The following is a 57,671-nucleotide window of genomic DNA, read 5'->3' as shown; positions in this document are numbered from 1 at the left end:
ATCAATGAAAATACAAATAATGTATTGGGAGGTGAACGAAACAGAGGACAAGGGCATGGCAAACTAGTAGCTAAAATGGCTATTAAAAGAATTAATGGAGAAGAAATTTCTCCACAGTTTTTATACCCTAAGGGGGAGTTAGTTTATAATTACCATCAACTTAGGAATTTTGATGTTGAATTATCCCTCTTACCTAGAGATGCCATCATCGTTAATAAACCGGAATCCATCTTTTATAAGTTTAAACGTTTAATACTAGTTAATGCGTTTTTTATCATTGCCTGTATTGCTATTATTCTAATACTCATCATTAACAATCGAAACCAGAAAAGGTATCGTAATAAGTTGGAAGCCGCCAGAGACCAGGCCTTGCAATCCGAATCTGTTAAAACTTCGTTTATCGCCAACGTTTCTCACGAAATAAGGACGCCACTAAATGCCATTATTGGCTTTTCTGATATCATCAAACAAGAAAATACTAACAAAGAATTTGATGAGTATGTAAACCATATTTTTGAAAGTTCGCAGATTTTAGAACGCTTAGTAAACGACGTACTTGATCTATCTTTAATTGATGCCAATGAGGTAAAACTCAATTACGACAATATTCACTTACCTGATTTTATGGATGAATTAGTAAAAAGAAATATCGTTCAGATTGCACATTATCAAAAACCTAAACTCAAGCTTAAACATAAATTACCTAAATCAGGACCAGAAAACTTATACGTAGATAAATTTAGGTTAAACCAGATCATACAGAATCTTATTAATAACGCCATTAAGTATTCCTTTACTGGCACCATAACTCTTAGTTATGCTTTTCATTCGAGAGAGGAAATTAAGAAACTAACAGAATTACAAACCTACGATCTTAAGCATCAACAGTATTGCCTCATCTCGGTACGTGACTATGGAATAGGTATACCACAGGAGCTAAAAAGCTTTGTGTTTGAAAGATTCAGAAGATTAGATCAGGTGTATATGGGCCATCATAAAGGTGTTGGTTTGGGATTAAATATTTCCAAATCATTACTAAATATTATGGGTGGTGAAATATGGTTTACAAGTGTTCAGAGCAAAGGCTCAACATTTTCCTTTATCATTCCTCATATACCTAAACCGTAGAGTAATAATGCGCAAATTCTCCATACCAAAATTTAAACTTCACAGATATTTGGAAGCCGCTGTTTGGATTGTTGGATTAACACTAATGGCTCTATCCGACCCTTGGGCCAACGACCATTACTCTTTGTGTCTGATAAAAAATAGCGGATTAGGCTTTTGCCCAGGTTGTGGATTAGGACATTCCATTGGCTTCTTAGCACGTGGAGAATGGATACAATCATTTAAGAGTCACCCTTTAGGAATTATTGCAATAATAATATTATCTTACCGAGTGTATACAATTTTTAAAAACACTCCAATAAAAACCAATCGAAATGAACAGAATAATTAACTTTTTCCCAGACCTTGACATGGAGGAAGCTGCCTTTATTGATAGCTTGCTTAAAGACTTTAGTGAAGATGAAGTAAAAAACTTTGCCATTTTATACAGGTCGAGACGTAAAGATCCGCAAATGATTTTGATTCTTACTTTAGTAGGACTATTTGGCTTGGCAGGTCTGCATCGCTTTATCTTAAACCAAATTGGAATGGGTATATTATACTTCTTTACAGGAGGACTTTGCGTGATAGGTACCATTGTAGACTTAGTTAACTACAAGTCGTTAACCTACGAATGCAACCAAAAAATTGCCTTAGAAGTTAAAGCATACATGGCTATGTCACAGAGATAATTTTAAAAAACACATACTAAAAAAGGCGACAAGTATATTTCAACTTGCCGCCTTTTTCATCTCTAATAAACCTATATCTTAAATGTGAATTACTTCATCATAAGCTGCTGCTGCGGCTTCCATAATAGCTTCAGACATGGTTGGATGTGGATGAATAGACTTCACCAACTCCAAGCCTGTTGTCTCTAGTTTTTTAGCTACCACAAGCTCTGCTACCATTTCAGTTACGTTAGCTCCAATTAAATGTGCTCCCAGTAACTCACCATATTTAGCATCAAAAATTAATTTTACAAATCCATCTTTATGACCTGCTGCACTGGCTTTTCCTGAAGCCGAGAATGGGAACTTACCTATTTTTAGCTCATAACCCGCTTCTTTAGCCGCTTTTTCTGTCATACCAACAGAAGCAACCTCAGGTGATGTATAAGTACATCCAGGAATATTACCGTAGTTAATAGGCTCTGGGTGATGACCTGCAATTTTCTCAACGCAAGTAATAGCTTCAGCTGATGCCACATGCGCTAACGCTTGTCCAGGAACAATATCCCCGATAGCATAAACACCTGCTACAGAAGTACGATAGAACTCATCTACCTTTATTTTGCCTTTTTCAACTTCAACACCTACTTCTTCCAGACCAATACCTTCAATATTTGGAGAAATACCAACAGCCGATAAAATTACATCAGCTTCATGTGTTTCTTCTCCTTTTTTAGTTTTAATTACCGCTTTTACTTTATCGCCACTTGTATCTACACTTAATACTTCTGAAGAAACCATCACATCAATTTTGGCCTTTTTAAACGAACGACCTAATTGTTTAGAAACTTCTTCATCCTCTAAAGGCACAATATTTGGCAGGTATTCTACCAAAGTAACTTTTGTACCTATTGAATTATAAAAATAAGCAAACTCACTACCAATAGCACCCGAACCAACCACAATCATAGATTCTGGTTGCTTATCCAAGGTAAGTGCTTTTCTGTAACCAATCACTTTTTTACCATCCTGCGGTAAATTTGGTAACTCACGACTTCTTGCACCGGTAGCTAATAAAATGTGCTCTGCAGAAATATCTTCCGTAGAACCATCTTCTTTTTTCACTTCAACTACTTTATTACCTTTCAGTTTACCAAAACCGTTGATTACATCAATCTTATTCTTTTTAAGCAAAAACTGAACACCTTTGCTCATTCCGTCGGCTACGCCCCTACTGCGTTTAACCATGGCTTCAAAATCAGCCTTTGATTCGCCTTCTATATTTATTCCATACTCTTCGGCATGCTGAATATACTCGAATACAGATGCACTCTTCAACAACGATTTTGTTGGAATACATCCCCAGTTTAAACAAATCCCACCTAGTTCGGCTTTTTCAACAATAGCCACTTTTAAACCTAATTGCGAAGCTCTAATGGCTCCAACATAGCCTCCTGGGCCACTACCTATTACTACTAAATCGTATTGCATATTATTTAAGTATGATTGCTTTAACACTCTATCTGTCAAACATTATTGTATTTTTTATAGCAAGTATATATGATTATTGGCTATAATACAACAACGATAAATTAACAATGCTTAAACAAAAAGGTTTTGTTATAAAGCAAATTGTTTAATTAAATTCTAAAGTAATGGTTTTAATTTCTACACTCAAAAAAACCTTATATGATTTTAAACAGTCCTTTAAATGGAAGGAAACATTTTGCTTTACCTACCGTTTAAGGCTGATATTAAAGCATTCATAAATCAACTACATTGTACAAGACGCGTTAATGTGATGTTAATGTATATTAAGTAGTGGTGACGATAATTTTGTTTTATTAGATTTGCATTAGAAAATACTCAAATTAACCTTATAAATTAAAACTTAAGAAGAGTTGATATTATCATCAACTCATAAGTTTATTGAACAAGACAATTAAATATTAATTACCATGAAAAAGATTGTATTCATCTTTACCGCCTTAATTTGTTTTTCGGCTGTTTGGGCACAACATTCTAAACCTGCATTTTCTTTTGAAGAAACTTTACATGATTTTGGTAAAGTAGAAGAAGCAAAGGGCAAAGTAGTTTATTCGTTTAACTTTAAAAATACGGGCAGCTTACCTTTAGTTATTCACAATGTAAGAGCCAGCTGTGGCTGTACTTCTCCTGAGTGGAGTAGACAACCTATTGCTCCAGGTGCAGAAGGTTTTATTAAAGCTACTTTCGATCCTAAAAATCGTCCTGGTGTTTTTAATAAAACAATTACTGTAACGGCTAATACGCAAACACCTAATACGGTTTTAAGAATTACGGGTGAAGTATCTCCCAAACCAAGAACGATTGAAGACGACTACCCTAGAGTAGTAGGTCCATTACGATTCAAAACTACCCATATTAGCTTTACGCGAATTCAGCCTAAAGAGAAAAAGAAGGAAGAAGTAGAATTAATCAACACTTCGGATTCTACTATCAATATTACTTTTGATAGAGTTCCTAAGCATATTACAATGGAGATGACTCCACAGAGCATTAAGCCAGGAGGAAAAGCAATTATCACTGCGAGCTACGATGCGAGTGTTAAAAATGACTGGGGTTTTGTTTACGACCAGATATTTTTAAAAATGAACGGTAAAACAAATTACAAAAACCGCATCAGTGTAAATGCGAATATTCAGGAAGACTTTGCAAGCTGGAGTTCTGATAAAAAAGCACAGGCAGCAAAAATTTCGGTAGACAATAAAATATTCGATTTTGGCGAATTAAAGCAAGGCAACAAAGCTTCGCATACATACAACATTACCAACACTGGTAAGTCTGATTTAATTATACGTAAGGTAAAAGCCTCTTGTGGGTGCACAGCTATTAAGCCTGCCAAAACAGTTATAGCTCCAGGAGAAGAAACTAGCATCACTGCAGAATTTAATTCAGCAGGTAAAAAAGGTCGTCAGAATAAATCGATCACGGTAATTACCAATGATCCTTTAGCAAGCAATATTCTATTAAGAATTCAAGGAACGGTTAATTAACACTATCGCTAAGCCCAATCGTTAAGCATTGGCTAGCACGCAGTAAAAAACATAAAGGATTTTAGAAAGTAGGTTTTACTTTCTAAAATCCTTTTTTCATTTCAACTTTTCTGCATCTCATTAGTTGTACATATCTCAATTTTAAAATGTAAATTCGCAGTTATTAATATTTAGTACAACATGGCTCACGACGATCATCATCATATAGAAAACGACGACAATTTTAAAAATCTTAATGTAAACAAAGGAGTTGAAAACGTGCAAACAGTAAACTCGGCCGCAGCTCAACGATTTTTAAAGAAAAAAAGAAAACTTCCTACCGTAGACGAATTTTTCGAAGGTATTTTAAAAGGAGATATAACACTACTTAGTCAAGCCGTTACTTTGGTTGAAAGTGCACGACCAGACCACCAGCTTGTAGCTCAACAAATCATAGAAAAATGCCTACCTCATTCGGGAAAATCAATTCGTTTAGGAATAACGGGCGTTCCAGGTGCAGGAAAAAGTACCACTATTGAAGCCTTAGGAATGCATATTATCCGACAAGGAGGAAAGCTAGCTGTATTAGCTATTGACCCAAGTAGCGAAAGATCTAAAGGAAGTATATTAGGTGATAAAACACGCATGGAAGAGCTTGCGGCAGAAGCGAATGCTTATATACGTCCTTCTCCTTCTGCGGGTTCTCTAGGAGGTGTTGCTCGTAAAACCCGCGAAACCATTATTTTATGCGAGGCTGCTGGTTTTGATACAATATTTATTGAAACAGTAGGTGTTGGTCAATCTGAAACAGCCGTACATTCTATGGTTGATTTCTTTTTATTGATTATGCTGGCAGGTGCAGGTGACGAGCTGCAAGGCATTAAGCGTGGTATTATGGAAATGGCTGATGCTATTGCGATTAATAAAGCCGATGGAAATAACATTCAACGTGCCAACTTAGCAAAAGCTGAATATACCAATGCGCTGCATCTATTTCCGCCAACACCATCAGGTTGGATACCTAAAGTTGAAACTTATTCTGCCATAGAAAACAGAGGGGTTGCTGAAGTTTGGGATATGGTGAAAGAATATGTAGATAAAACAAATCAAAATAACTATTTTGGGCACCGAAGAAATGAGCAGTCGCAATACTGGATGTTTGAAAGTATCAATGAAAAATTAAAATCGAACTTTTATAATAACCCACAAATTGCCAGCTTAACAGAGGAGTATAAAAACAAGGTGTTGAGTAACGAAATAAGTTCGTTTTCGGCAGCTCAGGAACTACTCGATCAATATTTTGGAAAGATAAATCAATAATAAATTAAACTTTGGCAGCACAATAGGTTTTGCCATATTAAAAACAAACACATAATGAAGAATTTATTTTTAGTGGCCCTAATGGCCATTATTTTTGCTGCTTGCCAACCTACTTCATATACCATTACTGGTACAATTGAAGGGGTAACAGAAGGAAAAGCTATTTTGCAAAATATAGTTGATGGTAGACCAGCTCCTATTGATACTGCGGAAATTGTTGAAGGAAAATTTACTTTTACAGGAACTGCTGCTGAACCGGAGCTATATCTAATTTTTGTTGCAGAAAACCGTACTCCAATTGTATTTTTTGGAGAGAATGCTAACATTAACATTACTGCAGATCCTGCAAACATGCAAGAAGCTGAAATTACTGGATCGGAAATTACAGACACTTACTTGGCTTTTGTAAAAGGTGTTCCTGGTAATGATCGCATGAAGCAAATGGACTTAGATTACCAAGCTGCCATGTCAAGAGGAGATCAGGCAGCGATGGAAGACATGAAAAACGAAGTTAATGAACTAATGGAAGAGCAAAAAGCTTACTTTCTTGACTTCATTAAAAATAATACGAATAGCGTAGTTGGTGCACACATGGCTCTACAAGCTATCAGCGAATTCAGTTACGATGAATTTAAAGATTTAGTAGGTCAGTTTGAAACTAGCCTTGGAGAAAGTAAATATGTGGCTGACCTTAAAAAAGCTTTAGAGCCAATGGCAAAAGCAGAAGAGGCTGCCAAAGCTACTGAGATTGGTGCAATTGCTCCTGATTTTACTTTAGAAACTGTAGATGGTGAAAAAGTTGCTTTATCATCTTTAAAAGGAAACTACTTATTAGTAGATTTCTGGGCGTCGTGGTGCAAGCCTTGTCGTGCTGAAAACCCTAACGTAGTAAAAGCTTATGGCGAATATGCTTCAAAAGGTTTTGATATATTAAGTGTTTCTTTAGATAGAGATGCTGCGGCTTGGAAAAAAGCAATTGGCGATGATGGATTAACTTGGACTCAGGTTCTTGATGCTGATGGTTCTGTTGCTAACTCATACGGTGTAACCGGAATTCCTTTTACTTTACTATTAGATAAAGAAGGAAAGATTGTTGCTAAAAACCTTAGAGGTCCTGCTTTAGAAGAAAAATTAGCTGAGTTATTAAACTAATAAAACTCACTACCCGATAATATTAAAGCGCTCCATTGGGGCGCTTTTTTTATGCCCAATTCTAAACACTTTTTGTTTTGAGTAATGACTTTTTATTGAATATATAACCAATAACAACCAAAACTATTCCCAACAAAATAGTCTCAATAGGTGGTTTGCCTGGTGAATTTAGTCGAACCAAAAATGTTCCGTAGATTGAAATAACTCCAACAATTAAGCCGAATATTAATATTAATGCTGGTATCCAAGAAAGTTGTGAAGATGAAAATTTTCTTTGTAAGGTAATAATCACAATTGCTCCAGCAATATATCCTGCAGAAACAACCCGCATTAAAGCTAAAATTAATATCTGGGTAGGATGATCAACTTCACTCCAATCTAACGATAAAGCTTGGCTATGGTAAGGCATAAAACTTGGCTTAAAGAGGTAGATAATGCCAAAAATAAATAGAAATAGCCCTGCTAAATAATTTGAAATATTTCCAATTCTGTGATTCATGTTTAAGGTCTAAGTTAGAAACACAATATATAACAAAATAAATTATTATAAAAACAGAAATAACTAGTTCTATCTGTACAAAGCAGAGCTGGCATAAACGGTATATATTTTATGCCGTAGCAGTTTACTACAATTATTTTCGATAAAAAACCGTAGTACACGAAACTAATTACTATTTTTAGAGAGTAACATAATAACCTGTTTTTAATTATCACTTATGGAAAATAAAAAGACCAATTGGTTTGTTAGAATCCTGATTTTAATGCTTAGCCTATTAATAACTGTACTCATCAGTTATAACTTTTTTATAGCCAAACCGCAAGGGGAAATTTCGAATGGATTAGTCACCCTTATTATGTTACTAATTATTGTTGTTCTTAGCGAAGCCTTTGACAATATTTCCTTTGGCAAAATATTGAGCTTAAACAGAGAAGTAAAAGAGAAAAGCAAAGAAGTAAAAGAGCTGAAGGTAGAAAAGGAAGGCTTGCTAAATATGCTCGTTAATAATATTTCTGTACAAACGCAATCGGTGGGTATTTCGGGTAATGAGCTAAAAGAAATACTAACCGTTATAAAAGCAGACCCAGAAAGAATTGAAGAAGAAACCAAAGAAAAAGAAGATCTTCATGGAGAGGAAGATACAACTCCGAACAAAAAAAGATTGGATATTAGGAAATTTGAAAAAACAGTATTAAACCAATTTATCGAAGCCAACAACTACACCAATTATCTTTTTAACGAGCAGGTTACTTTCTCTAAAAGCTTTAATAATGTCGATCCCATCTCTCGGATAAGTCCCATTTTTGATGGTTATATAGAAACTTCTGACTCAGAAATTTTTGTTGAGGTCAAACCTAGAATATCTAAATATAACCGCGACTATTTATACCTAAGATTGAGCGCGCTATATCATTATAGAAAAGCGAAAAATATTAAAGCCTATTTGCTTTTAATACTAGTTGAACTTCCTGAGGATTTAGAAAATAGTAGTCCTAGTAATACCAACGAAAAGGCTTTGCAACATTTTGAACCAGCCATTGAACTTGGTCTTTTAAAAGTGAAGACCATGAAGCTAACGAAAGAACAAACTCAAGATATCTATAGGTAAAGCTTGCCAAAAAGCCTAATATCCACCTAACAAATGACCAATAATGAGCGCGCATTACAAAATTAAACCTCCCAAAAAACTAATAAGCTATATCTTTTTACAGAACCCCATGACCATAATTGGTTTGGTCATTCTTTTAATTGGTCAGCTTGTATCCCTTGCCATGTACTCTCAAATAGATTTCGCTTCTTCACGATTCCTATTTTCTAGCAAAGCAGAAACACCAGGTCAAATTCTTGCAGTAGTTCCTACAGGATACTATTTATTTAATGCCGACTATACGGCTTACGACTACAGGATAGATATCCCTGGTTTAGGAAGCTCTTATGGAACATCCTTTGGTACAGATGGCAACTTAATGATCAAAAAGGGTGATTACATAGATATTGAGTATCTTAAAAACCACCCAAATACTCACCGTATTAAAGGTATGAGAAATTCATTTATAACGGAAGGTTCTCTTATTATGTGGGGAATATGCCTAGTTGGTGTTTACTTTTTAATTAGAGGATTTAAAAATACGAACAGATTTATTTATCACGTAAAAAACGGTTATATAACTACAGCAACACTAGCAAAAGCTCCTAAAACCACTGTCATTGGAGATACAAGATATTTTGTTCTAGAGTTTTCCTTTATAGCGCAAGACAATAAACCTATTACCATAAAAAAAGAGGTATTGAATGCTGATAATTTATTAGATGATGATGAAGAACATATCCTTTATGATAAAAATAATCCTTCTCAAAACTATTTTGTCGATAGATTACCCAAGAAACTAAAGGAGTATATCTATCAAGAATTAAAAAACAGATGAAATAGAGACACAAAAGTCAAACGATGTTTTACAATCAAAAGCGCAAGCAATTCCTTAATTTTGAGATGATATATTAAAAGTAGCTGCTTTCCCGCATTAAGCGAACATTTTCCCTCTTTCAGTAGACATTCTCCAAAGCTAAGTTGATGCATTACAACATAAAGTGAAGACCTTACAATGTTCAGAAGGAGTTTTACATTGATCAGAAGACATTTTACCACTGCAAGTAAAGACTTTACAAAATGGGAAATCTTTCACTATTCACAAAATAAGGCGACTGAATAATGGAAAAATGCTTTTATATCGTATACTTTAATAACTACAACCTACAATATCCCACTTATAGCTGAATAATAGCATCAGTCCGAATAAATTAGCTACTCTCTTTCACTCACCATATATGGATGGATTACTCTAACTTTTACTTACATTTGCATTCATCTCAACACACTAAACTCTATAATGATACAAGATATTTTTCCACATACTTTTAGTAACGAATTCTCTACAAGAACATTAATCGAAGATGATGATTATGTATTTCTATTTAAAGAGAAATCCTTGTTATTAAAAGCTACTGATTCCGCTTTTACCATTCCTCGTAAAAAGGATTTGAAGCATTGCCATTCAGAAGGCATTTTCTTATTCTCATTTAACGAAACACCTTGTTTTTTAGTTGAAAACGATGGTGTTACTGAGGATGAAACATTCTCCTATCACGAAACCAATTCTTTAAATACAAAATCTCAGATAGAACTAGATTATTGCAGTGCTGTAGGGTTTCAGTTAAAAACTTGGTATGCCCAAAATAAGTTTTGTGGTACTTGCGGAACCGCAACTGAATTAAAGCAGGACGAAAGAGCTATTATTTGTCCTTCATGCCAACGAATTTCTCACCCCAATATTTCTCCGGCCATAATAGTGGCTGTTATTTGTGGTGATAATATATTATTGGCTCGTGGAGCACACTTTCCTCCTGGTTTATTTTCGTTAATTGCAGGTTATGTAGATGTTGGCGAAACGGTTGAAGACGCAGTTAAGCGTGAGCTGCAAGAAGAAGTAGGTATTGATATAGATAATTTTCAATACCATAGCAGTCAGCCATGGCCTTTTTCAAGCTCTATGATGTTAGGTTTTGTGGCCAAAGTAGATCAAATGCAAGCCATAACTATAGATGACAAAGAAATAGCCGAAGCTGCCTGGTATTCGAAAGATGCCTTACCCACCTATCCGCCTGACCGAAGCATTGCAGGAGAAATCATTAATCAATTTAAGGAAGGAAAACTATAAACATTAAGATGACAAAGAAAATAGAGTCCATATCATTACCTCAAGCACAAAAATTAGTTTTGCTATCGCAAAGAGTTTTAAGCGAACAAAAATCAAGCTCTGCCAAAGATGCAACACTGGCCGCTATTGAGCACTTGGGGTATATTCAAATCGACACTATTTCTGCCATTCAACGGGCACACCATCATACTTTATGGAACAGAAATCATCCTTACCAAGCTTCACATTTAGATGATTTAGTAGCAGATAAAAAGGTATTTGAACATTGGTCGCACGCTGCGGCATATTTACCCATGCGCGATTATCGTTTTAGTTTGGTTCGTAAAAAAGCCATAGCCTCAGGGCTTGAGAACCACTGGTACGAGCGAGACACCACCCTGATGAATGAAGTTTTAAAGCGTATTACAGCAGAAGGTCCGTTAATGGCCAAAGACTTTGAGCATAAAGCCACAACAATAGCGGACTGGGGGAGCAAACCTGCCAAAAGAGCCTTGGAATATTTATTTATGCAAGGTGAATTAATGATTACGAAACGTGTTAATTTCCATAAGGTTTACGACCTTACAGAAAGGGTATTACCTGAAAATACCAATACTACGTTTCCTACAAATGAAGAGTATGCTCGGTTTTTAATTACACGTTATCTGCAAGCCAACGGACTAGGCATAGCCAGCGAAATGGCCTACCTTATAAAAAACACAAAAACGCTTGTAAGCCGTATGCTACAACAAATGCTTTCAGATAAAGAAGTCATTGAAATAAAGGTCAATGATTCGGTTTATTTTGCCCTACCCAAATCATTAGAATTACTCAACAATCCGCTATCAAAAAGCAAACTGCGTATATTATCGCCTTTCGATAATGTATTGATTCAGCGAAAGCGAATGCAAGCTTTATTTAATTTTGATTACCAGATAGAATGTTACGTTACTGCAGCAAAACGTCAGTATGGATATTTCTCGTTACCTGTATTATGGGATGGAAAATTTGTAGCCCGAATGGATTGCAAGGCTGATAGAAAGAGCAAGCTTTTTCATATTAATCACCTTGCCATGGAAGACAAAACCATAAAAACAGATGCCTTTATTCATGCACTGACCAAGGAACTAAAAGATTTTTTAGTTTTTAACGAGTGCACTACAATACAACTACACAAAACCACTCCCAATACATTAAAACCCATTTTGGAAGATGCTTTAAAAAAGATGCATTAACCCTGTTCGCTTCCTATCTTAATAACTTCCTTCATTTTGCTCATTACATGCTCGTACCCTTTTCCTTTTAAATGGGTGATAGTACATGCGCTGCAGTCTTTTACATTATTTTTATACTTAAAATTTCCACCACATTTATCCTTTAGCATATACAATGGACAATAGCAGAATAAACAATTAAAATCCTCTTCTTTAATGCCCTTGTGACAAGGAAAGTATTCGCATTTTTTATTTTGGGTGAACTTATAATTCTGTGACATATTATTTAAAAAAGTAATTCAATTTTAGTTACACAAATAAAGCCATACACGACAAATAATCCAAGCCATAAGGGAGCTTAATGCTCATTTGCCAGCACCGATTTATCTTCACATACATGAAACTCTGGCTGTAAAGTAACATGATGAATATGGAACTTATGATCTAACATTTCCCTCACCGTAGTTAATGTTTTATCTACCTCCGACAATTTCATATCCTGCTTAAAATCGAGATGCGCCTCAAAATGAATATCATGATCTGTTAATTGCCAAATATGCACATGATGTACATTCTTTATCTCTGTAATATTACTCAACTCCGATACAACCTCATCCAAATGAATTCCTGTTGGCGTAAATTGCATCAATACTTTTGTAGACCCTAACACCAACTTCCAACTAGAAATAATAAGGTACAGCGCAATAATCACAGACAATAAACTATCCATCCAATACCATCCCCATTTGGCCATTAAAACCCCTCCAATAAGTACAGCTATGGAAGTAAGCATATCCGAAAACAGGTGCAAATAAGCTGCTTTCATGTTCATACTATTCTTAGCATCCTTTTGAATCAACAGAACGCTTAATCCATTGGCTACAATACTTAAACCGGCCAACCACATCACCAGCTCACCACTTACTTCAACATTTTTAGTGGTCACCAAGCGTTCAACCGCCTCCACAATTAAATAAATAGAAATTCCTAAAAGGGTAGCCGCATTGATAAACGCAGCCAGTATTTCTGCTCGCTTATAACCGAAAGATTGTTTCTGGGTGGGTTTTCTTTTAGCCAGTTTGTTAGCCACATAGCTAATCACCAATGCCATCACATCCGATAGATTGTGCAAAGCATCCGTCATTAAAGATAAACTATGGCTAAATATAGCACCTATAACCTGCGCAACAGTAATCAGGATATTTAAAAAGATGGCCACCATTAAATTTTTACCCTTTAATTCGGGATGGTGGTGCCCATGATGATGGTCGTTATGATGATGATGCCCCATTTTTTTTAGGGTAAATTTAAACCTTTTACCTTAATTAGGTAATGTAATATGGAAATAAATAAGAGGAATCTAAATTAAGAGGAGACAATAAAATCAGATGTAGTATATTTGCAGCTCTAATTTTTAAGATATAACCATGGATTTAAAGCAGACTGTTAAAGACCTGACCCAAAAATACAATTCCGAAATACTTAGCATTCGTCGTCATATTCACGAAAACCCAGAGTTATCTTTTGAGGAGCACAACACTTCAAAGTACATTTGCTCTAAGTTAGATGAATATGGGATCCCATATAAGCATGGCTATGTTAAAACAGGCATCATTGGAAGCATTAAAGGTAAAAACCCAGATAAAAAGGTAATTGCTTTACGAGCAGACATGGATGCTTTACCTATTATTGAAAACGAAAACAATCCGATTGTTTCGTGCAATAAAGGCGTTATGCATGCCTGTGGGCACGATGCGCATTCGGCTTCCTTATTGGGAACTGCTAAAATACTAAACGAATTAAAGGACCAGTGGGAAGGAACTATTCTTCTTATCTTTCAACCAGGAGAAGAAAAGTTTCCTGGGGGAGCTAAATTAATGATGGAAGAAGGCGCTTTGGATAATCCAAAACCAGAAATCATTATTGGTCAGCATGTTTTACCAGATATGGAAGCAGGCGATGTTGGTTTTAAGGAAGGTATGTATATGGCTTCAGGTGATGAAATTTATCTTACTGTAAAGGGGAAAGGTGGCCACGCAGCAATGCCACATACGTTAAACGATAATGTATTAATTGCAGCTAACCTCATCGTTTCTTTACAACAGATTGTAGCCAGAATGGTACCTGCTAACATTCCTACGGTACTATCCTTTGGTAAAGTGATAGCCGATGGAGCAACCAATATTATCCCTGAAAAGGTAGAAATTGCAGGTACTTTACGTACGATGAATGAAGAATGGAGAGCAAAAATAAAGGCTCAGATTCGAAAAATAAGCACAGAAATGGCAGCTAGTATGGGCGCCACTTGCGAAGTAAAAATTAACGATGGATACCCTGTGGTTACCAATGAAATGGGTGTTACAGAGCGAGCTTTTGCCGCAGCTCAAAAGTATTTAGGGCAAGAACACGTGCATAAAATGGACATTAGAATGACTGCTGAGGATTTTGGATACTACACGCAAGAGTACCCGTGTACGTTTTATCGCTTTGGAGTTAAGCAAGTGAACAATATTCCAACAGGTGGGTTGCACACCCCTGGATTCAACCTAAACGAATCATCTTTAGAAACTTCCGTTGGAACCATGGCTTATATTGCACTGGATATTTTAAAGGATTAAAACAGATTACAATAGAAATGCAAAGGCTATTTTTGACGAAATTATCTTATTTAAAAACGTTTCAAATTATAGCAAAAGCGGACATATTGTTTTAATATAAAAAAAAAGAAAATACTTTTGCTTCTATAATATTAATAAAAACATTACGAAAATGGCTTACGTTATAAATGAAGATTGTATTGCATGTGGAACATGCTTAGACGAATGCCCAGTAGACGCTATTACTGAGGGTGATATCTATAAAATTGATGCAGAAGCTTGTACTGACTGTGGTACTTGTGCAGATGTATGTCCTACAGAGGCTATCAATCCAGCATAATTACTGTCTGTAAAAAAAATTTAACCCTGCTTTTTTAAGCGGGGTTTTTTATTGCCCTGAAGTCAGCACCAAAGACATATTTACATCATGACTCTCCGAAGGGATATCATCCACAATTTGGCAATTATAGGCCACTCCCACTCTGATAGCTTTAGGCACTTGGGGTAAAAACCGGTCGTAGTATCCACCTCCCCTGCCCATTCGTTCTCCTGCTTTCGTAAAAGCAATGCCTGGTACAATAATTAAATCCAGCACATCTAAATCCTTCAAAAAATGAGTATTTGGTTCTAAAATGTCATACTTCCCTTTTTGCATCGAACCCATTCCCTCATACCGATGAATCGTAAGATTCTTATTCACGACCTTGGGCAGATAAATACTTTTATCCTTATACCAATGTTTGATAAAACTTTGCGTTGCTAATTCATCAGGCAAAGACCAATAACAAAGAATATTTTTGGACGTTTTAAACACCTCAAGCTGTTCTAGCTTAGTAAATACTTGCTGGCTCTCATCCTTTTGTTGCTCATGACTAAGCTCTTTTTTTAATTGCTGAATCCGTTTTCTAAGCGTTAACTTATCCTCCATAACAATATCTAAGGGCGATAGTTTGAAGCTGCTAAAATCTTTCTTCCATCCGTTTCTTGCATCAACTGCTTCAAGGTGACTTCTTCATTCTTCTTCATGTAAGATTCTACAATCTTATAGCCAATAAACTCACCAGCTCTAGGCGCCGAATTATTACCGAAATTAGAAGTGAACGGAGCATCCCCTGTATATTTCTGAATCATCATTCTATCTTCCTTAAATAAATGTTTCCATTCAACCAACGAAGCCCACATATCTGGTTCATGGTTATTACACCACAACATTTGCTCAGCTGTATAATCAAAAAGCAGGGTATCTTTTATATCAGGAAACATACGATGTACAAAATATCTCATCTTACCTTGATACACCATATTATTGATTAAATCTTCTACTTTCGGATGATTAGGATAGTTGGTTAATGCAATAGCTCGTAATACATCTGGAGCCATTTTTTCTTTAACCATACCAATTCGGAGATACTGATATATATCTAACCACTCGTAAAATTCACAATCTTGCCCCAAATATTTTTCAACACTCACTCCTAGCCATAATGAATCTACTGCTATGGATTGGCTAAAACCTGATATCATCAGATATATTTCAGGAATAGTAGCCTCTGGAAAATAGTATTTATAATGTTTAAATCCTTCTTCTAGCTCTTGCTCAAAGTCATTAAAATCAGGAAATACTTCTTTAGACTTTGTAAAAATATCTTTATTGGCAGGATAAGTAACAAAGTCGTACAGGCGCTTTGAAAAATCAGGTAACGCAGGATCTCCTAGCTTAACAATCTTATGCGCATAAGCCTGCATAAACGCTGGATGCTTTTCCAAAATAGGCTTTATTTCCTCCTCTACCTTCATCGTATCCATCCCATGTATCTCTTGATAAATAGGCACAACAGAAAGCTCTACATTAATATGACTCACCTCTGGATGCATGGTTTTATCCTTACAGGAGATAGCTCCCAGTACCAAAACCAATATTATAACTACATATTTTAGCTTCATTATATTTTGCATTTTCTTTTATTTCTTATTCAACCTCAAACTTAAAAATTTTAGCATAAAATACCTATGTCAGCCTGCAATCAATAAGAAAACCTGCAATAGTTAATTAGTATTGCTAATTTTGCGCAAAATAATTAAAGATGCTCAAAAAAATTGATGGTTTTATTGTAGGTCTGCTAGCGATGATTGCTTTGGCTTATTGGGTGCCAGGCATTGGAGATAAAGACAGCCTAATTCCGCTCGAAACAATTAGCGGCATTGGCATATCGCTTATCTTCTTTTTTTACGGACTTAAGCTTAGTCCCAAGGAAATGAAAAAAGGTTTATCTAATTACCGTCTTCACCTTCTGGTTCAAGCAACTACCTTTCTTATTTTTCCTTTAATAGTTATTTGCTTTAAACCTTTGGTAAAAACAGCAGAAACAGAAATACTTTGGCTAGCCTTATTCTTTATGGCAGCACTTCCATCAACCGTTTCTTCCTCTGTTGTTATGGTTTCTATTGCTAAAGGAAACATTCCTGGAGCTATCTTTAACGCGAGTATATCAGGACTTTTAGGAATTATTATTACGCCGCTTTGGATGGGACTTTTTATGAGCACTTCAACAGGTGACTTTAACTTAATGGATAGTGTAGTTAGTCTAATCGTTAAAATCCTAGTTCCTGTAATTCTTGGATTATCACTTAACAAATACATAGGAAATACGGCACGCAAGTACGGTAAGTATCTAACCTTATTTGATAAGAGTATTATTTTAATCATTGTGTACAACAGCTTTAGCAAATCATTCTTAGCCAACATATTCGATGGCATAAAAATATACTATCTGCTTATTGCCATCATTTTAATCGTAGCTATATTTATTTTGGTTTATGCTATTGTTTTAATCATCTGCTTTAAGCTAAAGTTTAGTAAAGAAGACCAGATAACAGCATTATTTTGTGGTTCTAAAAAATCTTTAGTTCATGGTTCTGTTATGGCCGATGTGTTATTTAAAGGAATGGCTTCTCAAGGTATATTTATATTACCTATCATGATTTATCATTCCTTACAATTGATTACTATCAGCTTTATTGCACAACGTTACGGCCGCAGAGCCAAAAATGTATAAAAAATGAATCTTGCGATTATAGGCACTATAGCTTATAATTTTTCGTTTTTTATTAAGTTTGCAAATCTTAACTAAAAGAATAATCATTTTACCATGAAGAAAATAGCATTAATATTAATGATAGCCTTTATTTCTGTGAATACAGTAACGGCTCAATCGTCAGAAAGAGAATCTGACCTTCGTTTTGCTTTTGTATTAAGTCCACAGTTAAGTTGGCTTAAATCCGACCATAGTAAAACCGACGGTAATGGTAACTTAATGGGGTATAATTTTGGTATTGAAATGGATAAGTTTTTCGCTCCAAATTATGCCTTTTCGACTGGACTAACTATTAACACTACAGGTGGTCATTTAAGATATATTGACGAAACCGATATAATTATTGGTGGTGAGGTAGAAACTTTAGACCCTAACGAAAGTTTGGAATATCGTTTAAAATACATTGAAGTACCTTTGTGTTTAAAACTTCAAACTAGTGATTTTCAGCGCTCAAGCTACTACGGTATTTTTGGATTATCTGGACAAATAAATATTAAAACCAATAATGGTTCGGGCAAAAGCCTTAGCGAAGAAGTACGTTTAATGAACTTTGGCTATAAGTTTGGTGGAGGTATGCAGTACTCGGTAGGTGGAAGCACTTATCTAAAATTAGGAGTAACCTACAACCAAGGCTTAACTGATATAACAAAAAATAGTACGGTAAACGATAAAGTTGTATTGAATCGCTTAGTATTTAACTTTGGCGTTATCTTTTAAGAAAAAGGCTTAACAAAGTATCATATAACAAGAATTAAAAGCGATATTCATTCAGAAGTCGCTTTTGTAGTAATTAAGTGAATTGTAAGAAATGAAAATAGCATTAGCTCAATTAAACTATCACGTTGGAAATTTTAAGTCCAATACCGAAAAAATTATCAAGGCCATTGAAAATGCCCAAAACGATAATTGCGATTTAATTGTGTTCTCTGAACTAGCCGTTTGCGGTTATCCGCCACTTGATTTGTTAGAAAGAGAAGAGTTTGTTGAGCAATGCTTGCAACAAGTTGATATTATTGCTAAAAAATGCAAATCAGTTACAGCCATTGTTGGATGCCCAAGTATTAACCCAGAACCTAAAGGTAAAAAGCTATTTAACTCTGCCTTTGTGTTAGGTAATGGAAAAATACAATCGGTGCACAATAAAACCTTACTTCCTAATTACGATGTATTTGATGAGTACAGGTATTTTCAGCCCAATAGCGAGTTTAGCTTAGTTGAAATAAATGGCAAAAAACTAGCCATTACTATTTGTGAAGATCTATGGGACGAACAGCCTGTTGCTAATTCTTTTGCTAAAAGTAAGCTATATACCAAATCTCCGATGAAGGAGTTAAAGCAATTAAATCCTGATTTAGTGATTAACATTGCTGCTTCGCCATTTTCATATAACCAAGGAGAAATTAGGCAGCAGATTATCAAAAACAAAGCCGCTAAAAATCAACTTCCATACGTTTATGTCAACCAAATTGGAGCCAATACAGAGCTTGTTTTTGACGGCAGGTCGATGGTAGTGAATAGCCAAGGAAAAGTGGTAAATCAGCTTAATTCATTTACGGAGGATGTACAATACTGCAAACTTGAAGATATTGAACATTGCAATGTTATTGAACCAGAATCGCAAGAAAAAATAGCCTTAATCCATGATGCTTTAGTATTGGGCGTAAAGGATTATTTCAATAAAATGGGCTTTACCAAAGCTACCTTAGGCTTATCTGGAGGTATTGACTCAGCTGTTACAGTGGTAATTGCTGCGCGTGCTTTGGGAGCAGAGAATGTGCGCGTTTTACTACTACCTTCTAAATATTCTTCTGACCATTCCATAAAAGATGCTGAAGACTTGGCGAACAACTTGGGAGTTCAATACGACATTGTGCCCATTAAAGATATTGTGGGTAGCATGGATAATACCATGGCCTCTATCTTTGAAGGCCTTGAACCTGACGTTACCGAAGAAAATATTCAAGCCAGAGTGAGAGGAACCTTGCTGATGGCTCTTTCCAATAAATTTGGACATATTCTTTTAAATACCTCTAACAAAAGTGAGGCAGCTGTTGGTTACGGAACGCTTTATGGCGATATGAATGGAGGCCTTTCTGTATTAGGTGATGTGTACAAAACAGACGTATTTGACTTGGCTAAGTTCATGAACAAGGATGGCGAGGTAATTCCTGTGAATACAATTGTTAAACCGCCATCTGCAGAATTACGTCCCGACCAAAAAGACAGCGACTCGTTACCTGATTATGGTATTCTTGACCAAGTTCTGTTTAATTATATCGAAAAAAATGAATCTCCACAGAAAATAATTGCTGCAGGGTTTGAAGAAGCAGTAGTTAATAAAGCCGTACGAATGGTCAACATAAATGAGTACAAACGCTTCCAAACTGCCCCTGTCATCAGAGTATCATCAAAGGCATTTGGCTTAGGACGAAGAATACCATTAGTGTCAAAATTTTAAAGAACTAAGGTTAATATCATACAAAACAGATAAAACTCTCTGTAATACTTCTATTTTACTTGGTAGTATGTATGCTTTTTTCTATTTTTGGCGATATTCACATGTTGTACAACATATTTTAAGATGCCAAGAAGAGCCGACAAGACTGAAATCAAAGAACCTAGTATTAAAGACATATCGCAGTTATACGATGTTCTGACCGATGAAGAGAAGGAGAAAGTACTCAACAACCACAAGGCAGTTCATTACAAAAAAAATGAAGTGATTTATGAAGAGGGTGAGGTTCCTGATGGATTACTATGCTTAGGCTCTGGTAAGGTGAAGGTTTACAAACTTGGTTTTGGAGGAAGAGACCAAATTGTACGCATGGCCAATCCTACTAGTTTCATCGGATACAGAGCTTTCTTTGCAGAAGGGCCACATGTTGCTTCGGCCGTTGTTATTGAACCCTGCACTATCTTTTTTATTCCTAAGGCACTTGTTTTTGAATTACTTGAAAACAACCACAAGTTCAGTTTAAATATCATTCGCTCTTTGGCTCAGGAACTAGGTTTTTCGAGGTACAGAACCGTTACATTAACGCAAAAACATATTAGAGGAAGATTAGCCGAAAGCCTACTTGTATTAAAGGAAATATACGGTTTAGAAGAGGACGAACAGACTTTAAACGTTTATTTATCACGTGAGGATTTAGCCAACTTCTCCAACATGACTACTTCTAATGCAATCCGAACGTTATCTACCTTTGTAAATGAAGAAGTAATTACTGTTGACGGTAGAATCATTAGGATATTAGATACCGAAAAACTGGAGAAAATATCCAAATTAGGATAAACCCACCATGAACAGTTAACAATGAACAAATATCAATAATCAAGGACTTACTAACTGTTCATTGATTATTGCTAATTGTATCTACTCGTAGTAATATACTCGTTTTACACGCCTGCTAATACTAGTAAACACCTCGTAAGAGATAGTATCTATACTTTGCGCTAAATCGTCTACGGAGTTATCTGGCCCAAATATTTCTACTTCATCTCCCTCATTAGCTTTCAGTCCTGTAACGTCAATCATACACATATCCATGCAAATATTTCCTACTGTTACTGCCAACTGACCACCCACTATCATCTTACCAACCCCATTTCCTAATCTGCGGTTTAAGCCATCTGCATAGCCCACAGGAACAATAGCAATTTCGGCATCATAACTTAATTCTCCTTGTCTGCTATAACCTATGGTTTCATGTGCCTTAACGTATTTTATCTGGGATATAAATGATTTAAAACGAGTAACACTCTTCAACTTTTGCTGTTCTACAGCCCCAATGCCATACATACCAATTCCTAATCGAACCATATCAAACTGCGCTTCAGGAAATCTTAAAATACCTGCTGAGTTTAGAATATGTTTAATAAAGGAGTAATTCAGGTGTCGTTCCAACTCAGCAGTAAACACTTTAAAAGCATCGACCTGTTGATGCGTAAAGGCATCAAATTGTTTTTCATCGCTTCCTACTAAATGAGAAAAACAAGATTTCACCCGAAGCTCTTGCTGCTCCTTTAAAACTTCAAATAATTTTTGCTGGTCGTCAGAAACAAAACCCAAACGATTCATACCAGAATCATATTTTATGTGAACTGGATAATCAGAAATCCCTTCCTTTTTAAAGAGCTCAATAAACTGACCTAGCACTTTAAAGCTATATATTTCAGGCTCTAGATGATGCTCTATCATTAAAGGAAAACTTTTTTCCTCTGGGTTCATCACTATAATGGGAAGCGAAATACCCGCCTTGCGCAGTTCTACACCCTCATCCGCAAAAGCAACACCCAAATAATCTACTTTTTGATGTTGTAGGATGCTCGCAATTTCATACGAACCACTTCCGTAACTAAAGGCTTTTACCATAGCTAGCACCTTAGTCGTGCTCTTTAATTTAGAGCGGTAAAAGTTGAGATTATCCACTAAAGCATTCATATTAATTTCCAAGCAAGTTTGATGATGCTTCATTTCTAACACTTCGGAAACTAACTCAAATTCAAAATTTCTGGAGCCCTTAATTAATATGGCCTCATTTTTAAACATATGAGTGGTCAAAGACTGCAGTAGCTCGTTTGTTGAATCATAAAAAACAGCATCCATATCAAACTGATTACAATGTGTTCTTAAACCTTCTCCCACTCCAATTAAACGGCTTATATTTTTATCTTTTAAAAGCGTATTAATTTGCTGACAGAGTTCTAAATCAGGAATTCCACTCTGATATATATCCGACAGAATTAATGTTCTGCTTTGCGTTTTATTTTTGCTTTGTTGTACCAAAAAGTCCAATGACAAAGACAGTGATGAAAGGTCGGAATTATAACTATCATTAATCACCAAACAATTATTCACGCCCTCTTTTAATTCCATGCGCATAGCAACTGGAACTAGTTTTTTTATCGCAGTACTGATATAACCGAAATCATATCCTAAATACAATAATACAGTAATTGAATTCATCGCATTTTCAAAGGAAGCTTCATCTGAAAATGGCAATTCGAGCACAAAAACTTCATCCTTATACTTTATCTCAACATGGATAATACTGCCAGATGTTTCTTTCGCTAAGATATTTAAAGTACAATCTGAAGAAGTTCCCCATGAGAACATTTTTTTATTTGGATAACAGCGCTCAACACCTTCTTTAATCAATTTAGAATCGGCACAATAAACAATCGCGTCGCTATCTTTAAAAAGCTTCAACTTCTCTTGAAGTTTTTCTTGTTGAGATGAAAAATTCTCTTGATGAGCAGCCCCAATATTAGTAATTACCCCAATAGTTGGAGAAATAATGCTAGCGATCTTTTCCATTTCACCTTTTTGCGAAATACCCGCCTCAAATACAGCCAGCTCTGTAGTAGCATTTAAGTGCCAAACAGATAAAGGAACACCTATTTGGCTATTATAACTTTTAGGGGAGCGAACCATTATTTTGGACTTCCCTACCAGTTGCGAAATCCACTCTTTTACAATGGTTTTGCCATTACTCCCTGTTACCCCAACAACAGGGCAAGCAAACAAGCTCCGTTTGTAAGCCACCAATTGCTGAAAAGCCAATAAGGTATTTTCTACAACAAAAAAATTTGCATCATTTAGGTGATCTGAAATTGTAAAATCTGGCTCCACAAAAAAGCAACGTACTCCCTGCTGATATAATGAGGTAATATATTGGTGGCCATTATGGTTTTTACCAGAAATTGCAATAAATAAAGAATCTTTAGGATTGCTTACCGAACGGCTATCTGTAATAATATTGGTAAAAGTAGTATCCCTACCTACAATCAGCTTACCGTTTAGCCATTGGCCTATATCACTAAATTTATATGCTTGCATTATTTATTGTTTACCACTGTGTAACACGACCTACATAAGGGTTCGTAATCTACTCTTTCTCCTAATAAAACTAATTTTTCCTCACTGGATAAACGATGAGAAAAATGGGCTAAATCGCCGCATTTCATGCAAATAGCATGAACCTTAGTTACATATTCTGCTACTGCCATCAATGCTGGCATAGGTCCGAAAGGATTACCCTGAAAGTCCATATCTAAACCTGCAATAATTACCCGTATTCCTTGGTTAGAAAGCTGCTGACACACTTTAGCTAAGCCATTATCAAAAAACTGAGCTTCATCAATTCCAACAACATCCACATTCCCGCACAGCAATAAAATATTACCCGATGTTTCAACAGGTGTCGACATAATGGAATTCTCATCATGCGACACCACTTCATTGTCGCTATAACGTACATCCACATGGGGTTTAAAAATCTCCACTTTCTGCTTGGCAATTTTTGCTCTCTTTAAACGACGCAACAACTCTTCTGTTTTCCCCGAAAACATAGAACCAGCTATCACTTCAATCCAGCCATGCTTTCCCGCCTTATTTATTTTATTTTCTAAAAACATTTACGCAATTCAACTAACAACAATGGAATTAACTCCTTACTTAATATTATATTATCACTAACTTTGCAAAATAAGAAAAAAAGAGTTTGATTTGATACTATTATGGATAAAGAAACTTTACTCAACAATATTTTAAAGGACCTTGGAGAAGTTGAAACCATGGTTAAAACGTTTCAAGGACAAGCAACTATACCTACTCCTTTTTTAAATTTAACGGAGGATAAATTAAACGCATTGGTAAAGGATTTTAGTCTTTTAAAAGACCTCAACAGTGGTAATGTTTCTCAATCAATTCATGTTCAAACACCAAAGCATCAAGAAGAACCTATTACTCCCGTTCAAGCTCCTCCTGCTATTAACGAAGAAGTTTCTACTCCTGTTGAAAATACAAAAGAAGAGCCTACTGTTACTGAAGAACCCCCAGTAGAGGACCCTGTTGCTGAAGAAATCATTCCTGAAATAAAAAAAGAAATTATTGAAGAAGTAGTTACGGAAACTGAGATTCAAATTGAAACTCGAAAAACAATTATTTCGGAACCTACTGTAGAGATTAATAAAGAAGATAATTCAAAAACATTAGGAGAATCCTTTGCTGGCGAAAAAAAATCTGTCAATGACATCATTGCCACTAACCAAGTGAGCGATGCTAAAAAGGTATTGAAAGGCAAACCTGTGACTGACCTTACCAAAGGATTAGGCATTAACGATCGTTTTATGTTTCAACGCGAATTATTTAATGGCAAATCGGAGGTCATGAGCCAAACATTGCAACAACTTAACGACCTACCAGATTTCACCTCTGCTCAATCATTTATTAAATCCAATTTTAATTGGGATGACGAACAGGAAGTGACTCAAGCATTTTTCAACTACATAGAACGAAGATTTTAAAACCAAGTATGCAGTATGCAGTCAAAGTAGCAATCCTTTCACTAAAGGACATGTTCTGATTACTGCCCACTGGATATTGATTACTGAAAAACAATGGGTAAATTATATATAGTACCAACGCCAATTGGCAACCTAGAAGACATTACATACCGTGCATTAACCGTGTTAAAAGAGGCCGATTTTATTTTAGCAGAAGACACGCGAAAAACAGGCTTCTTACTCAAACATTTTCAAATTGAAGGTAAGATGTTTTCTCATCATAAATTTAATGAGCACAAAACATCTGAAATGATTGTGCAGCGAATTATGGCTGGCGAAACGGGCGCTCTGGTTTCTGATGCAGGAACACCTGCGATATCCGACCCTGGTTATTTATTGGTAAAACATGCTGTTGAACAGGATATACATGTAGAATGCCTACCTGGTGCAACTGCTTTTGTGCCTGCCTTGGTAAATTCTGGTCTTCCTAATGACCGCTTTTGTTTTGAAGGTTTTTTACCGCAGAAGAAAGGACGCCAAAAAAGATTATTGGCTCTGGCCGAAGAGTCGCGTACCATGATTTTTTACGAATCACCATACAGGTTGGTAAAAATGCTAGAACAGTTACTTGAAGTTTTTGGCCCCGAACGAAAAGCGTCGGTAAGCAGGGAGCTAAGTAAACTTCACGAAGAGAATAAACGAGGTACTCTACCTGAATTAATTCAGCATTTTTCGAGTAAAACAGTTAAGGGTGAGATTGTAATAGTAGTTGAAGGTAAAGAAGAAAAACCAGCTGGCAAAAAAGAAAATAAGTATGCCAAAGCCAAAAACAATGAATAATATTGCTTATTATTGATAAGAATTTTACCAATTAAACGATAACTAAAACTCAACACACCATGTTTAAAAAAGTAATTTTACCACTTCTTGTTATAGCTATTAGCGCTTGTACGGGTAGCAAACAGGAGAAACTAGAACAACAGAATGATTCGCTGGTGTCTGTAGCCATCGAACAACAACAAATCACCAACGACCTTGTCAACACTTTGGTACAAATTGACGATAACCTTCAAGAAATTAAAGCCAAAGAAAACCTGATTGAAGTGAATATGAGTAGCTCTGAAGATGCGACTCCTGATATTCAGAAAAGAATTAACCAAGACATTCAGGATATTTACAACTTGATGTTAGCCAATAAAGAGAAAATTTCTGAACTAGAGCAAAAGCTAAACACCACCAACAAGGATAACAAAAACTTAAATAGTCTGGTTTCTCGATTGAACCGTCAATTAAAGGAAAAGAGTGTTGAGATTATTGAACTTAAAGAGCAATTATCTACAAAAAACTTCGAAATAGCATCGCTTAACTTTACTGTTGAAGGAATGAGCGACGTTATCGATTCTATCAGAACTTATAACAAAAACACTCAAGCAACTCTTGATTCTACAACTGTAGAGCTATATGCTGCTTATTATGCATTTGGCACCAAAAAGGAATTAAAAGAGCACAATATTATTTCTAGTGATGGATTACCATTGGTAGGTAAAGTAAAAGTTTTAAGTAAAGATTTTAACGAGGACTATTTTACTAAAATTGATACACGCGAAGTAGAAAACATTCCGCTATTCAGAAGCAAAGTAAAATTATTAACTAACCACCCAGAAGGTTCTTTTGAATTCGTTGCAGGCGAAGAAGATACAAAATCCATTAACATTCTGGACAAAGAAGCTTTCTGGAGTATCTCTAAATTTATGGTGATTCAGGTAAACTAGTTATAAGTTTATAAAGCAATCAAGTTGAAAGCTTAAAGTCAATTTTAAAGGCTTAAAAGTAATAGCTACAAACACATCATATTAAACTCCGCTTATGCGGAGTTTTTTGTAACTGCACTTTTTCATCGATTATATATCCCTATCTTTGCATCTAAACACATAGTATCATGCAAAAGTACAAGCACCTTTTTTTTGATTTAGACCACACTTTGTGGGACTTCGAAACCAACTCTATCCACACCTTGGAAGAGCTATATCAGAAATATCATTTAAGTAATGCTTTTCAAAGTTTTAATGCTTTTTACGATCAATACGAAAAACACAACGAACAGCTTTGGATACAATATCGAGAAGGTAAAATAAAAAAGGAAGCTTTAAATTTCGACCGGTTTTATACCCCTTTTTCCAGAGTGGGGCTTACAGATGAAACAATAGCAAAAAGCTTTGCGCAGGACTACATCACTGTTAGTCCAACAAAAACGGCTTTAATGCCTCATGCCATCGAAGTATTGGAAACGCTTAAACAAAGACACACTCTGCACGTTATTACCAATGGATTTAAAGAAGTGCAGTTTATTAAATTAAAGAACAGTAATCTTCAGCAATATTTTAATAAAATATTTATATCCGAAACCATCGGAGCATCCAAGCCTAAAACCGCTTTTTTTGAGTACGCCGTTAAAAGTGCCAATGCTCGAAAAAAAGACTGTTTAATTATTGGAGATAACCTACAAACCGATATTGATGGAGCTATTAATTTTGGTTTAGATTACGCTTTTTACAACCCTAATGGAGTAAAGCATAACCGTGAATTAATGAACGAAATAACAGATTTAAAAGAAATAATTACTTTGGTTAAAAGCTAAAGTGCAATAAATAAAAAACTAAACATCATGCTTAAAATACATCCACTTACTTACAATCCTTGGCAAGAAAACACCTATATCATCTCTGCCGAAAATGGAGATTGTATCATCATTGACCCAGGCTGCCTTGAGCCTAAGGAACAAGAGCATTTAGTATCGTATATAACTGAGCAAAATTTAAAACCAGTTCGTTTAATCAATACACATTTGCATCTGGATCATGTATTTGGAAACCGTTTTGTTTGTGAGCATTACAACCTCGGTGCCGAAGCGCATAAAGACGATGAGTTTTGGATTGAACAAACCGTTCCTTACGCTGCTCAAATGGGATTTCAGCTAGAACAAAATCCTCCTGCTTTAAAAGGATATTTAGAGCATAAACAAGTCATTGAATTTGGTGGCTCAACTATTGAAATATTCCATATACCGGGGCATTCGCCAGGAGGCTGCGCTTTATATATGGAGAAAGAAAACAGTGTAATAGCTGGCGATGTGCTGTTCAGAGAAAGTATTGGTAGATCTGATTTACCGGGTGGCGATTTCGATACCCTTATTGCTGGTATCAAAGAACACCTACTGACCTTGCCTGATGAAACTGTGGTATACTCAGGTCATGGTCCATCATCAACCATAGCACACGAAAAAATTCATAATCAGTTTTTGTAGAATATTAAAGGGAAACTATCGAATTTAGTTTCCCTACTTTTTTACCTCGTTAATTATACCCAACTACTTTTTCTTGCTTAATCTCTTTCGAAGATACAACGTCATTATTAAAAGTTATGTCTAAGATATAGTTAGTAGAGCGTATTCTGGAACTACCTGATTCTATAACACGCCAGCTAAAAGATGACTCTAAATTATCATCGTAATCCTCTGCTAAATTTTTTCCGTTAAGGAATACTGGTATATTTTTATCTAGGGAACCAGAGGCCAATTCATTAATTTTATTCAGCACTTGAATTTTAGTTTCACCTAATTCAACCACTCCGGAACCATCCAAATATTCCGGCCATTTTTCTAAAGGAGTTGGTGCCCCGGTTAAAGGACTTATAGTATTAAGCAAGGTAATATATTTAAGCAAATCCCCTTCAAAGGAATACCAAACACTATCTACCCTACCTTCCCTGTCATCCGTTATCATAAAAGAAGAATACAGCAACACCTTGGTTGCAACATCCTTATAACTTTCACTTCCCAGGTTATCTACATGCATTTCTTTGAGTATATTTCCATTTTCATACATCAATTCAAGCACTTCATAACAGGCTTGTGCATCACTTCCTATTTTTATATTCCGATTAACATCTTGTATTTTCTTAGAAACGTTCATCTCTTGTTCTTTTTTACAGCCAAAAAACAATCCTAACGCTAAAAATAAAACTAACCATTTTCTCATAACATTCATTTAAAGGTGTAACCAAATGATGTTGCAATTAATCAAAGGTTGCGTAACTCTTATTACAATATCTAATACTATAAATATCAACATCACTCTCTGACAAAAATCATCTCCAAAACAGTATTCTATCATTTTTATAATTCACTTATCATCTTAACTTTATAGCCCTGAGTTTGTAATGAATTTAAAAAATACATAAACTCTTTTAATAAAATATTGTTAGATATTATTTTAACGAATATGGCTACAGATAAATTTGTTGCAAGGCATATAGGCCCGCGCGACTACGAGATTGAAGAAATGCTTAAAACCATTGGTTCACCATCCTTGGAAGCATTAATTGAGGAGACCGTTCCTGCTAACATCAGACTAAAAGAACCTTTGCGTTTGGCTAATGGAATTACGGAACGCCAGTATTACAGAAAAATTTTAGATATCGCTTCTAAAAACAAGGTGTACAACACCTATATTGGAATGGGATATTATGATACCATTACCCCTGCGGTTATACATAGAAATGTACTTGAAAACCCAGTTTGGTATACCTCTTACACACCTTATCAGGCTGAGATTTCGCAGGGTAGATTAGAGGCGCTGCTTAATTTTCAAACGGTAGTGGTTGAGCTAACAGGTATGGAAATTGCTAATGCCTCTTTATTAGACGAAGCTACTGCTGCTGCCGAGGCTATGGTAATGATGTTTAACTCGCGTCCTCGTGCTATGGCGAAAGCGGGTGCCAACGTTATTTTTGTAGATGAAAAAGTTTGGCCACAAACGCGAGCTGTACTTGAAACAAGAGCCACTCCTTTGGGTATTGACTTACAGTTTGGCGATTGGAAAAACTATCAGGCTAGCAATAAGGATTTTGGAATCATTGTTCAATATCCTAATTCAGATGGAGATATTCAGGATTATAAAAACTTAGTTGAAAAAGCACACGAAGCTGATTGTAAAGTAGCTGTTGCAGCTGACTTACTAAGCTTAGCTATACTAACTCCTCCTGGAGAATGGGGAGCAGATATCGTTTTCGGATCTACACAACGTTTTGGTGTGCCGATGGGCTACGGTGGACCACATGCTGCATTCTTTGCCGCAAAAGCTTCTGCCAAACGCCATTTACCAGGTAGGATTATTGGTATTACCAAAGACACCAACGGCAACAGAGCTTTAAGAATGGCTTTACAAACCCGCGAGCAGCATATAAAGCGCGAAAAAGCCACTTCAAATATTTGTACTGCCCAAGCACTATTGGCTACAATGGCAGGTTTTTATGCTGTATATCATGGACCCGAGGGCATTAAACGAATTGCCAACGAAGTACATAACATCGCTACTTTGCTGACCTCTGAAATTGAAAAATTAGGTTACAAACAACTAAACCAAAATTATTTCGATACCATTCGCTTTTCGATGGCTCCGCATGCCTCAGTTGATTTAATCAATAAATATTCGCTGGAGCTAGAAATGAACTTCCGTTACTTCGATAATGGCGATGTAGGCATAAGCATTGATGAAACCACCAACTTAGAGGATATCAATTGGATTATTGAGGTATTTGCCCGTGCATCCTGTTCTGATATTCCTAACGAGATAAAAGAGGTTCCTGAAGACTGTTCGGTTGATAAACAATATATGCGAACCAGTGAATTTCTTCAACAGGAAGTATTCAAACACTATCGCTCAGAAACAGATATGGTTCGTTATATCAAAAAGCTTGAAAGAAGAGATATTTCTTTAACCCATTCTATGATTTCATTGGGCTCGTGCACCATGAAATTGAATGCGGCTACCGAAATGCTACCTTTGAGCTGGATTGAGTTTGGAGGAATTCACCCTTTTGTACCAGGCGACCAAGCAGCTGGATACCATTTCCTTTTTGCTGAGTTAAAAAGAGATTTATCCGAAATTACAGGCTTTGCTGATGTCAGCCTTCAGCCCAACTCTGGAGCTGCAGGAGAATATGCTGGACTAATGGTCATTAGTGCATATCATGCCAGTAGAGGCGAAGAGCAACGTAATGTAGCTATCATTCCTTCTTCTGCTCATGGTACAAACCCTGCCAGCGCTGTAATGGCAGGCATGCAAGTGGTAGTTGTTAAGTGTGATGACAGAGGTAACATTGACGTTGAAGATTTAAAAGAAAAAGCAGAAAAATTTAAGGATACGTTGTCTTGTTTGATGATTACATATCCATCCACACATGGTGTTTTTGAAGCTTCTGTGGTTGAAATATGTGATATCATTCACCAAAATGGTGGACAAGTATATATGGATGGAGCTAACATGAATGCTCAGGTAGGCTTAACTAATCCTGGTTTAATTGGTGCTGATGTTTGCCACCTCAATCTACATAAAACTTTTGCTATTCCTCACGGCGGTGGAGGTCCTGGTGTTGGGCCCATTGGAGTGGCTCAACATTTAGTAGAGTTTTTACCTACTCACCCTGTTGTTCAAACAGGTAGAAAAGGTATTAGTGCTGTTGCTGCAGCTCCTTGGGGAAGTGCCAGTGTTTTACCTATCACATATGGTTATATAAAAATGCTAGGTCGAGATGGTTTAACTCAATCTACAGAAATAGCTATTTTAAATGCCAACTATTTAGCTCATCAATTAAAAGATGATTATGGCATTTTATATACTGGAGAAAATGGCAGAGTAGCGCACGAAATGATTTTAGAATGTCGTCATTTTAAAACCAGTGCAGGCATTACGGAACTGGATATTGCCAAAAGATTGATGGATTATGGTTTCCATGCTCCTACCCTTTCGTTCCCTGTGCACGGTACGCTAATGATAGAGCCAACAGAAAGTGAATCATTGCAAGAGCTGGACCGATTTATTGAGGCACTTAAAGGTATTTATGCCGAAATTAAGGAAGTAGAGTCTGGCGAGGCAGATAAAGAAGATAATGTATTAAAGAATGCACCTCACCCAGATTACAAGGTGGTTGCTGATGAATGGACACATCCCTATGGTCGCGAAAAAGCTGCTTTCCCATTATCCTGGATTAGAGAAAACAAATTTTGGCTTTCCGTTTCCAGAGTAGATGATGCTTTTGGTGATAGAAATCTTATTTGCGCGTGCGGTTCTCCTGAAGAATATGAACTAATAGGCAAGTAAACTACTTATAAATAAAATGCCACTTCAATCATTTGGAGTGGCATTTTTATTTTATTCATATTAGGTTGGCGAAACGACCTTCTTCTTTTTCTTCTGCCAAAACACCCTTCGCTTTAAATAAAAGTTATAGATGGTGAGATCGGAATATTCGTGAAAACTCGCATTACTGTATGTTCTTTGATAGTATACCATTCCTTCAATAGACATTTTACTATTAAACTGATAACCAAGCCCAAGCCCATATCTACCTCGTTGAAACAAATGTTTATCCTCTTCAATAAGCCTTCCTATAAAATTAAAAGACAACTCACAAGAAGCTTTCCAATACAAGGTATTTGGCTCTATTCTTTTTTTAAAGTCAATTGCTCTTTGTGTACTAACGGCATACCTTAGGCGAGTTGCAAAGTCTGTTTTATCATTATAACTATGTGTATAAAACTGCTCCTCCATTCTAAAGCGGTGCTTAATCGTCATGTTTTCAAAACGAGGGTAGGCAACATGAAGGGACTGATGTGGTCTAAATTCATTTTCAACACCATTTTCATACCTATCAACACGATTATACATAAACCCTGCATCTAAAACAAGGGTCCCATTTAATCGGTATTTAGTCACATTTCTTATTCCCCAACGCGTATAGTTTGCATTGGTTAATCCTTTATAATATCCTCCATCAAATGTAGTTGACCAGTCGGCATCCAGACTAATCTGCTGCAAATACAAGGTTCTAAGTTCTTGCTTTTGCGCTTTAACTGAGAAATGAAAAAGAGATAAGAATAATACGAATATTATCTTTCTATCTAACATCTTTTCAAACTTATAGTATTCCACTCTTTACTTTACCAATATCAAAAGGCAAAATAAGCTATTTTCTAGCTATCGAATCTTCAATAATTTCTGTAAACACCTCTTTAATATCCAAGCCTGCCGCTTCAATTTGCTGAGGAATAAAACTAGTCGCCGTCATTCCAGGCGTAGTATTTACCTCTAATAAAAATATGTTATTACCACTAAATATATAATCCACACGTACAATTCCTTTACAACCTAGGATATCATATATCAAGGAGGTGATCTGCTGAATTCTTATGCTCGTCTCCTTTGGCAAACGAGCTGGCGTTATTTCCTGCACTTTTTCCGCCGTATATTTAGCTTCAAAATCAAAAAACTCATTGGCAGGAATAACTTCAGTAATTGGAAAAACAGTTTCCTTATGAGGTATTTTATACAAACCGCATGTAAACTCATTTCCATCGATAAATTGTTCGATAATTACCTCATCACTTTCTTCAAAAGCTTTTAGAATAGCAGGCGTAATTTCAGCAATCTTTTTTACTTTAGTAATTCCAAAGCTAGAACCTCCTGCATTGGGTTTTATAAAACACGGAAGCCCTAATGTATCTACAATGTTATCTACACTAAATTCTGTTCCTTTTCTTATCAATAAAGAGTCCGCTACCGATACTCCAAAGCCCTTAAGGTAAGTATTACAAACAAACTTATTAAAGGTTAAAGATGCAGGCAACACGCCACAAGTAGAGTAAGGCAATCCAATAATATCAAAATACCCTTGTAGCTTTCCATCTTCGCCAGGCGTACCATGAATAGTTACATAAGCACAATCAAACTGTACTTTTTGATTTCCCTGTAAAAAAGAAAAATCATCTTTATTGATGGCTATCTCATCTCCATCGACCTCAGCAACCCATTTTTCGAGTGTAATTAAAACGGGTATTATATTATATATGGAATCATCAATAAAAGACGATACGCCTTGTGCACTTTTTCGCGACACTACTATTTCTGAAGAATCACCGCCATACACAACGGCTATATTTTTTTTATCCATGATAGGTTTAAGTTTATTTTATTAATTATTCATCACGACTAGCAATATATCCTTTCCACTTCTCAATTGTATCCGTCATATCCTTTGGTAATTCAGTGGTAAAACTCATCTTTTCACCTGTATGTGGATGAATAAAACCCAATGATTTAGCATGAAGAGCCTGTCGAGGTAGCATTTTAAAGCAATTTTGAACAAATTGCTTATATTTTGTAAAGGTGGTTCCTTTTAATATTTCGTTACCTCCATAACGCGCATCGTTAAAAAGAGTATGACCAATATACTTCATATGAGCACGTATCTGATGGGTTCTACCTGTTTCTAATACGCATTGCACCATAGTTACATAACCTAAACGCTCTATCACTTTATAATGAGTAACTGCATGCTTACCAAACTCTCCATCTGGAAAAACAGACATTTGCAATCTATTTTTTAAGCTTCTTCCAATATGGCCAGTAACGGTTCCTTCATCCTCTTGTACATCACCCCAAACCAAAGCTATATACTTACGCTCTGTTGTTTTATCAAAGAATTGTCGAGCCAAATGACTCTTAGCTTGTTCTGTTTTAGCAACAACCAACAAACCTGAGGTATCCTTATCTATACGATGTACCAATCCTGGTCTGGGATCTTCTGCATTAAAAAGAGGCAAACCCTTTAAGTGGTGAGCTAAAGCATTTACAAGTGTACCAGAATAATTACCATGTCCAGGATGAACCACCATACCAGGATCTTTATTGATCACCAATAAATAATCATCCTCATAATGTATATTTATCGGAATATCTTCTGGAATAATTTCAATTTCCCTACGTGGATATTCCATCACAATAGTAATGGTTTCGTTGGCTTTTATTTTGTAGTTAGCTTTTACAGCAACGCCATCAACCAGTATATTTCCTGCACTAGCAGCTTCTTGAATTTTATTTCGAGAAGCGTTCTCCATCCTATTGACCAAAAACTTATCAATTCTTAGTTGTTTTTGCCCAGCATCTGTTACAAACCGGAAATGTTCATACATCTCATTTTGCTCTTCTTCTAAACCCTCAACTTCTTCTCTTAAATCCTTCTCCTCGCTCATTTAATTAATTTATTTCTACATCAATTGGATTAATATTCAACGAGTCAACACCTAAAGAATCAACCGCTATGGTATCTGGTAATATTTTTGCGGAATCGATGGTTAACCAAACATCTAATGAAGATCCTAAACGTAATCTTTTTCCACTTTCAATTTCGGGTAATTGCTTCCATATAAAGGCTCTTAAACTATCCTCTCCTGTTGGAATACTATCATCATAAATAATGGCATCCACGTTTAAAGAATTTGATAATAAATAAGATCGCGCTTCTTCTAAAGTCATTCCGAACAAATCAGGTACATCTGTCTTTTTATTGCTCAATCCTTTTCCTACCAATAAATCAATGGTTGAACCTTTTGAAATAAGCGTACCTGGTTCTATCGGTTTGCCATCATATTGTTGACCTAATACTAACTGAGTATATTCCGATGGTATATAAATCAACTTTCCTAGGCGAACTCCATACGATTCTAGGGTTACCTGAGCATTACGTAAAGAGAAATCAACCAACTGAGGCATCGGAATTTGTTCTGCAGAATATGCATTTATAGTAAAAAAAATCGTTCTATTTTCCTTTACTCTGCTGCCAGGCTTAGGCGTTTGTTCAACTACAATACCGGGCGTTAAATCGTCAATATGAACCGAATCAATAATTTTATAACGAAGTTTCTTCTGTTGAACCAAATCAATAAACTGAGTTTCGGTTAAACCAGAAAAATCAGGCGTTGCATAGTTTTCGCCGTGGTGCGTGTAAATATTAAGCGATACAAAAGTGGCTATTAAAACCAACGCTATCACACCCAAGGCAGAAGCAATATGTATGAGGAATTTTTTACTTATTAAAAACTTTAGAACAGACATATGTGTGTGTTTTATCAAGATTCGCTCAAAAATAATACAAAATAGTTAATAAACGCATCTATTTTATAGCATTAGCCATTCAATAATTCCAGAAAAAAGTGCAAAAAAAAAGGATTCCCAAAAGAATCCTTTTTAATATTCGTTTAAGCATTTAATTATGCTTTATGTCTTTTTTCGCTTGAAACGCTTAGTTTCTTTCTACCTTTAGCTCTTCTTGAAGCTAAAACCTTACGCCCGTTAGCACTAGCCATTCTAGCTCTAAATCCGTGCTTATTTCTTCTTTTTCTGTTCGAAGGTTGAAATGTCCTTTTCATCGTATTATGTTTTTATATCTTTCGACAGTACGTTTGTTTCTATTTTCGGACTGCAAAAATACATCTTTATTTTCTTCTTCCAAAAAAAATAAAAGAATTATTTAAACTTTTGCTTCTTTTTGTTTCACAGATTAATAGAACCCACTGTGAATACTAGAAAGTAAGATGGATTAATTTCTTGGTTTCAAAAAAATCTTCTTCGTAATAATCGGGTAAATCTACTAAACTTAGTCTTTTTGCAAAGGGTTTAATCTCTTCTTCAAAATCTCCACCCTTTAAATACAGAATACCATTACTAATGGCATTCTTATCTTTATTGCTGATTAAATGCTTTGTTAAGGATACAAACCTTGGAAATGCTGTAACAGCTCTACTAACTACAAAATCGTATTTTGCTTTTACGTTTTCAGACCTTACCTGCTCTGCTTTTACGTTTTTTAAGCCTAAAGCATCAGCCACACCTTGCACTACCTTAATCTTCTTTCCAATAGAATCTACCAAATGAAATTCGCAATCAGGAAAACATATAGCCAAAGGAATACCAGGAAAACCTCCTCCTGTACCTACATCAATGATCTTGGTTCCTGGCGCAAATGAAGTATACTTTGTAATTGCTAAAGAGTGCAGTACATGACGAATATTTAATTCATCAATATCTTTACGAGAGATTACATTAATCTTTTCATTCCATTCTGGGTATAACTTCTCTAACTTATCGAACAGCGCAAACTGTTCCTCGGGCATACTGGGAAAGTATTTTTTAATCAAATCCATTTTCTAATCCGTCTTCAGCTAATATCTTTCGCCTATCTTAATTTTATATCTGTATTTTTTAACGTGTTGAACAGCAACTCACGCGCTCTAAACAATTGGGCTTTTACCGTTCCCAAAGGCAAGTCTAACTCCTGAGCAATTTCTTCATACGAAAACTCATTAAAATAACGTAGTTCAATAAGTGTGCGATACCTAGGCTTTAATTTTTTAACTACCGTACGCATCAATACCGCTTTTTGCTGTTTAATCAAATGCTCCTCTGGATCTGGAGTGTCATCCTTTAGATGAATCGGAGAATCATGTTCTTTTTCTTCACTTAAATGCGTACCGTCTATAGAAACAATATTATTTCTTTTTTTACGCAGATAATCGATACAGTTATTTGATGCTATCTTAAAAAGCCAAGTACTAAATGCATAATTAGGAGAGTACTGGTGGATGTTTTTAAAAGCTTTACCGAAAGCTTCAATGGTTAAATCTTCTGCATCACTTTTGTTATTAACCATTTTCAATAACATAAAGTAAATAGCATCACGGTATCTACCCATTAACTCGGCAAATGATTTTTGATCTCCTTGTACAGCTAATTGAACGAGTGCAAAATCGTGTTTAGCCTTGTCTGATAAGTTTGGATTTATGTCCATTTATTTTTTTTTGCTTGTCTTTTAGCGCCTAAAAGCAACATTCCTGTTACCAATGGCTGCATGAAATCTAGTAAAACGCCACCCCAAAGTAAATCAGTCTGCTTAAACTGCTTGGCTATTTTCCTTTGAACTAACAATTGAGTAACCAATTTAATAAATATAATTGCAATTAAAGCTATCGCAAAAGTAGAAAAAAAAACAGATATTAAAGATATGCCCCAAAATAATTGTCGAGATAAGACTTCAATACCAATAAGTAGTTTTATTTTCCATTTATAATGTGGTGATGTTGTTAAATGTCTGCTTTTTTGCCTTCGCCACTCCTTCATATTCTTAGCAGCTGTCGACAAGGTAAAACTATCTGCATTAGCCACAACGGCAATATTATCTTTAGTGGCTACGTCTCTTATAAAAAGATCATCATCTCCTGATAAAATATGCTGATGCTTTTTAAAACCCTGATTCTTTTCAAACAAAGATTTTTTGTAGGCCATATTTCTCCCTACGCCCATATATGGCAAACCTTTTAGTGCAAAAGACAAATATTGAATAGCAATATGAAAAGTATCATATCGATGCCAAAAATTAGCAAATCCTTTGCCTTTCGCATAAGGCCCATACCCCAACACAATATCTTTACCCGAAGAAAAACCTTCAGCCATATTTTTAATCCAATATTTAGTGGCTGGTTTGCAATCGGCATCCGTAAATAACAAATGTTCATTCTTAGCCGCTTTTACACCCAGGGTAACAGCTAATTTTTTACCATGCCTAAACTGTTTATCATACGGAATATTGGTATAATATAAATGTGCATATTCTTCCCTTAATTGAGCCAACACCAATTCCGAGTCATCCTCCGAAGCATCATTAACTACAATTACTTCAAACGAAGCCGGATAATCTTGTTCCAATACTTCAGGTAAAAACTGCTTTAGATTTTGCGACTCATTTTTTGCACAGATGATAACAGAAATAGGTGGATACGAAAAATTAGAATCTTTTTTCTGTCGTGATAAAAACAAACCTAGCCAATTATAGAAGAATAAATAGTAAAACAATTGAATTACTAATAAACTTATGAGGCCTATAAATATATATAGCCATAATCCGCTTAATGGTATAAGATTTGCTAACTCCACCTTTCAAATATGATTAAATTTTAAGTTTTCGCCAAGCACAAAGCACAATAATAATTTATGAGATAAGGAATCTTTAACGAAGCTACATGCATATCACTTGCTGTTTTTATAATTTCAATTTGAATAGAAGCAAGTTAAGATGTTTTTTTATAATAGAGAACAAGTGAAGTATATAATGTATTTTTATATTTGCAGCCCCAAAAGTTGATGGAATGGATTTTGAATTACAAATAACAGACCCCAAGAGTAGAGCGAGAACAGGTAAGATAACTACCGATCATGGCGAAATTGAAACGCCCATTTTCATGCCTGTTGGTACAGTAGGCAGCGTAAAAGGTGTGCATTTTAATGATTTAAAAAATGATATTGAGGCTCAAATAATATTAGGCAATACCTATCATTTATATTTACGCCCAGGTCTTGATATTATTGAGAAGGCGGGTGGTTTGCATAAGTTTAATGGATGGGACAGGCCTATATTAACCGATAGTGGTGGATATCAGGTTTTTTCTTTAAGTAATAACCGCAAACTGAAAGAAGAAGGCGCCATATTTAGATCGCATATTGATGGATCTAAACACCTTTTTACGCCGGAAAATGTGGTAGATACCCAAAGAATCATTGGAGCAGATATTATTATGGCATTTGATGAGTGCGCTCCTGGTGATGCCGACCACAAATACGCTAAAAACTCTATGGAGCTTACCCATCGTTGGCTACAAAGAGGCATTACAAGGTTTGATGCTACGGAAGCTAAGTATGGTCACAGCCAAACTTTTTTTCCTATTGTACAAGGAGCAGGTTTTCGTGATTTAAGAAAACAGTCGGCAGAATACATTGCCTCTTTCGAAAGAGAAGGAAATGCTATTGGAGGCTTATCAGTTGGAGAACCTGCAGAGGTTATGTATGAAATGACAGAAGTAGTAACAGGTATACTTCCAGAAGATAAACCTCGATATTTGATGGGCGTTGGTACACCTGTAAATATTTTGGAATCAATTGCGCTAGGTGTTGATATGTTTGATTGCGTTATGCCTACCCGAAACGGAAGAAATGGTATGTTATTTACTTCCAGAGGCATTATGAACATGAAGAACGAAAAATGGAAAGACGATTTTTCACCTGTTGATCCTGAAGGAACTTCTTTTGTAGATCATCATTATACCAAAGCTTATTTGCGACATTTATTCGTATCAAAAGAATTATTGGCAGCACAAATTGGAAGCTTGCACAACTTGGCCTTTTATTTGTGGTTGGTGAAGGAAGCACGCAAACATATTCAGGCTGGAGATTTTAGCGAATGGAAAGACAGAATGGTAAAACAAATGTCTGTTAGATTATAAAACAGACCCCTTTAGTTACGAGTTGTAAAAATCAGCAGGACAATAGTTTTGCTCGTTAATTTTTTGTTTTTTTGTAAACAATTAAAGCATACCACTTTTTATGAAAGGAGCGTTACAAAAGCTTGATCGGTACATCATTAAGAAATTCTTAGGCACTTACTTTTTTGCTATTCTATTGATCATTAGTATAGCAGTAGTTTTTGACATTACTGAGAAAATTGACAATTTCTTAGATAAGGAAGCACCCTTAAAGGCTATTGTTTTTGATTACTATCTGAATTTCATCCCATATTTTGCTAATTTATTTACACCGTTATTCGTATTTATTGCAGTAATCTTCTTTACCTCAAAAATGGCGTATGATACCGAAATCATTGCCATATTATCTGGAGGAGTAAGTTTTAGAAGGTTGATGTTTCCTTATTTTGTAGGGGCATTCATTGTGGGTACATTCTCATTTATATTAGGAGCATACATCATTCCGCCAGCCAACAAAACAAGGCTAGAGTTTGAGATGACCTATGTAAAAAAGAAAATTGATAGAGGTTTAACCGATATTCATTTGCAGCTAGAGCCTGGATTATTTGTTTACATGGGGCGCTTTTACGCATACAGTAACAAAGGAACTTATTTTAGTGCTGAACGCTTTGAAGGAAAAAAATTAGTTTCTAAACTATCTTGTAAAAGTATTAAATACAATAAGGACAAAGATAACTGGACACTAACAGATTATATACAACGGGATTTTATTGATGAATATAATATTGAGATTCATCAAGGAAATAAAATTGACTCCGTTTTTAATATAACACCAGCCGATTTTAAATCGGAGCACAACTGGTACGAAACCATGACCAACAGGGAGCTTTCTAGATATATTGGAGAGCAAAAGCAAAAAGGAGTAGGCTCTATTAAACCATTTATAATTGAATACTACTCGCGTTTTGCTAATTCATTCTCAGCATTTATCCTTACCTTGATAGGTGTTTCGTTGGCCTCAAGGAAAGTAAGAGGTGGTATTGGTTTGCATATTGGAATTGGCCTTGGATTAAGCTTTGGATACATATTGTTTATGACTGTATCTAAAACTTTTGCTATTAACGGTAATTTAAACCCACTTATTGCGGTTTGGTTACCCAACCTCGTATTTGCCCTCATAGGTATTTACCTTTATAACAGAGCACCTAAATAACAAAATCTTTAACCATTCTTTATCGAATATCTTATCATATTAGTCTTATTTTTTATGAATTGTATTCGATGTTTTTGTATCAAAATATTTTTTGTAATTATGTACCCTGAAATTGCAAACAATTTCTTAATCATAAGTTATTGATTTGTATTAGGTTAATTAAAATTGTTTAACTATGTCATTGAAAAAACACATCCTTGATCTTCGTAAAAGAAAAGAAAAGGTTGAAATGGGAGGTGGTGAAAAAGCCATCGAGAAACAAGTGGCCATGGGTAAAATGACTGCCCGTGAGCGTGTTCTTGCCATTCTTGATCAAGATTCTTTTACAGAGTACGATCTTTTTGTTGAGCATACTGCGAAAGATTTCGGTATGGACAAAAAGCAGCTTCATGGTGATGGTGTGATTATTGGTACTGGTACTGTTTATGGTGCACCTATCGCTATTTTTGCACAAGACTTTACCGTAGCCGGTGGTTCTCTAGGGTTAATGCATGCCCGCAAGATTACTAAAATCATGGATCACGCGTTAAAAATGCGTGTGCCATTAATTGGAATTAATGATTCGGGTGGTGCTCGTATCCAAGAAGGAGTTAACTCTCTTGCTGGTTATGGAGAAATCTTCTATAGAAACACTATTGCTTCTGGAGTAATTCCTCAAATCTCAGTTATCTTAGGCCCTTGTGCTGGTGGTGCTGTATATTCTCCTGCTTTAACAGACTTTGTATTTGTGGTAGACCAAATCTCTAAGATGTTTATCACCGGTCCTGGTGTAATTAAAACAGTACTTGGAGAAGAGATTTCGATGGAAGAGCTAGGTGGAGCACGTGTACACGCTGAAACTACAGGTAACGCACACTTCTTTGCCGAAAGCGAGCAAGAATGTTTCGATCAAATTAAGAAGCTTATCACTTTTATCCCTTGGAATAACACTCAAAAAGCTAAAGAATTCCCTCCAAAAGAACCTTTATTCAAAGGTAACATTGAGGACTTAATTCCTGCAGACCCACGTAATCCTTATGATGTACGTGATGTAATTAAAGGAATTGTTGATGATGGAGACTTCTTTGAGATCCAAGAGTTATTTGCTGCTAACATCGTTATTGGTTTTGGTCGTTTAAAAGGTCAAACTATTGGTTTTGTAGCTAACCAACCACTTGTATTAGCAGGTGTACTTGATTGTGATAGTTCTGATAAAGCAGCACGTTTTATCCGTTACTGTGATTCTTTCAACATTCCAATTGTAACACTTGAGGATATGCCTGGTTACCTTCCTGGAGCCGACCAAGAGCATGCTGGAGTTATTCGTCACGGAGCTAAAGTGCTTTATGCTTATTCAGAAGCTACTGTACCTAAAATTACAGTAATCTTGCGTAAAGCTTATGGTGGTGGTTATATCGCTATGAACTCTCGCCACTTAGGTGCTGACTTTATGTTTGCATGGCCAACAGCTGAAATTGCTGTAATGGGACCAGAAGGTGCAGCTAATATCATCTTTAAGAAAGAGATTGATAATGCTGAGAACCCTGAAGAGATGCGTCAGTTAAAAGTTCAAGAATACAAAGAGAAGTTTGCTAACCCTTATGTAGCTGCGGCTAAAGGTTACATCGACTCTGTTATTGAGCCAAATGAAACGCGTAATATTTTATTACATGCATTAGAGGTTTCTGAATATAAAGATGTTCAGCATCCTGAGAAAAAACACGGTATTCCTCCATTTTAAAAACAACTAATTATGAGTAATAAAGATGAATTAGTTGGCTTTAAGGTACATACCATGGAGTACCAAACGAAAGTAAACAAAATGTTTGCTAACAGAAAGCCTTGGAAAGCTGCAGATCCATGCGAAATTCGCTCTTACATTCCAGGAACGGTTTTGAAAATAAACGTTAAAGTTGGAGATACTGTAAAAGCAGGAGAATCGTTATTGGTGCTTGAAGCCATGAAGATGCAAAACCAAATTGAAATGCCATTTGATGGCAAAGTAAAAGAGATTTGCGTTACCGAAGGTGACAGAATTCCGAAAAGAGAGTTAATGATTATTCTTGAAGATTAACCATTAACTAGTACAATACAACAGCTCCATTTAATTATGGGGCTGTTTTTTTTATATCTGTTCCTGCCAAATAAAGCAGTCATCAAAAGTCAGTTTAGCTTCTTCTTTAAATAAACCGAACACAGCAGCTCCGCTCCCCGTCATTGAAGCATAAACAGCTCCCTCATTATACATCTGTTCCTTGATATTTTTAATCACTGGATGATTCGGAAACACAGAATCTTCGAAGTCGTTATGAATTGTATTTTTCCATTGTTGTATCGGCATTTTTAATTGTTCCGAGAAATTAAGCTCTGGCAATTTAGGTACAATACCTTGGTAAGCTTCTGGTGTTGAAACATGAACATTCGGCTTTACCAACAAGATATGATATCCTTTTAAGGTAATATCATTCGAGTCAAGGATATCTCCAATTCCTTTTGCAGTGTGCGCCGTATTATGAATAAAAAAAGCACAATCGGCTCCTAATTGTGAAGCATATTTAATTAACTGAGCTGTGTTAATCCCTAAATCAAACATGTCATTTAAAGTTACTAGGGTAAAAGCCGCATCAGCCGAACCCCCTCCCAAACCTGCTCCAAAAGGAATCACCTTATGCAAATGCATCTTTACAGGTGGAATTTCAAAATCTTGCTTTAACAACATCATTGCTTTTACACAAAGGTTATCCTCTGGCTTTGCATCTATCTCAATTCCACTATTACTCCAAACAAAAGGCTCATCACTATCCTTATTTTCTATAATTTCCAAAGCATCTTTCAATTGGATAGGATAAAAGAGAGTTTCAATATTATGGTAACCATCTGGTCGTTTCTCGGTTACATATAAACCAATATTTATTTTGGCATTAGGAAAACAAATCATAGTAATATTATTGAAAATTGATGCGCAAATTTAAGAAAACTTAAAAGCTATCAATCGAAATTTAACAATAAAAATACATACAATTATTTCATACGCTATACCGCTTACATACACGAGTTTAGAACTTAGCCATAAAACTATTTGACGAGTACTATTGATGACTAAAAATTGTTGATTAACTTTGATCCCCGCTTTGAAAAAAAGAAGAATATTATGGCAGAAAAGAGAAATTATCCGAATAAAAAAACTTCCACTAATGTAGATGTTGAAGTTGGCAAAATGCCACCACAAGCTTTAGAAATTGAGGAGGCTGTTCTGGGTGCATTAATGTTGGAAAAAGATGCTTTTACTGCTGTTGGTGAAATTTTAAAACCAGAGTGTTTTTATAAAGATACACATCAAAAAATATATAGCGCCATACAAACTTTAAACTCCAGAGATTTACCAGTGGATATGCTTACCGTTACGCAAGAACTTCGTAACACTGGTATTTTGGAAGAAATTGGAGGCGCATTTTTTATTACTCAACTAACTGGTAGAGTAGCGTCTGCTGCTCACATCGAATACCATGCTCGTATTATTTGGCAAAAGTATTTGCAGCGTGAAGTGATTAGAATTAGTTCTGAAATTCAGACCAAAGCATACGACGAAGGTTATGATGTAGATGATTTATTAGATGAATCAGAAAGTTCGTTTTTTAAACTAAGTCAGGGTAACATGAAAAAAGGGGTTACGCAAATTAACCCAGTTATTGACGAAGCTATTGAGATGATTAAGGAAGCTTCTCAACGTGAAGATGGTTTAAGTGGTGTACCTTCTGGATTTCATGACTTAGATAAAATGACTTCTGGTTGGCAAAAAACCGATATGGTTGTAATTGCTGCTCGTCCTGCGATGGGAAAAACAGCCTTTGTATTATCCATGGCACGTAACATGGCTCTGCAGTTTAATCAAGCAGTTGCTGTATTCTCTCTAGAGATGGGTAACGTACAGTTGGTAAATCGTTTAATCGTATCAGAAACAGAACTTCCTGCCGAAAAGATTAAAAAAGGAAATTTGGTCAGCTACGAGTGGGAACAGTTAGACCATAAAATTCAGAACCTAATTGATGCGCCTATCTATGTAGATGATACTCCTGGACTTTCGGTTTTTGAGTTGAGAGCTAAGAGTAGAAAGCTAAAGAAAGAACATGATATACAAATTATTATCATTGACTACCTACAGTTAATGAATGCGAATGGAATGAATCCAGGCTCTCGTCAAGAAGAGGTAAGTTTAATATCCCGTAACTTAAAAGGACTAGCAAAAGAATTAAACATACCTATCATTGCACTTTCGCAGCTTAATCGTGGTGTTGAGGGGCGCGCTGGAGCAGAAGGAAAAAGACCACAGTTATCCGACCTTAGAGAATCCGGTGCAATTGAGCAGGATGCCGATATGGTTTGCTTTATTCACCGACCAGAGTATTACGGAATTACAGAAGATGAGCAAGGCAACAGCTTAATTGGTATGGGCCAAATTATTATTGCTAAACACCGTAATGGTGCAACAGGAGATGTTAACCTACGATTCCGTGGAGAGCTGGCTCGATTTGAAAATCCAGAAACTGGTGTATTTGGTGATGATTTAGGTATGGATAGTGGCGGACAATCAGTAACCTACGGCTCAAAAATGAATGAAGGTGAGGCAAATGGAAATCAAGCACCAGCTGGAAACAATTTCGGTTTACCTGATTTCCCCGATAGTCCACACGATAAAGACATGCCATTTTAGAATAGTTATTGGTCATTAGTTATTATTTGTAAATCTCACATGTTACAAATAATAACTAATGCCTATTTTAAATTAACTACTTTACTACTCCCTTAAGCATTGGCACGAATGCAAAGTTCCCGAATTCTTCCTGACTAAATTCGGTTTCAGATTCTCGTGTGATACGAGTCATTATTTGAAAATCATCTCCCCCTACGGGAATAACTAATCTACCACCAATAGCTAATTGAGTTAACAAATCTTCTGGAATTTGAGGAGCACCTGCCGTTACTACAATACTATTAAATGGTTCAAATTGAGGCAAGCCTTTATACCCATCTCCTAAAAAGAAACGAAGCTTATACCCCATTCTAGGTAATAACTTGCTACTCTTCAAGTGCAATTCTTTCTGACGCTCAATGGAGTACACCTTTGCTCCCATTTCGCAAAGTACTGCTGCCTGATAACCAGAACCTGTGCCAACTTCTAACACCTTATGTCCTGGTTTTATCTCTAACAACTCTGATTGAAACGCCACCGTATAAGGTTGAGAGATAGTTTGTCCTGCTCCAATAGGAAACGCCTTATCTTGATAGGCAAACTGAATAAAACTACTTTCGAAAAACATGTGACGAGGTACATTGGCTATTGCGCTTAATACATTTTCATCATTAATTCCCTTTTGAATAACTTCTTGAACCAATCGGTTTCTTAATCCTTTATGCCTGTATGAATCCATCCCTAATCTTTATGCGGTTAAAAATAGTGCATCCATTATTGCTACGGTAATAAAACGACACGTTTTTATCCATCTTTTTTCAAACGCCAGATACTTAATTAATAATTTTAACGTTATATTAGCTAATAGGAGGATTGGTATAAGAATGACTAGCACAGTGCCGTTGCATACTACATTTAAAAGAATCAATAATTTTAAAGTAAGCATCTACCATTTAATGGCTGATATACTTGCTTTAGGCGTAGGGCACATTATGTTTATCTCTAAATACCGGCTTCCTTACCAGGAGATCTTCACTTCATTCTTTCCTAGTCGTTTTGAAAACTACAGTACCATATTGGGAATTGTAAGTCTAATAGTGGCTTGGTTATTTGCATTTTATATTTCAGGTCATTACAGCAATACAGCTCGAAAATCAGGCTTACAAATTATAGGGCCTACTTTAACCACTTCATTTGTAATGTCAGTTATATTGTTTTTTCTATTAGCCTCACATTCACCCATTAATATACAAAATGACCTTTTAAACTTATCCTTAAGGTACCTTGCAATCATGTTTTCATTATCGTTTATATTAAGAATGATAATAATCTCGCGTCTTCATTATTTAATCAAAGTTGGAAAACGAGGGTATAAAAGTGTTCTTATTGGAACTAATAATAAAGCACTTGAAATAATGAAGGAGTTCAACAGCGAGGAAAGGTTAAAAAGCTTATACATTGGTTACATCGAAGAAAAGGACCCCATAAACGACCTCAGAACATACTTGCCTTGCATCGGAAACACTACTGATATAGATCATATAGTTCGTAAAGAAGAGGTGGATGAAGCTTTGGTTTGCATGGATCAGAATAATCAATCTGAAATAAGCTTAGTTGTTAACGCATTAAGGCTAAAAGAAATTGTCATTCGCCTAACCACAGGAATTATTGAGTTAATTGAAGGAACCGTTAAAACTCAAAATTTAAAAAGCCAACCTTTCATTACCATTGGGCTTAATAAACCACCTATCTGGCAACAATTATTTAAAAGATCATTTGACTTTTCGCTAGCGAGTTTTGCTCTTATTTTATCAGCTCCTCTATACATCCCTTTAGCTATAGCGGTTAAAATTGGTTCAGACGGACCAATACTCTATAAACAACAACGTATTGGCAAAGGCAAAAAGCCATTTATGATTTTAAAATTAAGATCGATGTATGTTGATGCGGAGAAAAATGGGCCTGCTTTATCATCCGCCAATGATGTTAGGATTACTCCCATTGGTCGCTTTATGAGAAAATGGCGTCTGGATGAAATACCACAACTCATCAATGTTATTTCGGGTGATATGTCCTTTGTGGGACCTCGACCAGAAAGACAGTTTTTCATTGACCAAATACTTCCTAAAGCACCACATTACAATCATTTATTTATCGTTCGCCCAGGCATTACCTCATGGGGAATGGTAAAATTTGGCTATGCTGAAAATATTGATCAGATGATTGAGCGCCTACAATACGATATCCTATACCTAGAAAACAGAACTTTAGTTGTAGATTTTAAGATTCTATTATTAACACTTAGAACCCTATTTTTAGGCGAAGGCAAATAAAAAAGCTCGAGATTCCGAAGTACCCCGAGCTTTCACCTCACTATTAAAATACAAATCTATTTTACTGCTTAATAAACTTCAGCACTTTATATCCATTATCGTCTCCTATCAAATGAATCAAGTACATACCTGCACTATATTCACTTACATCAATTACATCCTCAGAATTCCTTATTTCTTTATCAAGAAGTGTTACTCCTGTAATAGAAGTCACCTTAAGTTTTGTAAAAGGATTATCTCCTGAATACACCTTTAAAATATCCTTAACAGGATTAGGAGCAACGCGAGCATTATCAAAATAAGTAGGATCGCCAATGCTAGTATGCGGAACGAAGCCTTTTAATTTCTTTTGAGTCAATAAAGCGAACTCTCCAGGATTTAAAGCAAATGTTTGATTTAAATCACTTACATTAATACTATCGCCTTTAAAATGATTATACCAATACCCAGTAGAACTGAAATTAGGAGCAATTGACTTTTCAACCACATCAAAATTACCTACCAATCTAACATCAGAATCTGGATAGTTTAGTTCAATACGTTTGGTATAAGAAGATACTTGCATATCAAAATCAGCAGTTGCAAATACAGGTTCTTCTTTTTTTAAGTCGATAATTCGGCTGTAAGTCTCGTATAAATCCATTCGGTTGTCATCCTCCATATAATCCCAGCGCACAGGCTTCTTCCCTGTACGACAATCGTCATTATCTGAATCAATGCAATAATTGATACTATAATCATAACCCAACTCACCAAATTGCCAAATCATTTTTGGCCCAGGAATGGTCATTAAAAATACAGCAGCAGCTTCTTTTCTGTTTAATCCTGTTTTTAATACCTTGGTATCATAACTTCCATCTGAATTACCATATTCTTTCGTCTTATACATCACTCTCTCCTCATCATGACTCTCCATATAAGAAATCACATGCGGGTTATCCCATCCTCGCTCTTTATAGGATGTCCATGAAAAATTGGAACTGTAACCCATAACGGCTTCGGTAAAATCGTGATTGCTATTACCCCACATTAATATACCATGATTAGCTAGTTCTTTTTCTTCAGAATTATCTGCCAAATGCTCAAAAGAAATTATAGCATCAGATTTCACTTGCCATATATAATTTGACATGCGTGTTAGAATATCAATTCGATCTTTATTGTAAGCACTTGCCCAATCACCAACAGGATAACTTGTGTTGGTAAATCCTTTAGTAAAATCAAATCTAAATCCATCAATCTTATACTCCTTTAACCAATAAGCATTAATAGAATCTACTAATGCCTGAGTTTCAACACTCTCGTGATTAAAATCATAACCCCACTGCGCAGCAGGTTCTAGCATATTATGTTCTCTATTATACCATGGATTATTACTAGCTGGCTTTCCATCTTCCAGATACATACGAGCAAACGGCGATTGACCAAATGAATGATTTAACACGATATCCATTATAACAGCCATACCGTTTTGGTGGCAAACATCAACAAATTCCTTATAATCATTAGCCGTTCCATATGCTTTATCCGAAGCAAAATAAAAAGATGGATTATAACCCCAACTGTCGTTTCCTTCAAATTCATTAAAAGGCATCAACTCAATGGCATTTACACCTAAAGTTTTTAAATAATTAATTGAATCTGTTACCGTTTTAATATCTCCATTATCCGTAAAATCTCGAACATGCAATTCGTAAATTACTAATTCACTAACATCTGGGTTTTCAAAATTCTCGATGACCCATTCGTATTGGACTTCGTTAATTTTAAAAACAGATGCAACATGCTCCGTTTTATCGCTTGGATATACTTTTAAATTAGGATAAACACTTTCTGGAATCCATTTATCATCTGGATCTAATGTTTTTGTGGTGTATGGATCCGCAATTCTAATTTCTCCATCAATTAAAAACTGAAAAGCATATTCTACATCTTTATTTAAAGAATTAATGGTCAACCAAAAGTTGTCACCATCTTTTTTCATCAGGTAATCATTTGAAGGCTCCCAATTATTAAATTCCCCAATAACATGGACAAATTCCTTACTTGGAGCAAACAGAACCATAGTGACAGATTGATTGTCTATATTATTAACTCCTCGTTTTAATCCATCTGGTATTGTTTCATTAATAACATCTTCTCTTACAAAAAACTTAGCTATAGTATCAATCGATTCTGATACACCTTTACTTGCTACTGCCTTTATAATATAATCCCCTGCAGAAACTCCTTCCACAGTATAACTTAAAGTTTGATCTGTAGTTGATGCTACCGATACTTCATTAATAAATAATTCCAGTTTATCATTTAATAAAGCATCCGCTCTTATTTCTACATCCTGACCTTGTTCATACAAACTACCATTTAAAGGTTTACTAATAGCTACAGATAAAGCCTCTTCCGAAACATTAATAAAAATATCTTTATTGCCCACATCTTTACCTTCTTTCGAGTTATCCGCACTCCTAAAGACAAAAGCCATTCTTAAAACCTTTTCTCCATCTGCAACTCCATAGTATTCTTTTACATCAGGAGAAATAGATAAAGTATAAACATTAGCGGATACTCTATTCATTTTATACTTTACATCATTATCTCCCCATGAAGGAGCATATTTCCATTCTCCATCACTTTTATCAGTGATTACTCCTGTATGAGCATATATATCTCCAGTATAATCTTTTAGCCCCTGATTTCCTTGGTCGGCATAAAACGAAATTTCAACGTTATCAGTTTCAATTGGTAAGGTAGGATTTGATGTTATTACTTGGGAGATAGAGTTTAAAGAAGTAACAAAAGAAATCAAGATAATAAAGTAAAAAATCCTCATTTGTATATATTTTAAGTAAAAAAAGCCACCGGGTTCCGGTGGCTTAAGAAATTATGTATTCTTAATTTATTATGGTTGCGACTCAACAATGGTTACCACCATTGTATCAGAATTATCAGCATCTATAGTTAAAGTGATATCATAAGTTCCTTCAGTTGTCACAGATAAGTTACCATCAACATCTGCAACCTTATCACTACTATTTTCCGTATCCACTTGTGCAAAACCTGCATTTGAAGCATTAGCATCTTGTGCTCTCACTTTAAAACCTGCATCTTTTACTAATTTAATTCCAGTCCATGTATAAGTATACATTTCTTGATCCTTAGCTGGTAAACCAGAATTATCAGCTAAAACAACTTTACCCCAAGTCCAAGTCGGGTCATCTTCAGCTGTTGGGTTATCAGCACTAACACCATCACCTACAGCATCCCACTTTACAGCAGTCCAATCTGTATTTACAAGGTCTCCTGTTTTAACAATAGTAGCGCTATACCCTTTTCCTAACTCCCAAGTTAAAGTTAACGTAAAATAGCCTGCTTCATCATTAACTATATTATCAGCACCTGCCTCTAAAGCATCTAAAGCACCTCCTAAGTTACAATTTACAGCAACGCCTTCTTTTCCATCTGAAGTAACCGTAGTGTAATCTAAAAACACTTTCCACCCATTGGAATAACGGAACTTCCAATCTGACTTCTTAATTGGCTCTTCCTCAATAGTCCAAGTCATTTTTTCTTTTCCGAATGTACCTTCAGTAAACTGAACGCTAGATCCCCAACCTTCTGCCCATGCAGAACCAATGGCACCCCACTCAGCTTTAGTAAAACCAACTTTCATTGTTTCCTTATCTAAAAAAATATGGTACATTCCACTTTCTGCAACACTAAATTCGGCACCTCCATCGGTTAGAGTACCTCTCCAAATATTCTCTGCTGGTTGGTCTGCATTTTCTCCTTCTGCAGTTTTATCAACTGCAGCTATATCATCAGAACCATAATTCATAGTTGAAGCACCTGACACCTCTTTAATAGTAAATGTAGTACCTCCTTCTATAGGCATATAAATCTCCATCAGCGAAGGGCGGTCGGTATCCATATCATTTTCATTAGAGGCTTTAGTAAATTTACCTTTACTTGAAGGCGCATCTACTGCAGATCCTGCTGCAATTAAATATACACCATCTTCAACTAAAGGCTCATCTGGGCCTTTATCACCATCATCATCACTACAAGCTGTAAATACAACTGCGAATGCCATTAAAAAGGCAAAAAATTTAAACATTTTCATAATATTCATTTTTAAAGATAATTTAGTCTATTTATTAATAACTCCTTATATTACAAATTTGGGTTCGCATCAGTGGCCCACTTAGGAATTGGGAAAATTGTTCTAGCAGCACTTGATCCAGTTTTTTCCCACCAATCTTTAGTAAAATCGCCCCAACGAATTAAATCCTGACGTCGATGACCTTCTGCAAACATTTCTCTTCCTCGTTCTTTTTTAAACTCCTCCTCTGTTAATTCTTCCAAAGCATATTCAGACATACCAGCTCTTAATCGTATCGGATTAATATATGTTAATGGATCCCCAGTTACGCCATGCATAAGAATAAGTTCTGTTTTCATCAACATAAAATCAGTTAATCTAAATACAACAAAATCATTACTTAAATTCTCCAAAGCGCCATTCTTAATCTCATATTTAGAGATACGTGCTCCAGAGTTTTTAACCTCATCTGTTGTACCTGAAGCAGGAATTAATATACTTGAAATTTCAGGAGATAACACCAACGGCTTACCATCATACACAATTTCCGTGCCATCACTTTTAAATTGTGGCCCATAAATCAAGTAAGCATCTTTACGAAGATCTGCATCCTCATAAAAATCAAAGAAATCAGGCTGACAAGCTCCACCATTCCATGGCCCTACATTCATATCGTAAGTTTGGTTTGATGAATAATGTAAAGTACGCATATGAATACGAAAACCTTCCGCAGTATTTTCATCGAAGTTGATGGTAAAGATATTCTCTCTAGATCCTTCATTATTTGTTAAAAATGGATCTGATACATTAGAATCAATTGAATAAGGTCCTGCTAAAACAGAATCAACATACTGATCTGCCTTATCCCACATGGCCGTCTTGGTATATACTTCTGCATTCATATAAAGCTTAGCTAATATTGCATTAGCGAAATGCTTAGTTGCTAAATATTTATTATTCTTATCACTTAAAAGTGGAGAATCTGCAATAAGTTGAGTAGTTAAGTTCTCAAATATCTCAGCTCTAGCGATTTTTTCTGGAAACTCAGGTGCATCAAGAGCAGATTCCAGATATGGTGCATCTCCATAATTATCCATTAATAAATAGTAATAAAAAGACCTTACTGTTCTAACTTCTGCTTGCTTAGCGAGAATTAATTCATTTTGATCATACTGACTTAATTGATCAAGTATTTGGTTACTTATTGTGATACCTTGCCAAAAGTGGTCCCACATACTATTAACCGCGTCTACATCGTTACTCCATTTATGCTGATGAAGGATACGCCATTTTCCACCATCATCCCAATCTGTTCCTCTAGTTGGAAAACAGATTTCATCTGATGTAACAATTTGGGTTAGATACCACCAAGCCCAATCATCTACAAGATTATAAAAAGTCTTATATGCTGGAACAGTTAAAGTAGCTACCTGCGAATCATTTTCAGGATACTTCTCTGCAGGAATCTTGTCATACACCTCTTCTCTTAAATCAGTACATGAACTGATAAGTATAGACAATAAAGTTATGTTAAATATAATTTTCTTCATCTTGAATCGTTTTTTTAATAACCAATAATTTTTGTTTAGAATGTAGCACTTACTCCAAACGCAAATGACCTCGTTTTAGGGTAAACGTTATATTGGTCAATACCAAATGCAACTCCGTCTAAACTAGCTTCTGGGTCAACACCCGAATATCCTGTCACAACAAATAAGTTATTACCTGAGAGTGTAAACCTTACGTTTTCAAGCCACCCATCATTTTTAGGCCTTAAGTTGTACCCAAGAGCTAAATAGTCCAACCTTATAAACGATGCATCCTCAACATAAATATCTGCAACTGCAGGACCTGTTGTTCTTCCTAATTGAGCCCAATCTTTAGCTTCTGGCAAGGCATTTAAACCTCCTAATAAAGATGGGTCATCAAAAAACATAGTAGTAGCATTATAAACCTCATTACCTATCATTGAGCGGAATGTAAAATCAAGTGTCCAATTCTTCCTATAGGTCAAACTGTTGGACCAACCAAACTCCACATCAGGAAGAGGGCTTCCTGCAACATATCTTTGGGCATCACTAAGTTCTGAAGTTACACCACCAGTACTAGATGTGTAAAGAAACTTTCCTTCATCGTTTAACCCTCTATACTCTGGCAAATAGAATGAACCAAGTGCCTCATCAACAATAACTCCTGTTACATAATTATTGTTACCAATTAAGCCTCGCCCACTTAAGAAACCTTCTTTTCTTATTCCGTCATCAGGAGCATACTCACCAAGCTCTAACATAACCTGTTTGTTATGCGAAACATTAAAATTTGTTTTCCACTGAAAATCTTTAGTATCTATAATAAAATATTGAAGGTTTAATTCAACTCCCGAGTTTTGTAATTCTCCAGAATTAGCAAATGTTGTTTGGGCTAAATTTGGAGGAACCGGCACTTGGTAAGCTCCTAAAAGATCTGTTGTCTTTTTATAATAGTACTCAAATGAACCGCTCAAGCGACTATTAAACATTGCAAAATCAAACCCCACATTAGTCTCAGCTGTTGTTTCCCACTTAAGGTCTGGATTAGAATTCCATGCTGGACGGAAACTTAACACAGGAAGACCCGTTTCAGGGTTTGTAACAAGCCCATCTGTTTGATACAAAATCTGGCTCCTATACTCTCCAATATTTTGGTTCCCAGAAACTCCATAACTCACCCTTAACTTTAAGTTATCTAACCAATCAATTGTCTGCATAAATTCTTCTTGACTTAAAGTCCATCCCCCTGCTAAGGTTGGAAATACCCCCCATCTATTATTCTCACCAAACTTCGTAGAACCATCTGCCCTAACAGAAGCTGACAAATAGTATTTATGCTTATAATTATACTGAGCTCTACCAAAATATCCTATTAAACGAGACATTCCTCTCCAAGAACCAACATCTCCATAATTAACGAGTTGCATTCCTCCCAAATTATCAGCTCCCATATGAGGAGAAGCAGGATTACTACCTTGCGCATAAAATCCATTATAATTAGTCTCTTGCCAAGAATAACCTCCAATGGCATTTAAGTTATGGTCCGCATTAAATGTTTTTACATAATTCAGCGTAGCTTCAATTAAACTTTTACTGGTATTATCATACCCTTTTCTTGCATATCCATCATTTGGTTGTGAATAAACATCCATTGGACGAAAATATGTACTTTCAGAATCGTCTCTTGTATATCCTAAATTTACCGATCCTTTTAGTCCTTCCGCAAAATCATAATCCGCTTTAAAATTCCCGAAGTATCTTTTGGCATCCCTTAAATTATCAATATTATCAATTACAGAAAGTGGATTCTCATAGTTAAATTCTCTATCCGTTTGATAATATGATCCATCTTCATTATAAACTGGATCTGTTGGGTTTCTTGAATAAGCTTGATATAGAATATCATCCTTATCATAGCCATCATAACTTTCATAGTCGTTAGACTCAATAGTCATCGATAAACTAGCAGACAGAGTTAGTTTATCTTCTAGCCCTTTATGCATTAAGTTAACTTTTCCAATCGTACGCTCCTTACCCGTTCCTTTCATAACCCCTTCCCAGTTGGTATTAGTTAATGAAGCATAATAGGTACTCTTATCATTACCTCCAGAGAAGTTGACATTATAATTATGAGTCATGCCAGTTCGGAAGATTTCATCTTGCCAATCCGTAGAAGCTCCTCCATCCAAAGATTCCTGACCTGTACTAACATAATGACTACGCATTTCTGTGGCAGAAAGCATATCCAATCGATTAGCAACATTATCCATAGACCAAGACATATTAACATTAACCGTACTATTATCTATAGAACCTCGTTTGGTGGTGATAATAACGACTCCATTGGCTCCTTGTGAACCATAAATTGCAGTAGAGGCTGCGTCTTTTAACACATTAAAAGTTTCGATATCTTCAGGAGCAACCGTTGTTGGATCAACACCAGGAACACCATCAATAACATAAAGAGGTTGAGTGTTTGAATCAAATCCAGATGCACCTCTAATCTTTACAGAGAAACCTCCATTTGGGTCACCTCCAGTTTTGGTTACAGAAACCCCTGCAGTCTTACCTTGAATGGATTGCACCGGATCCTGAATAGCACCGCGCACTAGCTCTTCAGATGTAACCTGAGCAACCGCTCCCGTTTTATCTTCTTTGCGTTGCACTCCATACCCAATAATAACAACCTCATCCATGCCAATCACTTCAGATTCTAAGGCTATATTGATTGTTGTTTGATCTTCCAAAGTAACTTCCTGAGTTGTGTAACCTATAAAAGAATAGAATAATATATCGCCTTTATTTGCATTTATATTATATGTACCATCTATCATGGTAATAGTACCCGAAGTAGTATTTTTAATTGCTACCGTTACTCCAGGAAGCGGTTCTCCATCACTGGCATCTGTAATAATTCCAGTAATTGTCATTTCCTGAGCTGACATATGGCTTGCCATCAAAAGCAAACCAGTCAGAACGAAAACAACTTTATTAAAACGAAATAACTTAATCATAAAACCAAAGATTTAACAGTTTAAAACTTGTTTAACTTTTTAAATAATAAATTGTAGATTTTAAATTTTGGACTTAATTCAATAAACCAGTATAACACCTTGTTTCCAACTAGCTTACTCATTAATGGACGACACAAATCTATAACAATTCAACATCACTTTTAAACATTTGTTAACATTGAGAAGGTGATTGTTGACACTTTTTAACGCAAACGTTTGCGGAGTCGTTTGCGATTACGATTGCAAAATATCTATATGTTGTATAACATATTTTGAACATATCAATTATCTGTTCAAAACAATCCATTTTACCCCTATCAACCAACATTTTGTTAATTAAAATCTAAATAGAAGAGTTATTATACTCGTATATTATGTATTTATTGTATTTTTAAATATTGCAATTGGAGCATTACATCAATAATATCATAGCACACACTATATAAATGGCATCACATCAAGTTACTATTAAGGATATTGCTAAAATACTAGGCATCTCTGCCTCAACTGTTTCTA

At 35.7% G+C, this 57,671-nt stretch carries 52 protein-coding genes (2 of these 52 cut by a window edge); 29 read left to right on the top strand and 23 right to left on the bottom strand.

Annotated elements, in window-relative coordinates:
* The 3 genes in view from A8L32_RS04785 to A8L32_RS04775 are tightly spaced (at most 7 nt apart) and all read left to right on the top strand, a layout consistent with a single transcriptional unit that may run on beyond the window.
* Nucleotides 1-1,128, top strand: the 3' portion of a protein-coding gene (locus A8L32_RS04785; RefSeq protein ID WP_066628230.1) for a sensor histidine kinase. It extends 762 nt beyond the left edge of the window; the window shows 1,128 of its 1,890 coding nt (coding positions 763-1,890); its start codon lies beyond the left edge, outside the window; the stop codon is at nucleotides 1,126-1,128.
* A gap of 7 nt (nucleotides 1,129-1,135) precedes the next feature.
* On the top strand, nucleotides 1,136-1,459 hold the full coding sequence (locus tag A8L32_RS04780; protein WP_066628228.1) for a DUF2752 domain-containing protein: 324 nt from the start codon (nucleotides 1,136-1,138) through the stop codon (nucleotides 1,457-1,459).
* Nucleotides 1,443-1,799: a TM2 domain-containing protein gene (locus A8L32_RS04775; protein ID WP_066628226.1), complete on the top strand. Its 357-nt coding sequence runs from the start codon at nucleotides 1,443-1,445 to the stop codon at nucleotides 1,797-1,799. The genes A8L32_RS04780 and A8L32_RS04775 overlap by 17 nt, the downstream gene beginning before the upstream one ends.
* Nucleotides 1,800-1,877: 78 nt before the next feature.
* Here the strand turns inward: A8L32_RS04775 and lpdA are convergent, their stop codons facing one another.
* Nucleotides 1,878-3,269 carry a dihydrolipoyl dehydrogenase gene (lpdA, locus tag A8L32_RS04770; protein ID WP_066628223.1) on the bottom strand — a complete coding sequence of 464 codons (1,392 nt, stop codon included), beginning with the start codon at nucleotides 3,267-3,269 and terminating at the stop codon, nucleotides 1,878-1,880.
* Nucleotides 3,270-3,736: 467 nt separating this feature from the next.
* On the opposite strand from lpdA, the gene A8L32_RS04765 reads away from it, so the two are divergent.
* From A8L32_RS04765 to A8L32_RS04755, 3 genes are all read left to right on the top strand, one after another.
* Nucleotides 3,737-4,813, top strand: a complete 1,077-nt coding sequence (locus tag A8L32_RS04765) for a DUF1573 domain-containing protein (RefSeq protein ID WP_066628214.1) — start codon at nucleotides 3,737-3,739, stop codon at nucleotides 4,811-4,813.
* Between the two features lie 180 nt (nucleotides 4,814-4,993).
* Nucleotides 4,994-6,112 (top strand): methylmalonyl Co-A mutase-associated GTPase MeaB, encoded by a 1,119-nt coding sequence (meaB, locus tag A8L32_RS04760; RefSeq protein ID WP_066628212.1) that lies wholly within the window; start codon nucleotides 4,994-4,996, stop codon nucleotides 6,110-6,112.
* A 54-nt stretch (nucleotides 6,113-6,166) separates the two neighbouring features.
* The gene (locus tag A8L32_RS04755; protein ID WP_066628209.1) at nucleotides 6,167-7,264 is read left to right on the top strand and encodes a TlpA disulfide reductase family protein; all 1,098 of its coding nucleotides are present in this window, start codon (nucleotides 6,167-6,169) and stop codon (nucleotides 7,262-7,264) included.
* Between the two features lie 61 nt (nucleotides 7,265-7,325).
* On the opposite strand, the gene A8L32_RS04750 is transcribed toward A8L32_RS04755, so the two are convergent.
* Complete coding sequence (locus A8L32_RS04750; protein ID WP_066628206.1) at nucleotides 7,326-7,763, bottom strand: hypothetical protein; 438 nt, start codon at nucleotides 7,761-7,763, stop codon at nucleotides 7,326-7,328.
* Nucleotides 7,764-7,980: 217 nt separating this feature from the next.
* Here A8L32_RS04750 and A8L32_RS04745 point away from each other — a divergent pair, with 217 nt between their 5' ends.
* From A8L32_RS04745 to A8L32_RS04730, 4 genes are all read left to right on the top strand, one after another.
* Nucleotides 7,981-8,871 carry a LapA family protein gene (locus A8L32_RS04745; RefSeq protein ID WP_066628203.1) on the top strand — a complete coding sequence of 297 codons (891 nt, stop codon included), beginning with the start codon at nucleotides 7,981-7,983 and terminating at the stop codon, nucleotides 8,869-8,871.
* 109 nt (nucleotides 8,872-8,980) lie between these two features.
* Nucleotides 8,981-9,688, top strand: coding sequence for a hypothetical protein (locus tag A8L32_RS04740; RefSeq protein WP_066628200.1), 708 nt, complete (start codon nucleotides 8,981-8,983; stop codon nucleotides 9,686-9,688).
* 462 nt (nucleotides 9,689-10,150) lie between these two features.
* Complete coding sequence (gene nudC / locus A8L32_RS04735; RefSeq protein ID WP_066628198.1) at nucleotides 10,151-10,978, top strand: NAD(+) diphosphatase; 828 nt, start codon at nucleotides 10,151-10,153, stop codon at nucleotides 10,976-10,978.
* An 8-nt stretch (nucleotides 10,979-10,986) separates the two neighbouring features.
* Nucleotides 10,987-12,192, top strand: coding sequence for a winged helix-turn-helix domain-containing protein (locus tag A8L32_RS04730; protein ID WP_198931729.1), 1,206 nt, complete (start codon nucleotides 10,987-10,989; stop codon nucleotides 12,190-12,192).
* Here the strand turns inward: A8L32_RS04730 and A8L32_RS04725 are convergent.
* Entirely contained in the window at nucleotides 12,189-12,452 is a 264-nt protein-coding gene (locus A8L32_RS04725) for a cysteine-rich small domain-containing protein (protein WP_066628194.1), read from the bottom strand. The genes A8L32_RS04730 and A8L32_RS04725 overlap by 4 nt on opposite strands.
* Before the next feature lie 77 nt (nucleotides 12,453-12,529).
* Nucleotides 12,530-13,462 carry a cation diffusion facilitator family transporter gene (locus tag A8L32_RS04720; RefSeq protein ID WP_066628193.1) on the bottom strand — a complete coding sequence of 311 codons (933 nt, stop codon included), beginning with the start codon at nucleotides 13,460-13,462 and terminating at the stop codon, nucleotides 12,530-12,532.
* A gap of 136 nt (nucleotides 13,463-13,598) precedes the next feature.
* On the opposite strand from A8L32_RS04720, the gene A8L32_RS04715 reads away from it, so the two are divergent.
* Nucleotides 13,599-14,789 carry a M20 metallopeptidase family protein gene (locus tag A8L32_RS04715; protein WP_066628190.1) on the top strand — a complete coding sequence of 397 codons (1,191 nt, stop codon included), beginning with the start codon at nucleotides 13,599-13,601 and terminating at the stop codon, nucleotides 14,787-14,789.
* 151 nt (nucleotides 14,790-14,940) lie between these two features.
* Entirely contained in the window at nucleotides 14,941-15,108 is a 168-nt protein-coding gene (locus tag A8L32_RS04710; RefSeq protein ID WP_066628186.1) for a DUF362 domain-containing protein, read from the top strand.
* Nucleotides 15,109-15,156: 48 nt separating this feature from the next.
* Here the strand turns inward: A8L32_RS04710 and A8L32_RS04705 are convergent, their stop codons facing one another.
* Nucleotides 15,157-15,696 carry a 5-formyltetrahydrofolate cyclo-ligase gene (locus tag A8L32_RS04705; RefSeq protein WP_066628179.1) on the bottom strand — a complete coding sequence of 180 codons (540 nt, stop codon included), beginning with the start codon at nucleotides 15,694-15,696 and terminating at the stop codon, nucleotides 15,157-15,159.
* Nucleotides 15,697-15,704: 8 nt separating this feature from the next.
* The gene (gene gldB / locus A8L32_RS04700) at nucleotides 15,705-16,724 is read right to left on the bottom strand and encodes a gliding motility lipoprotein GldB (protein WP_143525020.1); all 1,020 of its coding nucleotides are present in this window, start codon (nucleotides 16,722-16,724) and stop codon (nucleotides 15,705-15,707) included.
* 128 nt (nucleotides 16,725-16,852) lie between these two features.
* Here gldB and A8L32_RS04695 point away from each other — a divergent pair, with 128 nt between their 5' ends.
* The 4 genes from A8L32_RS04695 (at nucleotide 16,853) to A8L32_RS04680 (ending at nucleotide 21,155) form a co-directional block, all read left to right on the top strand.
* Nucleotides 16,853-17,824 (top strand): bile acid:sodium symporter family protein, encoded by a 972-nt coding sequence (locus tag A8L32_RS04695; RefSeq protein WP_066628176.1) that lies wholly within the window; start codon nucleotides 16,853-16,855, stop codon nucleotides 17,822-17,824.
* Nucleotides 17,825-17,917: 93 nt separating this feature from the next.
* Entirely contained in the window at nucleotides 17,918-18,580 is a 663-nt protein-coding gene (locus tag A8L32_RS04690) for a porin family protein (protein ID WP_066628173.1), read from the top strand.
* 91 nt (nucleotides 18,581-18,671) lie between these two features.
* Entirely contained in the window at nucleotides 18,672-20,321 is a 1,650-nt protein-coding gene (locus A8L32_RS04685) for an NAD+ synthase (protein WP_066628170.1), read from the top strand.
* Between the two features lie 123 nt (nucleotides 20,322-20,444).
* A complete protein-coding gene (locus A8L32_RS04680) occupies nucleotides 20,445-21,155 on the top strand; it encodes a Crp/Fnr family transcriptional regulator (protein ID WP_066628167.1) in 711 nt (236 codons plus the stop codon).
* 81 nt (nucleotides 21,156-21,236) lie between these two features.
* Here the strand turns inward: A8L32_RS04680 and A8L32_RS04675 are convergent, their stop codons facing one another.
* Together A8L32_RS04675 and A8L32_RS04670 are read right to left on the bottom strand one after the other, a co-directional pair.
* Nucleotides 21,237-23,702 (bottom strand): bifunctional UDP-N-acetylmuramoyl-tripeptide:D-alanyl-D-alanine ligase/alanine racemase, encoded by a 2,466-nt coding sequence (locus tag A8L32_RS04675; RefSeq protein WP_066628164.1) that lies wholly within the window; start codon nucleotides 23,700-23,702, stop codon nucleotides 21,237-21,239.
* Nucleotides 23,702-24,280: a thymidine kinase gene (locus A8L32_RS04670; protein WP_066628161.1), complete on the bottom strand. Its 579-nt coding sequence runs from the start codon at nucleotides 24,278-24,280 to the stop codon at nucleotides 23,702-23,704. The genes A8L32_RS04675 and A8L32_RS04670 overlap by 1 nt, the downstream gene beginning before the upstream one ends.
* A 102-nt stretch (nucleotides 24,281-24,382) precedes the next feature.
* On the opposite strand from A8L32_RS04670, the gene A8L32_RS04665 reads away from it, so the two are divergent.
* From A8L32_RS04665 to A8L32_RS04645, 5 genes are all read left to right on the top strand, one after another.
* Entirely contained in the window at nucleotides 24,383-25,171 is a 789-nt protein-coding gene (locus A8L32_RS04665; RefSeq protein WP_066628152.1) for a hypothetical protein, read from the top strand.
* Nucleotides 25,172-25,264: 93 nt separating this feature from the next.
* Nucleotides 25,265-25,990 (top strand): 16S rRNA (cytidine(1402)-2'-O)-methyltransferase, encoded by a 726-nt coding sequence (rsmI, locus tag A8L32_RS04660; protein ID WP_066628149.1) that lies wholly within the window; start codon nucleotides 25,265-25,267, stop codon nucleotides 25,988-25,990.
* A gap of 59 nt (nucleotides 25,991-26,049) precedes the next feature.
* The gene (locus A8L32_RS04655) at nucleotides 26,050-26,922 is read left to right on the top strand and encodes a Cbp1 family collagen-binding glycoprotein adhesin (protein ID WP_066628145.1); all 873 of its coding nucleotides are present in this window, start codon (nucleotides 26,050-26,052) and stop codon (nucleotides 26,920-26,922) included.
* A gap of 167 nt (nucleotides 26,923-27,089) precedes the next feature.
* A complete protein-coding gene (locus A8L32_RS04650; protein WP_066628142.1) occupies nucleotides 27,090-27,788 on the top strand; it encodes a YjjG family noncanonical pyrimidine nucleotidase in 699 nt (232 codons plus the stop codon).
* A 27-nt stretch (nucleotides 27,789-27,815) separates the two neighbouring features.
* Nucleotides 27,816-28,454 carry an MBL fold metallo-hydrolase gene (locus A8L32_RS04645; protein ID WP_066628140.1) on the top strand — a complete coding sequence of 213 codons (639 nt, stop codon included), beginning with the start codon at nucleotides 27,816-27,818 and terminating at the stop codon, nucleotides 28,452-28,454.
* A 49-nt stretch (nucleotides 28,455-28,503) separates the two neighbouring features.
* Here the strand turns inward: A8L32_RS04645 and A8L32_RS04640 are convergent, their stop codons facing one another.
* Complete coding sequence (locus A8L32_RS04640; RefSeq protein ID WP_143525019.1) at nucleotides 28,504-29,187, bottom strand: hypothetical protein; 684 nt, start codon at nucleotides 29,185-29,187, stop codon at nucleotides 28,504-28,506.
* A 243-nt stretch (nucleotides 29,188-29,430) separates the two neighbouring features.
* Here A8L32_RS04640 and gcvP point away from each other — a divergent pair, with 243 nt between their 5' ends.
* Entirely contained in the window at nucleotides 29,431-32,310 is a 2,880-nt protein-coding gene (gene gcvP, locus A8L32_RS04635) for an aminomethyl-transferring glycine dehydrogenase (protein ID WP_066628132.1), read from the top strand.
* A 60-nt stretch (nucleotides 32,311-32,370) separates the two neighbouring features.
* Here gcvP and A8L32_RS04630 read toward each other — a convergent pair whose 3' ends face one another.
* The 8 genes from A8L32_RS04630 to A8L32_RS04595 form a co-directional block, all read right to left on the bottom strand.
* Nucleotides 32,371-33,117 (bottom strand): DUF2490 domain-containing protein, encoded by a 747-nt coding sequence (locus tag A8L32_RS04630; RefSeq protein ID WP_066628130.1) that lies wholly within the window; start codon nucleotides 33,115-33,117, stop codon nucleotides 32,371-32,373.
* 58 nt (nucleotides 33,118-33,175) lie between these two features.
* The gene (locus A8L32_RS04625; RefSeq protein WP_066628128.1) at nucleotides 33,176-34,159 is read right to left on the bottom strand and encodes a D-alanine--D-alanine ligase; all 984 of its coding nucleotides are present in this window, start codon (nucleotides 34,157-34,159) and stop codon (nucleotides 33,176-33,178) included.
* A 25-nt stretch (nucleotides 34,160-34,184) separates the two neighbouring features.
* Complete coding sequence (locus A8L32_RS04620; protein ID WP_066628126.1) at nucleotides 34,185-35,240, bottom strand: RluA family pseudouridine synthase; 1,056 nt, start codon at nucleotides 35,238-35,240, stop codon at nucleotides 34,185-34,187.
* Between the two features lie 4 nt (nucleotides 35,241-35,244).
* Nucleotides 35,245-36,102, bottom strand: a complete 858-nt coding sequence (locus tag A8L32_RS04615) for a PASTA domain-containing protein (RefSeq protein WP_066628123.1) — start codon at nucleotides 36,100-36,102, stop codon at nucleotides 35,245-35,247.
* A 155-nt stretch (nucleotides 36,103-36,257) separates the two neighbouring features.
* Entirely contained in the window at nucleotides 36,258-36,416 is a 159-nt protein-coding gene (gene rpmH, locus A8L32_RS04610; RefSeq protein WP_044262814.1) for a 50S ribosomal protein L34, read from the bottom strand.
* Nucleotides 36,417-36,569: 153 nt separating this feature from the next.
* Nucleotides 36,570-37,190: a 16S rRNA (guanine(527)-N(7))-methyltransferase RsmG gene (gene rsmG, locus A8L32_RS04605; protein ID WP_066628120.1), complete on the bottom strand. Its 621-nt coding sequence runs from the start codon at nucleotides 37,188-37,190 to the stop codon at nucleotides 36,570-36,572.
* 32 nt (nucleotides 37,191-37,222) lie between these two features.
* The gene (locus A8L32_RS04600) at nucleotides 37,223-37,834 is read right to left on the bottom strand and encodes an RNA polymerase sigma factor (protein ID WP_066628117.1); all 612 of its coding nucleotides are present in this window, start codon (nucleotides 37,832-37,834) and stop codon (nucleotides 37,223-37,225) included.
* Nucleotides 37,825-38,895 (bottom strand): glycosyltransferase, encoded by a 1,071-nt coding sequence (locus A8L32_RS04595; RefSeq protein WP_158027200.1) that lies wholly within the window; start codon nucleotides 38,893-38,895, stop codon nucleotides 37,825-37,827. Before A8L32_RS04595 ends, A8L32_RS04600 begins: the two co-directional genes overlap by 10 nt.
* Before the next feature lie 293 nt (nucleotides 38,896-39,188).
* Here A8L32_RS04595 and tgt point away from each other — a divergent pair, with 293 nt between their 5' ends.
* The 4 genes from tgt to A8L32_RS04575 all read left to right on the top strand — a co-directional run bounded on the left by tgt (nucleotide 39,189) and on the right by A8L32_RS04575 (nucleotide 43,564).
* Nucleotides 39,189-40,319 carry a tRNA guanosine(34) transglycosylase Tgt gene (gene tgt / locus A8L32_RS04590; protein ID WP_066628110.1) on the top strand — a complete coding sequence of 377 codons (1,131 nt, stop codon included), beginning with the start codon at nucleotides 39,189-39,191 and terminating at the stop codon, nucleotides 40,317-40,319.
* Between the two features lie 100 nt (nucleotides 40,320-40,419).
* Entirely contained in the window at nucleotides 40,420-41,511 is a 1,092-nt protein-coding gene (locus A8L32_RS04585) for an LptF/LptG family permease (protein ID WP_066628107.1), read from the top strand.
* A gap of 175 nt (nucleotides 41,512-41,686) precedes the next feature.
* The gene (locus tag A8L32_RS04580) at nucleotides 41,687-43,231 is read left to right on the top strand and encodes an acyl-CoA carboxylase subunit beta (RefSeq protein ID WP_066628104.1); all 1,545 of its coding nucleotides are present in this window, start codon (nucleotides 41,687-41,689) and stop codon (nucleotides 43,229-43,231) included.
* Between the two features lie 12 nt (nucleotides 43,232-43,243).
* The gene (locus tag A8L32_RS04575) at nucleotides 43,244-43,564 is read left to right on the top strand and encodes a biotin/lipoyl-containing protein (RefSeq protein ID WP_066628101.1); all 321 of its coding nucleotides are present in this window, start codon (nucleotides 43,244-43,246) and stop codon (nucleotides 43,562-43,564) included.
* A 51-nt stretch (nucleotides 43,565-43,615) separates the two neighbouring features.
* Here the strand turns inward: A8L32_RS04575 and ispE are convergent, their stop codons facing one another.
* Nucleotides 43,616-44,428 (bottom strand): 4-(cytidine 5'-diphospho)-2-C-methyl-D-erythritol kinase, encoded by an 813-nt coding sequence (ispE, locus tag A8L32_RS04570; protein ID WP_066628093.1) that lies wholly within the window; start codon nucleotides 44,426-44,428, stop codon nucleotides 43,616-43,618.
* A gap of 213 nt (nucleotides 44,429-44,641) precedes the next feature.
* On the opposite strand from ispE, the gene dnaB reads away from it, so the two are divergent.
* On the top strand, nucleotides 44,642-46,201 hold the full coding sequence (dnaB, locus tag A8L32_RS04565; protein WP_066628091.1) for a replicative DNA helicase: 1,560 nt from the start codon (nucleotides 44,642-44,644) through the stop codon (nucleotides 46,199-46,201).
* A gap of 76 nt (nucleotides 46,202-46,277) precedes the next feature.
* Here the strand turns inward: dnaB and A8L32_RS04560 are convergent, their stop codons facing one another.
* Nucleotides 46,278-46,919 (bottom strand): protein-L-isoaspartate(D-aspartate) O-methyltransferase, encoded by a 642-nt coding sequence (locus A8L32_RS04560; protein ID WP_066628088.1) that lies wholly within the window; start codon nucleotides 46,917-46,919, stop codon nucleotides 46,278-46,280.
* A gap of 217 nt (nucleotides 46,920-47,136) precedes the next feature.
* On the opposite strand from A8L32_RS04560, the gene A8L32_RS04555 reads away from it, so the two are divergent.
* Complete coding sequence (locus A8L32_RS04555) at nucleotides 47,137-48,513, top strand: sugar transferase (protein WP_066628085.1); 1,377 nt, start codon at nucleotides 47,137-47,139, stop codon at nucleotides 48,511-48,513.
* Nucleotides 48,514-48,574: 61 nt separating this feature from the next.
* Here the strand turns inward: A8L32_RS04555 and A8L32_RS04550 are convergent, their stop codons facing one another.
* The 4 genes from A8L32_RS04550 to A8L32_RS04535 all read right to left on the bottom strand — a co-directional run bounded on the left by A8L32_RS04550 (nucleotide 48,575) and on the right by A8L32_RS04535 (nucleotide 57,155).
* Nucleotides 48,575-51,343 carry an alpha-amylase family glycosyl hydrolase gene (locus A8L32_RS04550; RefSeq protein WP_066628083.1) on the bottom strand — a complete coding sequence of 923 codons (2,769 nt, stop codon included), beginning with the start codon at nucleotides 51,341-51,343 and terminating at the stop codon, nucleotides 48,575-48,577.
* Nucleotides 51,344-51,412: 69 nt separating this feature from the next.
* Complete coding sequence (locus tag A8L32_RS04545) at nucleotides 51,413-52,633, bottom strand: hypothetical protein (RefSeq protein WP_075590190.1); 1,221 nt, start codon at nucleotides 52,631-52,633, stop codon at nucleotides 51,413-51,415.
* A 50-nt stretch (nucleotides 52,634-52,683) separates the two neighbouring features.
* Complete coding sequence (locus A8L32_RS04540; RefSeq protein WP_066628061.1) at nucleotides 52,684-54,162, bottom strand: RagB/SusD family nutrient uptake outer membrane protein; 1,479 nt, start codon at nucleotides 54,160-54,162, stop codon at nucleotides 52,684-52,686.
* A 35-nt stretch (nucleotides 54,163-54,197) separates the two neighbouring features.
* A complete protein-coding gene (locus A8L32_RS04535; protein ID WP_066628057.1) occupies nucleotides 54,198-57,155 on the bottom strand; it encodes a SusC/RagA family TonB-linked outer membrane protein in 2,958 nt (985 codons plus the stop codon).
* 446 nt (nucleotides 57,156-57,601) lie between these two features.
* Here A8L32_RS04535 and A8L32_RS04530 point away from each other — a divergent pair, with 446 nt between their 5' ends.
* Nucleotides 57,602-57,671, top strand: partial view of a LacI family DNA-binding transcriptional regulator gene (locus tag A8L32_RS04530; RefSeq protein ID WP_066628054.1) — the beginning only. Its footprint extends 956 nt past the window's final position; only the first 70 of its 1,026 coding nucleotides appear in the window; its start codon is at nucleotides 57,602-57,604; its stop codon lies beyond the right edge, outside the window.

The sequence above is a fragment of the Labilibacter marinus genome (assembly GCF_001659685.2).
Lineage (GTDB): Bacteria > Bacteroidota > Bacteroidia > Bacteroidales > Marinilabiliaceae > Saccharicrinis > Saccharicrinis marinus.
This window is presented reverse-complemented; position numbering and strand designations above follow the sequence as displayed.

Bases quoted from the DNA above. Each gene is read 5' to 3' on its own strand.
- A8L32_RS04780 (WP_066628228.1), top strand. From the start codon at position 1,136: ATGCGCAAATTCTCCATACCAAAATTTAAACTTCACAGATATTTGGAA.
- A8L32_RS04775 (WP_066628226.1), top strand. From the start codon at position 1,443: ATGAACAGAATAATTAACTTTTTCCCAGACCTTGACATGGAGGAAGCT.
- lpdA (WP_066628223.1), bottom strand. From the start codon at position 3,269: ATGCAATACGATTTAGTAGTAATAGGTAGTGGCCCAGGAGGCTATGTT.
- A8L32_RS04765 (WP_066628214.1), top strand. From the start codon at position 3,737: ATGAAAAAGATTGTATTCATCTTTACCGCCTTAATTTGTTTTTCGGCT.
- meaB (WP_066628212.1), top strand. From the start codon at position 4,994: ATGGCTCACGACGATCATCATCATATAGAAAACGACGACAATTTTAAA.
- A8L32_RS04755 (WP_066628209.1), top strand. From the start codon at position 6,167: ATGAAGAATTTATTTTTAGTGGCCCTAATGGCCATTATTTTTGCTGCT.
- A8L32_RS04750 (WP_066628206.1), bottom strand. From the start codon at position 7,763: ATGAATCACAGAATTGGAAATATTTCAAATTATTTAGCAGGGCTATTT.
- A8L32_RS04745 (WP_066628203.1), top strand. From the start codon at position 7,981: ATGGAAAATAAAAAGACCAATTGGTTTGTTAGAATCCTGATTTTAATG.
- A8L32_RS04740 (WP_066628200.1), top strand. From the start codon at position 8,981: ATGACCATAATTGGTTTGGTCATTCTTTTAATTGGTCAGCTTGTATCC.
- nudC (WP_066628198.1), top strand. From the start codon at position 10,151: ATGATACAAGATATTTTTCCACATACTTTTAGTAACGAATTCTCTACA.
- A8L32_RS04730 (WP_198931729.1), top strand. From the start codon at position 10,987: ATGACAAAGAAAATAGAGTCCATATCATTACCTCAAGCACAAAAATTA.
- A8L32_RS04725 (WP_066628194.1), bottom strand. From the start codon at position 12,452: ATGTCACAGAATTATAAGTTCACCCAAAATAAAAAATGCGAATACTTT.
- A8L32_RS04720 (WP_066628193.1), bottom strand. From the start codon at position 13,462: ATGGGGCATCATCATCATAACGACCATCATCATGGGCACCACCATCCC.
- A8L32_RS04715 (WP_066628190.1), top strand. From the start codon at position 13,599: ATGGATTTAAAGCAGACTGTTAAAGACCTGACCCAAAAATACAATTCC.
- A8L32_RS04710 (WP_066628186.1), top strand. From the start codon at position 14,941: ATGGCTTACGTTATAAATGAAGATTGTATTGCATGTGGAACATGCTTA.
- A8L32_RS04705 (WP_066628179.1), bottom strand. From the start codon at position 15,696: ATGGAGGATAAGTTAACGCTTAGAAAACGGATTCAGCAATTAAAAAAA.
- gldB (WP_143525020.1), bottom strand. From the start codon at position 16,724: ATGCAAAATATAATGAAGCTAAAATATGTAGTTATAATATTGGTTTTG.
- A8L32_RS04695 (WP_066628176.1), top strand. From the start codon at position 16,853: ATGCTCAAAAAAATTGATGGTTTTATTGTAGGTCTGCTAGCGATGATT.
- A8L32_RS04690 (WP_066628173.1), top strand. From the start codon at position 17,918: ATGAAGAAAATAGCATTAATATTAATGATAGCCTTTATTTCTGTGAAT.
- A8L32_RS04685 (WP_066628170.1), top strand. From the start codon at position 18,672: ATGAAAATAGCATTAGCTCAATTAAACTATCACGTTGGAAATTTTAAG.
- A8L32_RS04680 (WP_066628167.1), top strand. From the start codon at position 20,445: ATGCCAAGAAGAGCCGACAAGACTGAAATCAAAGAACCTAGTATTAAA.
- A8L32_RS04675 (WP_066628164.1), bottom strand. From the start codon at position 23,702: ATGCAAGCATATAAATTTAGTGATATAGGCCAATGGCTAAACGGTAAG.
- A8L32_RS04670 (WP_066628161.1), bottom strand. From the start codon at position 24,280: ATGTTTTTAGAAAATAAAATAAATAAGGCGGGAAAGCATGGCTGGATT.
- A8L32_RS04665 (WP_066628152.1), top strand. From the start codon at position 24,383: ATGGATAAAGAAACTTTACTCAACAATATTTTAAAGGACCTTGGAGAA.
- rsmI (WP_066628149.1), top strand. From the start codon at position 25,265: ATGGGTAAATTATATATAGTACCAACGCCAATTGGCAACCTAGAAGAC.
- A8L32_RS04655 (WP_066628145.1), top strand. From the start codon at position 26,050: ATGTTTAAAAAAGTAATTTTACCACTTCTTGTTATAGCTATTAGCGCT.
- A8L32_RS04650 (WP_066628142.1), top strand. From the start codon at position 27,090: ATGCAAAAGTACAAGCACCTTTTTTTTGATTTAGACCACACTTTGTGG.
- A8L32_RS04645 (WP_066628140.1), top strand. From the start codon at position 27,816: ATGCTTAAAATACATCCACTTACTTACAATCCTTGGCAAGAAAACACC.
- A8L32_RS04640 (WP_143525019.1), bottom strand. From the start codon at position 29,187: ATGAGAAAATGGTTAGTTTTATTTTTAGCGTTAGGATTGTTTTTTGGC.
- gcvP (WP_066628132.1), top strand. From the start codon at position 29,431: ATGGCTACAGATAAATTTGTTGCAAGGCATATAGGCCCGCGCGACTAC.
- A8L32_RS04630 (WP_066628130.1), bottom strand. From the start codon at position 33,117: ATGTTAGATAGAAAGATAATATTCGTATTATTCTTATCTCTTTTTCAT.
- A8L32_RS04625 (WP_066628128.1), bottom strand. From the start codon at position 34,159: ATGGATAAAAAAAATATAGCCGTTGTGTATGGCGGTGATTCTTCAGAA.
- A8L32_RS04620 (WP_066628126.1), bottom strand. From the start codon at position 35,240: ATGAGCGAGGAGAAGGATTTAAGAGAAGAAGTTGAGGGTTTAGAAGAA.
- A8L32_RS04615 (WP_066628123.1), bottom strand. From the start codon at position 36,102: ATGTCTGTTCTAAAGTTTTTAATAAGTAAAAAATTCCTCATACATATT.
- rpmH (WP_044262814.1), bottom strand. From the start codon at position 36,416: ATGAAAAGGACATTTCAACCTTCGAACAGAAAAAGAAGAAATAAGCAC.
- rsmG (WP_066628120.1), bottom strand. From the start codon at position 37,190: ATGGATTTGATTAAAAAATACTTTCCCAGTATGCCCGAGGAACAGTTT.
- A8L32_RS04600 (WP_066628117.1), bottom strand. From the start codon at position 37,834: ATGGACATAAATCCAAACTTATCAGACAAGGCTAAACACGATTTTGCA.
- tgt (WP_066628110.1), top strand. From the start codon at position 39,189: ATGGATTTTGAATTACAAATAACAGACCCCAAGAGTAGAGCGAGAACA.
- A8L32_RS04585 (WP_066628107.1), top strand. From the start codon at position 40,420: ATGAAAGGAGCGTTACAAAAGCTTGATCGGTACATCATTAAGAAATTC.
- A8L32_RS04580 (WP_066628104.1), top strand. From the start codon at position 41,687: ATGTCATTGAAAAAACACATCCTTGATCTTCGTAAAAGAAAAGAAAAG.
- A8L32_RS04575 (WP_066628101.1), top strand. From the start codon at position 43,244: ATGAGTAATAAAGATGAATTAGTTGGCTTTAAGGTACATACCATGGAG.
- ispE (WP_066628093.1), bottom strand. From the start codon at position 44,428: ATGATTTGTTTTCCTAATGCCAAAATAAATATTGGTTTATATGTAACC.
- dnaB (WP_066628091.1), top strand. From the start codon at position 44,642: ATGGCAGAAAAGAGAAATTATCCGAATAAAAAAACTTCCACTAATGTA.
- A8L32_RS04560 (WP_066628088.1), bottom strand. From the start codon at position 46,919: ATGGATTCATACAGGCATAAAGGATTAAGAAACCGATTGGTTCAAGAA.
- A8L32_RS04555 (WP_066628085.1), top strand. From the start codon at position 47,137: ATGGCTGATATACTTGCTTTAGGCGTAGGGCACATTATGTTTATCTCT.
- A8L32_RS04550 (WP_066628083.1), bottom strand. From the start codon at position 51,343: ATGAGGATTTTTTACTTTATTATCTTGATTTCTTTTGTTACTTCTTTA.
- A8L32_RS04545 (WP_075590190.1), bottom strand. From the start codon at position 52,633: ATGAAAATGTTTAAATTTTTTGCCTTTTTAATGGCATTCGCAGTTGTA.
- A8L32_RS04540 (WP_066628061.1), bottom strand. From the start codon at position 54,162: ATGAAGAAAATTATATTTAACATAACTTTATTGTCTATACTTATCAGT.
- A8L32_RS04535 (WP_066628057.1), bottom strand. From the start codon at position 57,155: ATGATTAAGTTATTTCGTTTTAATAAAGTTGTTTTCGTTCTGACTGGT.